The 53,709-nt window shown below is 61.8% G+C and carries 60 protein-coding genes and 2 riboswitches (1 of these 62 running past the window's edge); of the genes, 22 read left to right on the top strand and 38 right to left on the bottom strand.

What is annotated here, in order from left to right:
* The 4 genes in view from ACSQ3G_RS09440 to crcB are tightly spaced (at most 49 nt apart) and all read right to left on the bottom strand, a layout consistent with a single transcriptional unit that may run on beyond the window.
* Positions 1 to 289, bottom strand: partial view of an ATP12 family chaperone protein gene (locus tag ACSQ3G_RS09440; RefSeq protein ID WP_436109837.1) — the 5' portion only. 503 nt of this gene lie to the left of the window's left edge; the window shows 289 of its 792 coding nt (coding positions 1-289); its start codon is at positions 287 to 289; the stop codon falls past the left edge of the window.
* A 12-nt stretch (positions 290 to 301) separates the two neighbouring features.
* The gene (locus ACSQ3G_RS09435; RefSeq protein WP_436109836.1) at positions 302 to 955 is read right to left on the bottom strand and encodes an HAD-IA family hydrolase; all 654 of its coding nucleotides are present in this window, start codon (positions 953 to 955) and stop codon (positions 302 to 304) included.
* Entirely contained in the window at positions 952 to 1,944 is a 993-nt protein-coding gene (locus ACSQ3G_RS09430; protein ID WP_105438167.1) for an RluA family pseudouridine synthase, read from the bottom strand. Before ACSQ3G_RS09430 ends, ACSQ3G_RS09435 begins: the two co-directional genes overlap by 4 nt.
* Positions 1,945 to 1,993: 49 nt before the next feature.
* Positions 1,994 to 2,371, bottom strand: coding sequence for a fluoride efflux transporter CrcB (gene crcB, locus ACSQ3G_RS09425; protein ID WP_436109835.1), 378 nt, complete (start codon positions 2,369 to 2,371; stop codon positions 1,994 to 1,996).
* Between the two features lie 115 nt (positions 2,372 to 2,486).
* Between crcB and ACSQ3G_RS09420 the strand changes: the two genes are divergently transcribed.
* Complete coding sequence (locus ACSQ3G_RS09420; protein WP_105415913.1) at positions 2,487 to 2,774, top strand: hypothetical protein; 288 nt, start codon at positions 2,487 to 2,489, stop codon at positions 2,772 to 2,774.
* Between the two features lie 17 nt (positions 2,775 to 2,791).
* Here the strand turns inward: ACSQ3G_RS09420 and ACSQ3G_RS09415 are convergent, their stop codons facing one another.
* Together ACSQ3G_RS09415 and ACSQ3G_RS09410 are read right to left on the bottom strand one after the other, a co-directional pair.
* Complete coding sequence (locus ACSQ3G_RS09415) at positions 2,792 to 4,387, bottom strand: EAL domain-containing protein (RefSeq protein ID WP_436109834.1); 1,596 nt, start codon at positions 4,385 to 4,387, stop codon at positions 2,792 to 2,794.
* 175 nt (positions 4,388 to 4,562) lie between these two features.
* A complete protein-coding gene (locus tag ACSQ3G_RS09410; protein WP_436109833.1) occupies positions 4,563 to 5,048 on the bottom strand; it encodes an Lrp/AsnC family transcriptional regulator in 486 nt (161 codons plus the stop codon).
* Between the two features lie 138 nt (positions 5,049 to 5,186).
* Here ACSQ3G_RS09410 and ACSQ3G_RS09405 point away from each other — a divergent pair, with 138 nt between their 5' ends.
* Positions 5,187 to 5,603: a DUF2000 domain-containing protein gene (locus ACSQ3G_RS09405; RefSeq protein WP_436109832.1), complete on the top strand. Its 417-nt coding sequence runs from the start codon at positions 5,187 to 5,189 to the stop codon at positions 5,601 to 5,603.
* 40 nt (positions 5,604 to 5,643) lie between these two features.
* On the opposite strand, the gene ACSQ3G_RS09400 is transcribed toward ACSQ3G_RS09405, so the two are convergent.
* Both ACSQ3G_RS09400 and ACSQ3G_RS09395 read right to left on the bottom strand, forming a co-directional pair.
* Positions 5,644 to 6,132: a copper chaperone PCu(A)C gene (locus ACSQ3G_RS09400; RefSeq protein ID WP_436109831.1), complete on the bottom strand. Its 489-nt coding sequence runs from the start codon at positions 6,130 to 6,132 to the stop codon at positions 5,644 to 5,646.
* 67 nt (positions 6,133 to 6,199) lie between these two features.
* Positions 6,200 to 6,577: a hypothetical protein gene (locus ACSQ3G_RS09395; RefSeq protein WP_436109830.1), complete on the bottom strand. Its 378-nt coding sequence runs from the start codon at positions 6,575 to 6,577 to the stop codon at positions 6,200 to 6,202.
* Positions 6,578 to 6,772: 195 nt separating this feature from the next.
* Positions 6,773 to 6,860: riboswitch (glycine riboswitch) on the top strand.
* Positions 6,861 to 6,940, top strand: a riboswitch (glycine riboswitch). It begins immediately after the preceding riboswitch.
* A 66-nt stretch (positions 6,941 to 7,006) separates the two neighbouring features.
* Between ACSQ3G_RS09395 and gcvT the strand changes: the two genes are divergently transcribed.
* The 6 genes from gcvT to ACSQ3G_RS09365 all read left to right on the top strand — a co-directional run bounded on the left by gcvT (position 7,007) and on the right by ACSQ3G_RS09365 (position 12,766).
* A complete protein-coding gene (gene gcvT / locus ACSQ3G_RS09390; RefSeq protein ID WP_436109829.1) occupies positions 7,007 to 8,143 on the top strand; it encodes a glycine cleavage system aminomethyltransferase GcvT in 1,137 nt (378 codons plus the stop codon).
* A gap of 16 nt (positions 8,144 to 8,159) precedes the next feature.
* Positions 8,160 to 8,522: a glycine cleavage system protein GcvH gene (gene gcvH, locus ACSQ3G_RS09385; RefSeq protein WP_046636238.1), complete on the top strand. Its 363-nt coding sequence runs from the start codon at positions 8,160 to 8,162 to the stop codon at positions 8,520 to 8,522.
* The gene (gcvP, locus tag ACSQ3G_RS09380; RefSeq protein WP_436109828.1) at positions 8,519 to 11,386 is read left to right on the top strand and encodes an aminomethyl-transferring glycine dehydrogenase; all 2,868 of its coding nucleotides are present in this window, start codon (positions 8,519 to 8,521) and stop codon (positions 11,384 to 11,386) included. Before gcvH ends, gcvP begins: the two co-directional genes overlap by 4 nt.
* Positions 11,387 to 11,523: 137 nt before the next feature.
* Positions 11,524 to 11,778 carry a DUF6894 family protein gene (locus tag ACSQ3G_RS09375; protein ID WP_436109827.1) on the top strand — a complete coding sequence of 85 codons (255 nt, stop codon included), beginning with the start codon at positions 11,524 to 11,526 and terminating at the stop codon, positions 11,776 to 11,778.
* A 131-nt stretch (positions 11,779 to 11,909) separates the two neighbouring features.
* Positions 11,910 to 12,194 (top strand): hypothetical protein, encoded by a 285-nt coding sequence (locus tag ACSQ3G_RS09370; RefSeq protein WP_436109826.1) that lies wholly within the window; start codon positions 11,910 to 11,912, stop codon positions 12,192 to 12,194.
* 242 nt (positions 12,195 to 12,436) lie between these two features.
* Positions 12,437 to 12,766, top strand: a complete 330-nt coding sequence (locus ACSQ3G_RS09365; protein WP_436109825.1) for a flagellar basal body protein — start codon at positions 12,437 to 12,439, stop codon at positions 12,764 to 12,766.
* A gap of 41 nt (positions 12,767 to 12,807) precedes the next feature.
* Here the strand turns inward: ACSQ3G_RS09365 and ACSQ3G_RS09360 are convergent, their stop codons facing one another.
* The 9 genes from ACSQ3G_RS09360 to ACSQ3G_RS09320 form a co-directional block, all read right to left on the bottom strand.
* Entirely contained in the window at positions 12,808 to 13,458 is a 651-nt protein-coding gene (locus ACSQ3G_RS09360; protein ID WP_436109824.1) for a pyridoxamine 5'-phosphate oxidase family protein, read from the bottom strand.
* A 293-nt stretch (positions 13,459 to 13,751) separates the two neighbouring features.
* Positions 13,752 to 14,747, bottom strand: coding sequence for a tRNA dihydrouridine(20/20a) synthase DusA (gene dusA, locus ACSQ3G_RS09355; RefSeq protein WP_436109823.1), 996 nt, complete (start codon positions 14,745 to 14,747; stop codon positions 13,752 to 13,754).
* A gap of 622 nt (positions 14,748 to 15,369) precedes the next feature.
* Positions 15,370 to 15,903 (bottom strand): NADH-quinone oxidoreductase subunit B family protein, encoded by a 534-nt coding sequence (locus tag ACSQ3G_RS09350; RefSeq protein ID WP_436109822.1) that lies wholly within the window; start codon positions 15,901 to 15,903, stop codon positions 15,370 to 15,372.
* A 15-nt stretch (positions 15,904 to 15,918) separates the two neighbouring features.
* Positions 15,919 to 17,430 carry a hydrogenase large subunit gene (locus tag ACSQ3G_RS09345; RefSeq protein ID WP_436109821.1) on the bottom strand — a complete coding sequence of 504 codons (1,512 nt, stop codon included), beginning with the start codon at positions 17,428 to 17,430 and terminating at the stop codon, positions 15,919 to 15,921.
* A 13-nt stretch (positions 17,431 to 17,443) separates the two neighbouring features.
* Entirely contained in the window at positions 17,444 to 18,904 is a 1,461-nt protein-coding gene (locus ACSQ3G_RS09340) for a hydrogenase 4 subunit F (protein WP_436109820.1), read from the bottom strand.
* A complete protein-coding gene (locus ACSQ3G_RS09335; RefSeq protein ID WP_038543976.1) occupies positions 18,901 to 19,569 on the bottom strand; it encodes a hydrogenase-4 component E in 669 nt (222 codons plus the stop codon). Before ACSQ3G_RS09335 ends, ACSQ3G_RS09340 begins: the two co-directional genes overlap by 4 nt.
* Positions 19,569 to 20,525 (bottom strand): respiratory chain complex I subunit 1 family protein, encoded by a 957-nt coding sequence (locus ACSQ3G_RS09330; RefSeq protein ID WP_436109819.1) that lies wholly within the window; start codon positions 20,523 to 20,525, stop codon positions 19,569 to 19,571. Before ACSQ3G_RS09330 ends, ACSQ3G_RS09335 begins: the two co-directional genes overlap by 1 nt.
* Entirely contained in the window at positions 20,516 to 22,531 is a 2,016-nt protein-coding gene (gene hyfB, locus ACSQ3G_RS09325) for a hydrogenase 4 subunit B (RefSeq protein ID WP_436109818.1), read from the bottom strand. Before hyfB ends, ACSQ3G_RS09330 begins: the two co-directional genes overlap by 10 nt.
* The gene (locus tag ACSQ3G_RS09320; RefSeq protein ID WP_436111694.1) at positions 22,528 to 22,824 is read right to left on the bottom strand and encodes a helix-turn-helix domain-containing protein; all 297 of its coding nucleotides are present in this window, start codon (positions 22,822 to 22,824) and stop codon (positions 22,528 to 22,530) included. Before ACSQ3G_RS09320 ends, hyfB begins: the two co-directional genes overlap by 4 nt.
* Positions 22,825 to 22,986: 162 nt before the next feature.
* On the opposite strand from ACSQ3G_RS09320, the gene ACSQ3G_RS09315 reads away from it, so the two are divergent.
* The 6 genes from ACSQ3G_RS09315 to ACSQ3G_RS09290 all read left to right on the top strand — a co-directional run bounded on the left by ACSQ3G_RS09315 (position 22,987) and on the right by ACSQ3G_RS09290 (position 29,006).
* Positions 22,987 to 23,220 (top strand): hypothetical protein, encoded by a 234-nt coding sequence (locus tag ACSQ3G_RS09315; RefSeq protein ID WP_436109817.1) that lies wholly within the window; start codon positions 22,987 to 22,989, stop codon positions 23,218 to 23,220.
* Positions 23,221 to 23,467: 247 nt separating this feature from the next.
* Complete coding sequence (locus ACSQ3G_RS09310) at positions 23,468 to 24,301, top strand: MurR/RpiR family transcriptional regulator (RefSeq protein ID WP_436109816.1); 834 nt, start codon at positions 23,468 to 23,470, stop codon at positions 24,299 to 24,301.
* Between the two features lie 25 nt (positions 24,302 to 24,326).
* Positions 24,327 to 25,442: an ABC transporter substrate-binding protein gene (locus ACSQ3G_RS09305; protein WP_436109815.1), complete on the top strand. Its 1,116-nt coding sequence runs from the start codon at positions 24,327 to 24,329 to the stop codon at positions 25,440 to 25,442.
* 142 nt (positions 25,443 to 25,584) lie between these two features.
* Entirely contained in the window at positions 25,585 to 27,330 is a 1,746-nt protein-coding gene (locus ACSQ3G_RS09300) for an ABC transporter permease (RefSeq protein WP_436109814.1), read from the top strand.
* Positions 27,331 to 27,336: 6 nt separating this feature from the next.
* Positions 27,337 to 28,401, top strand: coding sequence for an ABC transporter ATP-binding protein (locus ACSQ3G_RS09295; protein WP_436109813.1), 1,065 nt, complete (start codon positions 27,337 to 27,339; stop codon positions 28,399 to 28,401).
* Positions 28,398 to 29,006, top strand: coding sequence for a histidine phosphatase family protein (locus ACSQ3G_RS09290; RefSeq protein ID WP_436109812.1), 609 nt, complete (start codon positions 28,398 to 28,400; stop codon positions 29,004 to 29,006). The genes ACSQ3G_RS09295 and ACSQ3G_RS09290 overlap by 4 nt, the downstream gene beginning before the upstream one ends.
* Positions 29,007 to 29,177: 171 nt before the next feature.
* On the opposite strand, the gene ACSQ3G_RS09285 is transcribed toward ACSQ3G_RS09290, so the two are convergent.
* The 3 genes from ACSQ3G_RS09285 to ACSQ3G_RS09275 all read right to left on the bottom strand — a co-directional run bounded on the left by ACSQ3G_RS09285 (position 29,178) and on the right by ACSQ3G_RS09275 (position 31,829).
* Positions 29,178 to 29,858, bottom strand: coding sequence for an FMN-dependent NADH-azoreductase (locus ACSQ3G_RS09285; protein ID WP_436109811.1), 681 nt, complete (start codon positions 29,856 to 29,858; stop codon positions 29,178 to 29,180).
* A 3-nt stretch (positions 29,859 to 29,861) separates the two neighbouring features.
* Positions 29,862 to 30,833 carry an alpha/beta fold hydrolase gene (locus tag ACSQ3G_RS09280; protein WP_436109810.1) on the bottom strand — a complete coding sequence of 324 codons (972 nt, stop codon included), beginning with the start codon at positions 30,831 to 30,833 and terminating at the stop codon, positions 29,862 to 29,864.
* A 207-nt stretch (positions 30,834 to 31,040) separates the two neighbouring features.
* Entirely contained in the window at positions 31,041 to 31,829 is a 789-nt protein-coding gene (locus ACSQ3G_RS09275; protein ID WP_436109809.1) for an enoyl-CoA hydratase/isomerase family protein, read from the bottom strand.
* Between the two features lie 153 nt (positions 31,830 to 31,982).
* On the opposite strand from ACSQ3G_RS09275, the gene ACSQ3G_RS09270 reads away from it, so the two are divergent.
* On the top strand, positions 31,983 to 33,215 hold the full coding sequence (locus ACSQ3G_RS09270) for a TetR/AcrR family transcriptional regulator (RefSeq protein WP_436109808.1): 1,233 nt from the start codon (positions 31,983 to 31,985) through the stop codon (positions 33,213 to 33,215).
* Positions 33,216 to 33,426: 211 nt separating this feature from the next.
* Here ACSQ3G_RS09270 and ACSQ3G_RS09265 read toward each other — a convergent pair whose 3' ends face one another.
* The 7 genes from ACSQ3G_RS09265 to ACSQ3G_RS09235 form a co-directional block, all read right to left on the bottom strand.
* A complete protein-coding gene (locus ACSQ3G_RS09265; RefSeq protein WP_436109807.1) occupies positions 33,427 to 33,852 on the bottom strand; it encodes a CBS domain-containing protein in 426 nt (141 codons plus the stop codon).
* A 17-nt stretch (positions 33,853 to 33,869) separates the two neighbouring features.
* Positions 33,870 to 34,334: a YbhB/YbcL family Raf kinase inhibitor-like protein gene (locus ACSQ3G_RS09260; protein WP_436109806.1), complete on the bottom strand. Its 465-nt coding sequence runs from the start codon at positions 34,332 to 34,334 to the stop codon at positions 33,870 to 33,872.
* A gap of 21 nt (positions 34,335 to 34,355) precedes the next feature.
* Positions 34,356 to 34,796, bottom strand: a complete 441-nt coding sequence (locus tag ACSQ3G_RS09255) for a DUF2267 domain-containing protein (RefSeq protein WP_436109805.1) — start codon at positions 34,794 to 34,796, stop codon at positions 34,356 to 34,358.
* Positions 34,797 to 34,894: 98 nt separating this feature from the next.
* Positions 34,895 to 35,947, bottom strand: a complete 1,053-nt coding sequence (locus ACSQ3G_RS09250) for an AI-2E family transporter (RefSeq protein WP_436109804.1) — start codon at positions 35,945 to 35,947, stop codon at positions 34,895 to 34,897.
* Between the two features lie 150 nt (positions 35,948 to 36,097).
* Entirely contained in the window at positions 36,098 to 36,625 is a 528-nt protein-coding gene (locus ACSQ3G_RS09245) for a DUF4142 domain-containing protein (protein WP_105440438.1), read from the bottom strand.
* Between the two features lie 108 nt (positions 36,626 to 36,733).
* Complete coding sequence (locus tag ACSQ3G_RS09240; RefSeq protein WP_436109803.1) at positions 36,734 to 37,066, bottom strand: hypothetical protein; 333 nt, start codon at positions 37,064 to 37,066, stop codon at positions 36,734 to 36,736.
* A gap of 128 nt (positions 37,067 to 37,194) precedes the next feature.
* Complete coding sequence (locus ACSQ3G_RS09235; RefSeq protein ID WP_105415949.1) at positions 37,195 to 37,638, bottom strand: SRPBCC family protein; 444 nt, start codon at positions 37,636 to 37,638, stop codon at positions 37,195 to 37,197.
* A gap of 245 nt (positions 37,639 to 37,883) precedes the next feature.
* Here ACSQ3G_RS09235 and ACSQ3G_RS09230 point away from each other — a divergent pair, with 245 nt between their 5' ends.
* Complete coding sequence (locus ACSQ3G_RS09230) at positions 37,884 to 39,563, top strand: Na/Pi cotransporter family protein (protein ID WP_436109802.1); 1,680 nt, start codon at positions 37,884 to 37,886, stop codon at positions 39,561 to 39,563.
* On the opposite strand, the gene ACSQ3G_RS09225 is transcribed toward ACSQ3G_RS09230, so the two are convergent.
* Positions 39,560 to 40,093 (bottom strand): NUDIX hydrolase, encoded by a 534-nt coding sequence (locus ACSQ3G_RS09225; RefSeq protein ID WP_436111693.1) that lies wholly within the window; start codon positions 40,091 to 40,093, stop codon positions 39,560 to 39,562. The two genes, ACSQ3G_RS09230 and ACSQ3G_RS09225, sit on opposite strands and share 4 nt — an antisense overlap.
* A 94-nt stretch (positions 40,094 to 40,187) precedes the next feature.
* On the opposite strand from ACSQ3G_RS09225, the gene ACSQ3G_RS09220 reads away from it, so the two are divergent.
* Positions 40,188 to 40,832 carry a DUF47 domain-containing protein gene (locus ACSQ3G_RS09220; protein ID WP_436109801.1) on the top strand — a complete coding sequence of 215 codons (645 nt, stop codon included), beginning with the start codon at positions 40,188 to 40,190 and terminating at the stop codon, positions 40,830 to 40,832.
* Positions 40,832 to 41,836, top strand: coding sequence for an inorganic phosphate transporter (locus ACSQ3G_RS09215; protein ID WP_436109800.1), 1,005 nt, complete (start codon positions 40,832 to 40,834; stop codon positions 41,834 to 41,836). The genes ACSQ3G_RS09220 and ACSQ3G_RS09215 overlap by 1 nt, the downstream gene beginning before the upstream one ends.
* A 102-nt stretch (positions 41,837 to 41,938) precedes the next feature.
* Here ACSQ3G_RS09215 and ACSQ3G_RS09210 read toward each other — a convergent pair whose 3' ends face one another.
* Entirely contained in the window at positions 41,939 to 42,685 is a 747-nt protein-coding gene (locus ACSQ3G_RS09210; protein ID WP_436109799.1) for an SDR family oxidoreductase, read from the bottom strand.
* A 99-nt stretch (positions 42,686 to 42,784) separates the two neighbouring features.
* Between ACSQ3G_RS09210 and ACSQ3G_RS09205 the strand changes: the two genes are divergently transcribed.
* The 3 genes from ACSQ3G_RS09205 to ACSQ3G_RS09195 all read left to right on the top strand — a co-directional run bounded on the left by ACSQ3G_RS09205 (position 42,785) and on the right by ACSQ3G_RS09195 (position 45,123).
* Positions 42,785 to 43,690: an AraC family transcriptional regulator gene (locus ACSQ3G_RS09205; RefSeq protein ID WP_436109798.1), complete on the top strand. Its 906-nt coding sequence runs from the start codon at positions 42,785 to 42,787 to the stop codon at positions 43,688 to 43,690.
* Positions 43,691 to 43,884: 194 nt separating this feature from the next.
* On the top strand, positions 43,885 to 44,571 hold the full coding sequence (locus ACSQ3G_RS09200; RefSeq protein ID WP_436109797.1) for a fumarylacetoacetate hydrolase family protein: 687 nt from the start codon (positions 43,885 to 43,887) through the stop codon (positions 44,569 to 44,571).
* A gap of 24 nt (positions 44,572 to 44,595) precedes the next feature.
* The gene (locus ACSQ3G_RS09195; RefSeq protein WP_436109796.1) at positions 44,596 to 45,123 is read left to right on the top strand and encodes a gamma carbonic anhydrase family protein; all 528 of its coding nucleotides are present in this window, start codon (positions 44,596 to 44,598) and stop codon (positions 45,121 to 45,123) included.
* On the opposite strand, the gene ACSQ3G_RS09190 is transcribed toward ACSQ3G_RS09195, so the two are convergent.
* Genes ACSQ3G_RS09190 through ACSQ3G_RS09180 form a run of 3 tightly spaced genes read right to left on the bottom strand, consistent with a single transcriptional unit; the run spans position 45,120 to position 47,285 of the window.
* Positions 45,120 to 45,560, bottom strand: coding sequence for a Fur family transcriptional regulator (locus tag ACSQ3G_RS09190; RefSeq protein ID WP_046667152.1), 441 nt, complete (start codon positions 45,558 to 45,560; stop codon positions 45,120 to 45,122). The genes ACSQ3G_RS09195 and ACSQ3G_RS09190 overlap by 4 nt on opposite strands.
* The gene (znuB, locus tag ACSQ3G_RS09185) at positions 45,560 to 46,384 is read right to left on the bottom strand and encodes a zinc ABC transporter permease subunit ZnuB (protein ID WP_436111692.1); all 825 of its coding nucleotides are present in this window, start codon (positions 46,382 to 46,384) and stop codon (positions 45,560 to 45,562) included. The genes ACSQ3G_RS09190 and znuB overlap by 1 nt, the downstream gene beginning before the upstream one ends.
* A complete protein-coding gene (locus ACSQ3G_RS09180; RefSeq protein ID WP_436109795.1) occupies positions 46,377 to 47,285 on the bottom strand; it encodes an ATP-binding cassette domain-containing protein in 909 nt (302 codons plus the stop codon). Before ACSQ3G_RS09180 ends, znuB begins: the two co-directional genes overlap by 8 nt.
* 95 nt (positions 47,286 to 47,380) lie before the next feature.
* Between ACSQ3G_RS09180 and ACSQ3G_RS09175 the strand changes: the two genes are divergently transcribed.
* A complete protein-coding gene (locus ACSQ3G_RS09175) occupies positions 47,381 to 48,373 on the top strand; it encodes a zinc ABC transporter substrate-binding protein (protein ID WP_436109794.1) in 993 nt (330 codons plus the stop codon).
* A 95-nt stretch (positions 48,374 to 48,468) separates the two neighbouring features.
* Here the strand turns inward: ACSQ3G_RS09175 and ACSQ3G_RS09170 are convergent, their stop codons facing one another.
* The 6 genes from ACSQ3G_RS09170 to ACSQ3G_RS09145 all read right to left on the bottom strand — a co-directional run bounded on the left by ACSQ3G_RS09170 (position 48,469) and on the right by ACSQ3G_RS09145 (position 53,699).
* Entirely contained in the window at positions 48,469 to 48,801 is a 333-nt protein-coding gene (locus ACSQ3G_RS09170; RefSeq protein WP_436109793.1) for an RcnB family protein, read from the bottom strand.
* A 168-nt stretch (positions 48,802 to 48,969) separates the two neighbouring features.
* Positions 48,970 to 49,380 carry a PIN domain-containing protein gene (locus ACSQ3G_RS09165; RefSeq protein ID WP_436109792.1) on the bottom strand — a complete coding sequence of 137 codons (411 nt, stop codon included), beginning with the start codon at positions 49,378 to 49,380 and terminating at the stop codon, positions 48,970 to 48,972.
* A gap of 5 nt (positions 49,381 to 49,385) precedes the next feature.
* Positions 49,386 to 49,631 (bottom strand): hypothetical protein, encoded by a 246-nt coding sequence (locus ACSQ3G_RS09160; protein WP_436109791.1) that lies wholly within the window; start codon positions 49,629 to 49,631, stop codon positions 49,386 to 49,388.
* A gap of 35 nt (positions 49,632 to 49,666) precedes the next feature.
* Positions 49,667 to 51,274 carry a glycoside hydrolase family 43 protein gene (locus ACSQ3G_RS09155; protein ID WP_436109790.1) on the bottom strand — a complete coding sequence of 536 codons (1,608 nt, stop codon included), beginning with the start codon at positions 51,272 to 51,274 and terminating at the stop codon, positions 49,667 to 49,669.
* Positions 51,275 to 51,452: 178 nt separating this feature from the next.
* Positions 51,453 to 52,496 (bottom strand): L-glyceraldehyde 3-phosphate reductase, encoded by a 1,044-nt coding sequence (mgrA, locus tag ACSQ3G_RS09150; RefSeq protein ID WP_436109789.1) that lies wholly within the window; start codon positions 52,494 to 52,496, stop codon positions 51,453 to 51,455.
* A gap of 69 nt (positions 52,497 to 52,565) precedes the next feature.
* Positions 52,566 to 53,699 carry a Gfo/Idh/MocA family protein gene (locus ACSQ3G_RS09145; protein WP_436109788.1) on the bottom strand — a complete coding sequence of 378 codons (1,134 nt, stop codon included), beginning with the start codon at positions 53,697 to 53,699 and terminating at the stop codon, positions 52,566 to 52,568.
* Positions 53,700 to 53,709 lie beyond the last annotated feature (10 nt).

Here is a 53,709-nt window from a genome sequence, read left to right as displayed (position 1 = left end):
TGACGAGCCGCGTCACCGGCATGGTGCCGGGATCGATGACATCCACCTGGTTGGCCCATTCGTCGCGGATCAGTTCGGCAAGCCGTGCCGTCGGTGCGACGAGACCGTTCTTGGCGGGCGTCCTGACCGACCGGCCGTCGAGATGGATGGCATGACCGCCCTCGCCCTCGGCAACCGATACTTCCTTGTAGAAGCGCTTCGGCAGCGGCTTGTGCATCTGGATCTGCGCCCGCCGCGTCGGGTCCGGATGGCTCAGCGCTTCGGATGGATCGGGAAACATGTCACGCATGGAAATAAAACCTCAGCCGATATGGCTCAGCAACTCGCTCGGATGATGGATGATCGCGTCGGCTCCGGCCTTGTTCAGCTCGTCCACCGAGGCGTAACCCCAGGCAACGCCGATCGCCGTGGCGCCGGCCGCCTTCGCCATCTGCATATCGTAAATGGCATCGCCGATGACAAGAGTGTCGGAAGGTTTCATGCCGGTCTCGTCGCAGCACTCGGTCACCATCGCCGGATGCGGCTTCGAGGGGCAGTCGTCGGCGGTGCGCGACACCATGAAATACTTGTCAAACCCGTGCGTCTCCACGACCAGCTTCAGGCCGCGCCGCGATTTGCCGGTCACCGCGCCGATCAGCAGGTCCTTACGCGGACCGATCGCGTCGATCAGCTCGCGAATCCCCGCAAACAACGGCTCCTTGAAACCGAGATCCTGGCGCACGACGGCAAACAGCGTCTTGTAATAGGCCATCATCTCGACGGCCTCGTCGTCCGCATGCGGCTTGCCCTGCATGCGGGCGATCGCGATATCGAGCGTCAGCCCGATGATTGCCTTGGTGTCTTCCACCTTCGGTTCCGGCTTATCGAAATGGGCGAAGGTGCGGCGCATGGTTTCGTGGATCAGGTTCGCGCTGTCGACCAGCGTGCCGTCGCAATCGAAAAGGACCAGTTTCATTCTTCGTCGTCCCTGCGGCCGTTTTCCATGTCGAAGCCGAGAAGATTCCAGCTCTGCACCATATGCGGTGGCAGAGGTGCCGTGACCTTCAGCCGTCCGCCGTTCGGATGCGGGATGTCGATATGGCGCGCGTGGAGATGCAGCTTCTTCTGGATCCCGCCGGGAAAATCCCAGTTGTGATCGTCGTCGAAATATTTCGGGTCGCCGATGATCGGATGGCCGATATGCAGCGCATGGACGCGCAGCTGGTGGGTGCGGCCGGTATAGGGTTCCATCTCCAGCCAGCAGAGCGTTTGTGCTGCCATTTCCAGAACGCGGTAATAGGACACTGCGTGGTCGGCGCCGTCCTCGCCATGCCTGGCGATCCGCATGCGGTCGCCGTCCGGCGTCTGTTCCTTGACCAGCCAGGTGGAGATCTTGTCCTCGTGCTTGCGCGGCACGCCCTTGACCAGCGCCCAATAGGTCTTCTTGGTGTCGCGCTCGCGGAAGGCGGCCGTCAGCTTCTGTGCCGCACCGCGGGTGCGGGCGATCACCAGCACGCCCGACGTGTCGCGGTCGAGCCGGTGCACGAGCCGCGGCTTTTCACCCTTCGGACTGATCCAGCTGTCGAGCATCTGGTCGATATGGCGTGCGACGCCCGATCCGCCCTGCACCGCAAGGCCGGCCGGCTTGTTGAGCACGATGACCTTCTCGTCCTCGTGCAGGACCATGCGCGACAGCAGTTCGAAATCGCTGGAATGCTTGAGATCCTTGCCGGCGATCGGCCCCGTCTTCTTTGCGTCCACGTCCAAAGGCGGAATGCGCACCGTCTGCCCCGGCTGTATGCGGGCGTCGGATTTCACCCGCCCGCCGTCGACGCGCACCTGTCCGGAGCGCAGCAGTTTCTGGAGCGGCCCGAAGCCGAGGCCCGGGTAGTGGATCTTGAACCAGCGGTCCAGACGCATTCCCGCTTCGTCCGCTTCGACGCGGATATGCTCGATGCCTGCCATCAAAGCTCTTTCATATTTTTGTGTGGGCCGGCGGCCCTTTGCCCGGTCTTTAGAGCATTGCCCGCCCGAGCGCCAGTCCGGCGAAAACCGCACCCAGCGAGATTGCAACGCTCGCGACAATATAGGTGACGCCCACCATCGTCGCGCCCCGCTCCAGCAGCGACACGACATCCAGCGAAAAGGCCGAGAACGTCGTGAAGCCGCCGAGAAAGCCGGTAATGATCAGCAACCGCATCTCGGGAGACGCATCGAAGCGCCGGACGATGAGTTCGGCCAGAAAGCCGATCGCGAACGAGCCGGCGATATTGACGGCAAGCGTCCCCCACGGAAAGGCCGGCCCCCACAGGCGCAGCGCCCAGAACCCGACGAGATAGCGGCAGACGGAGCCGATCGCTCCGCCGATGGCGACAAGAAGCACGTTGGTCATGGAACTTTCTCTAGGACAGAAACGAGAATCGTCAAATCGATAAAATGCCGACGTTTTGTTTAAACGGGAACAAATCAGGGCCGCCGTAATTATCATATTCTGAGAAAAAAGAGTGATGGGCGCGATGACACAACTGGTCAGCATATCGGCAAGCACTGCCGCACTCGCCATCGAGGCGCTGAAGCCCGGCCGACGCATCTCGGCCAAGGATCAGGTCAAGGACATCAAGGCCGATTCTGATCGCAACCAGCGCCGCGCCGAAAACGCCGGCGACCCCGGCGATACCGAATTCATGATCCCGGCCACCACCGTCTCGCTCGACATGCTCACCGCCGACCAGAAGCCGCGCCAGCAGGTCACGTTCCGCCAGGTCGAATCCGCCTATCGCGATCTGGACGATTGATATCACCCGGCGAGCCCTCAGGCCGCCACGCACCGGATATTCTCCCGCCCGCTCCCCGAGCGGGCTTTTGCGTTGCGATGATAGTCGATGAAATCGGCGGCCGGCAGCGGTTTGGAGAACAGCCAGCCCTGGCCGAAATGCACGTCGTGAGCCTTCAGATAGTCCGCCTGCTCCTCCGTCTCCACGCCTTCGGCAACGATCTGTAGGTCGAGCGTCTTCGCCATCTCGATGATGTGGCCGGTGACCGAGCTGGTGGCGCTGTTGCGGCCGATCGTATCGACAAAGGACTTGTCGATCTTCAGCGCATCCATCGGCAGCCCCTGCAGGTATTGCAAGCTGGAATATCCCGTGCCGAAATCGTCGATCGCCACCGAATGGCCTTTTTGCCGGGCCGCTGTCAATGTCGTCCGCGCCGCCTCGATGTCGATGAAGCCCCGTTCGGTGGCCTCCAGCCAGATCTGCCCCGCCGCGATCCCGGTCTTGGCGAGTTTCCTGTCGAGTACATCGAGGATGCGGCCGGAGGTGACATCGGCGGCGGAAAGGTTGACGGCGATATGCAGCGAACTTTCCGCCCTGAGCAGTCCTCCGAGATCGGCAATGATCGCTTCGATGACCTGATCGGTGATCGGCAGAATGAGCCCGCTCTCCTCGGCGAGCGGAATGAACAGGTCCGGGCGCACCAGCGATCCATCCGGCCGCCGCCAGCGCACCAGCGCCTCGGCGCCGACGCAGATGCCGGTCTTGAGCTCGATGATCGGCTGGTAGTGGACGATGAATTCGCGCTTGCGCACTGCGATCGCCAGCTCACCGAGCGGTGACAGTCTTTTCTTGGACAGCCAGACCACCACGCCGACAATGAAGATGGCGACGAAGGCGCCGACCGGCAGCAGCAGGAGCTGTTCCTCCCGCAGCCTGCCGGTCAGGTTGGAGCGCGGCTCCATGGCGATCGCGATCAACCCCTTGTCGTGCGCCACCGCATAGAGCGCCGAGGAGGTCATGCCGTTCTTCGGCTCGTCGATCAGCGCGTTGACGAGGTCCGTTTCGGGGGAATTGAGTTCGTTGATCAGCATGCCCTGCCGGTTGGCGAGCGCCAGCGAGATGTCGGCGTCCACCAGGATATCGACGAAACGGGCCGGATCGACCAGTACGTTATAGGGGCCGTAGTGGAGCGCCATCATCGGATTGCCCATGCTGACCGCCGGCTGCACGCGGGTGGCCACTTCCACGCCGTCGGGCGTCATGTAGTCGATCCACGGCCTGTCGACCTTGCGCTCCTCGATCCCCCAGGAGGTGCATTTCAACAGGCCGTTCTCGAAATAACCGACTTCCTTGACCGAGGGCGTATTGAAGGCGATCACCCGCATCCGGGCGATATGCAGGTCCGAACAGGGCACCAGGCGCGGATAGGCGAGCGAATCGAGCGCCGCCCGCGCATCCTCGAACGTCCGGCTCGCACGCATGATCGTCTGCTCGGCGAGCCGTTCGAGATTGTTCTGTTGTTTCTCGACCGTGATGACCCACGAAATGTAGACCATCGCGACAATCGGTACGATTGCCCCCAGCAGGCCCAGGAAAATGGCCGCCGCAATCACCCGAGAACGCCGCAGTTCCATTGCCGAAACCTTTGATGAGAGGTGTTGGCGATATTCATCGCGGACTTCTGTTAAGATTTCTTGATGCAACTCGATCAGGTTGTATCGAAGCAATTTCTAAAACCCCGCCGGTTGCGTACCGCCCGTGCAAGTTGGGCCGAATGGACATCTCCGTCCGGCAAGCCGAGAGAGGATTTTAGGCCTGGCGCCCTGCAAAACGCAGGGGAAGCCCGTCGAAAGCCTTGATTTCCTTCAGCACGAAGGTCGTCTGCATTTCCTTGATGCGCGGTAACCGCCGCAGCGTCGACATGGCGAAATCCGCATAGGCGTCGAGATCGGACGAGACCACCTGCAGCAGGAAATCCGCGTCACCGGCGATGCTGTAGCAGGCGACCACCTCGTCCAGCCCGATAACCTCCGCCGCGAATGCCTCCGCCTCTTCCTCACTGTGGCTGTCGATCTTGACGCGGATGAAGGCAAGTACGCCGAGGCCGATCGCCTTTCGGTCCAGCACCGCCTTGTATCCCTGGATGATGCCCGTCTCCTCGAGATGCCGCACGCGCCGCCAACTCGGAGATGTCGAAAGCCCGATCCTGTCCGCGAGCGCCTGGTTGGTCAGGCGGCCATCGTCCTGCAACGCTTCCAGAATTCGTATATCCGCCGGCTCGATGTCGTTATCCATCAATTTCTACCCATATTTCCATCTAAGTGGGTAGACCCTACCCCAAAATCCCGAAATGGAGAAGTAAAAGGCAGGATCGACCGAGCGATGCGGAGTAATGTGCAGATCTCCTTCCATGAATGGATATCCTGCCTGCCCATGACCGACGACACCCGCATCGCCATCATCGTCAACCCTACCCTGCCGCTCGGCCTCCTTGCCAACACGGCCGGCGCCATCTCGATCGGCCTCGGCGCTCGCGTGCCCGCGCTCGCGGCTCGCCGGCTGACCGACCGGCAGGGTCGCACGATCGATATCAGTTCGGCCCTACCGGTGCCGATCCTGCAGGCGCAGGCGGATACGATCCGATCCCTGATGCTGAAGGCCATGGAGCAGATCCAGAACCGCGCCGTCGTGCCCTTTCCGGCTTTCGCCAGATCGCTGCACGACTACCACGACTACGAGGCCGCCTTCCCCGATCGCGATCTCGCGGAAGAGGAGATCGACGGGCTTGGCCTCGCCGGGCCTTCGAAATGGATAAAGTCGCTGACCGGCAGCCTCAAACTGCTGCGTTAGAGACGAAGAGCCCGCTCCGGGGAGCAGGCTCCATCGAATTTCACTTGTGCATGTGGCCGCCCGGCCCCGCCGCCTCGACCGGCAGCGTGATATCGACCTTGCCGGCCTTCTCGAAGGTCAGGGTCACCGGCACTTTGCCGCCCTGCTTGAAGGGTTCCTTGACCTTGATGAACATCAGATGCAGCCCGCCGGGCGTCAGTTCGACGGTCTTGCCCGCTGGGATGGCGATCCCGGTGTCGAGCTTGCGCATTTTCATCACCTCGCCCTGCATCGCCATCTCGTGCAACTCTACGGTGCCCGCGACCGGTGACGAGACCGAGACCAGCGTGTCGTCGGATTTGCCGGTGTTCTTGATGGTGAAATAACCGCCGCCGACCGGCTGGCCGGGCAGCATCGCCTTGGTGAAGGCGCTGGTGATTTCCAGGTCGGCGACCTTGGCGGGCGCATCTTGAGCGGCCGTAGCTCCCGCAATGATAATGCCGGTCGCAGCGAAAATGCCGAGGAAAGCGAGTTTGGTGAAAGTCTTCATGGAATATCCCCATACGGTGACAGCATTCGTGCCGGTCGACCGCGATTGATCTGAGAGCGTTAAAGCATCAGGTCGAAATCGGGGGCGCACGAGACTTAGGCCGGGCGACGGCACTCGTACCGAGCAATTCGGAAAACTGGCGCAGGGGATTGGCGAGCGACGCGCGCTCTGCCGCAAGCCAGGTTTCATCTCTCGGCGGCGGCAGGATGACCGATGCGGAGAGCAGGCAGACTTCGCAGAGCGGCTTTGCCGCCGGCATCTGATGGCCGCGGTCGCCTTCCGAGCAGATGTCGGCAAACGTGCCGTCCGGCAGGCGATAGGCTTCGCTGTAGGAATCGAGCGGCGCTGCCGCCTGGGCCGGCTGATGGGCAAATCCCAGCAAAAGCAGCAGCATCGCACAGAAAATGCGCGTTGAGTTCGCCGCCGTGTTGAGCCGTGCCGTCATCGTCTCGCCTGTCCGAATGCCTGCCGGAATAACCCAAATCGCGGCAAAGCGCAAAAGCCCTTTTTGCCGCGGTTTTTTCAGTCATTTCGCCAGCCGTTGCATTAGGTCAAATCGCGTTTGCTGCGTTGCGACAAAAATAGTGTTTCGTGCGACATGGAGGGCTTGCCAAATGGTGATCGAGGCCGATAATACCGCCCAGACTCGCTGGGAGAAGCCGCTTAGATGCGGTGCCGAAGGAGCAACCGCCCCGGAAACTCTCAGGCAAAAGGACCAGCAGTCGACCGACAGGAACTCTGGAGAGAAGCCCGAAGAGGGCTCGCCGAAGGGATAACAATCTCAGGCGCAAAGGACAGAGGGGGCTCATAACCGGTGCGTCACTGCGCCTGAATCTGAGCCGGCGCTTGAAATGCGCCAACCCTGGAGGCGTCCTTGGACGATCAAACCGTTCTCAAGACCACCCCGCTTCACGCCCTCCATCTGTCGCTCGGCGCCAGGATGGTGCCCTTTGCCGGCTACGACATGCCTGTGCAATATCCAGCCGGCGTGCTGAAGGAACATCTGCACACCCGTACCGCCGCCGGGCTTTTCGACGTTTCCCATATGGGCCAGGTCGTCATCCGTGCGAAATCCGGCGCTTACGAGGATGCAGCACTTGCGCTCGAAACCCTGGTGCCGGTCGATATCCTCGGCCTGAAACCCGGCCGCCAGCGCTACGGCTTCTTCACCGACGACAACGGCGGTATCCTCGACGACCTGATGATCACCAATCGCGGCGATCACCTGTTCGTCGTCGTCAACGCCTCCTGCAAGGAGGCCGACCTCGCCCACCTGCAGGCGCATCTGACCAATTGCGACGTCGAACTCCTCGAAGACCGCGCGCTCATCGCCCTCCAGGGTCCGCGTGCAGAGGGCGCACTGGCGGCTCTCTGGCCGGATGTCACCTCCATGAAGTTCATGGACGTCCGCGACGCGTCCCTGCACGATGTCGACTGCATCGTCTCCCGCTCCGGTTATTCCGGCGAGGACGGGTTCGAGATTTCGGTTCCGGCAGACCAGGCCGAACAGATCGCCAAGGCGCTGCTCGAAGACCTGCACTGTCAGCCGATCGGCCTCGGCGCCCGCGATTCGCTGCGCCTCGAAGCCGGCCTCTGCCTTTATGGCAACGACATCGACACGACCACCTCGCCGATCGAGGCCGCACTCGAATGGGCGATCCAGAAACCCCGCCGCGCTGGCGGCGTCCGCGCCGGCGGTTTTCCGGGCGCCGACCGTATCCTCGGTGAGCTTGCGAACGGCACCTCCCGCCGCCGCGTCGGCCTGAAGCCGGAAGGCAAGGCGCCCGTCCGCGCCCACGCCAAGCTCTATGCCGACGCTGAGGGACGGACCGAACTCGGCGAAGTCACCTCCGGCACGTTCGGCCCCTCGGTCGAAGGCCCGGTCGCCATGGGCTACGTCCCGACCCGCTTTGCCGAACCAGGCTGTCAGATCTTCGCGGAGGTGCGCGGCAAATACTTAGGCCTCACCGTCGCCGCCCTGCCCTTCATCACCCCCACCTACAAACGATAATCCTCCGGAGAGAACCATGTTGAAATTCACCGCCGAACACGAATGGCTGAAGCTCGAAGACGGTATCGCGACCGTCGGCATCACCTCTCACGCTGCCGAACAGCTTGGCGACCTCGTTTTCGTGGAACTGCCGGAAGTGGGCGCCATACTCACCAAGGACGGCAATGCCGCGACCGTCGAGAGCGTCAAGGCCGCCTCCGACGTCTATTGTCCGCTGGACGGCGAAGTCACGGAGGTCAACCAGGCGATCGTCGACGATCCCTCGATCGTCAATTCCGATCCTCAAGGAGCAGGCTGGTTCTTCAAGCTGAAGCTCAAGACCGCCTCCGACGCCGACGCCCTGCTCGACGAGGCCGCCTACCAGGAACTGATCGCATGACCACCGACAGCACCGATTTCCATTTTACCGACTACCAGCCCTACGATTTCGCCAACCGCCGCCATATCGGCCCCTCGCCGGCCGAAATGGCCGAGATGCTGAAAGTGGTCGGCTACAAGAGCCTCGACGCCCTGATCGACGCCACCGTGCCATCCTCGATCCGCCAGACGGCGCCGCTTGCCTGGGGGCCGGCGCTGACCGAGCGCGAGGCGCTCGACAAGCTGCGCGATACCGCTAACCGCAACAAGGCGCTCGTCTCGCTGATCGGCCAGGGTTATTACGGCACGATCACGCCGCCGGTCATCCAGCGCAACATCCTTGAAAACCCCGCCTGGTACACCGCCTACACGCCCTACCAGCCGGAAATTTCGCAAGGCCGCCTCGAGGCGCTCCTCAATTTCCAGACGATGATCTGCGACCTGACCGGCCTCGACGTCGCCAACGCCTCGCTGCTCGACGAGGCGACCGCCGCCGCCGAAGCCATGGCGCTCTGCCAGCGCCAGGCAAAGTCGAAGGCGACGGCCTTCTTCGTCGATGCCGCCTGCCACCCGCAGACCATTGCCCTCATCGAAACCCGCGCCGCGCCGCTCGGCTGGAGCGTCGTCATCGGTGACCCGATGACCGATCTCGACCCGGTCGACGTGTTCGGCGCGATCTTCCAGTATCCGGGCACCAACGGCCATGTGCGCGATTTCACCGGCCTGATCTCCCGCCTGCACCAGACCGGTGCGGTCGCTGCCGTCGCCGCCGATCCCCTGGCGCTGACGCTGCTCAAATCCCCCGGCGAAATGGGCGCCGACATCGCCATCGGCTCCTCCCAGCGCTTCGGCGTGCCGGTCGGTTACGGCGGCCCGCATGCGGCCTATATGGCGGTCAAGGACGCCCACAAGCGCGCCATGCCCGGGCGCCTGGTCGGCGTCTCGGTCGACAGCCGTGGCAACCGCGCCTACCGCCTGTCGCTGCAGACCCGCGAACAGCATATCCGCCGCGAAAAGGCGACCTCGAACATCTGCACCGCCCAGGTCCTGCTCGCCGTCATGGCCTCCATGTATGGCGTCTTCCACGGGCCGGACGGGCTCAAAGCCATCGCCCAGCAGGTCCACCGCAAGGCCGTGCTGATGGCCAAGGGCCTCGAAAAACTCGGCTACACCATCGAGCCCGACACCTTCTTCGACACGATCACCGTCGAGGTCGGCCACATGCAGGGCCTGATCATGCGCGCCGCGGTCGCGGAAGGCGTCAACTTGCGCAAGGTCGGCGAAACCCGCATCGGCATGTCGCTCGACGAGCGCACAAGGCCGGCGACGCTCGAAGCCGTCTGGCGGGCCTTCGGCGGCGATTTCAAGGTTTCGGATTTCGAGCCCACCTGGCGCCTGCCGATCGCGCTCCTGCGCAAATCCGACTACATGACCCACCCGATCTTCCACATGAACCGCGCCGAAAGCGAGATGACCCGCTATATCCGCCGGCTCTCGGACCGGGACCTGGCGCTCGACCGGGCGATGATCCCGCTCGGCTCCTGCACCATGAAACTGAATGCGACGGCGGAAATGCTGCCGATCACCTGGCCGGAATTTGCCGACATCCACCCCTTCGTGCCCGCGGACCAGGCGCTCGGCTACAAGGAGATGATCGACGATCTCTCCGCCAAACTCTGCCAGATCACCGGCTACGACGCCTTTTCGCTGCAGCCGAATTCCGGCGCGCAAGGGGAATATGCGGGCCTGCTCACCATCCGCAACTACCACATCACCAATGGCGACACCCATCGCGACGTCTGCCTCATCCCCACCTCCGCGCACGGCACCAACCCGGCGTCGGCCCAGATGGTCGGCATGAAGGTGGTCGTCGTCAAGGTCCGCGACAATGGTGATATCGACCTCGACGATTTCCGCTTGAAGGCCGAGCAGCATGCCGCAAACCTCTCGGCCTGCATGATCACCTACCCCTCGACCCACGGCGTCTTCGAGGAGACCGTGCGCGAGATTTGCGAGATCACGCACAAGCATGGCGGCCAGGTCTATCTCGACGGCGCCAACATGAACGCCATGGTCGGCCTCTCCCGCCCCGGCGACATCGGCTCCGACGTCTCCCACCTCAACCTCCACAAGACCTTCTGCATCCCGCATGGCGGCGGCGGTCCCGGCATGGGCCCGATCGGCGTCAAGTCGCATCTGGCGGCACACCTCCCCGGCCACCCGGCGACCGACGGTCGCGAAGGTGCAGTCTCGGCGGCGCCCTTCGGCTCGCCGTCGATCCTGCCGATCTCCTGGTCCTATTGCCTGATGATGGGCGGCGAGGGTCTCACCCAGGCGACCAAGGTGGCGATCCTCAACGCCAACTATATCGCCGCACGCCTGAAGGGCGCCTACGACGTGCTCTACAAGTCGCAGGCCGGCCGCGTCGCGCATGAATGCATCATCGACACGCGCCCGCTCAACGTCTCGGCCGGCGTCAGCGTCGACGATGTCGCAAAACGCCTGATCGACTGCGGTTTCCACGCCCCGACCATGAGCTGGCCGGTCGCCGGCACGCTGATGATCGAGCCGACCGAAAGCGAGACCAAGGCCGAGATCGACCGGTTCTGCGATGCGATGCTGGCGATCCGCGAGGAGGCCCGCGCCATCGAGGACGGCCGCATGGACCGGTTGAACAACCCGCTGAAGAACGCCCCGCACACGGTGGAAGACCTGGTCGGCGAATGGGACCGCCCCTATTCCCGCGAGCAGGCCTGCTACCCGCCTGGCGCCTTCCGCGTCGACAAATACTGGTCCCCGGTCAACCGCGTCGACAATGTCTATGGCGACCGCAACCTCGTCTGCACCTGCCCGCCGCTGGAGGCTTACGCGGAGGCAGCCGAGTAAATTGCACCTCCATCTCGCCTCGCCCCGGATCGATTCCCGGAGGCGAGGCGATCCACCCGACGCCCTCTTTGTACGCTACCGCACGGGAACTCCGGCGCCGCCCGCTGGTTTGCGGGGGTGCGGCAAAGGAGCTCGCCATGCAGCGGTTCTTTTTTCACATCAACTTTACAGGCAAATTCGTCACCGATCCCGAAGGGGTGGAATTTGCCGATCTCGACGCTGCAAAAAATTCGGCGCGCCGGGCCATCCGCGAACTCGCCGCGGATTCCCTTGCGGCACAGGCGAAGTTCACGCTTCGCAGCACCCGGATCTGCAGCGCTGAGGGCGAGATGCTGGCGGAGGTTTTTGTTCCGGACGCCATCCGCGACGTGATCCCGGCCGACCTTCTGTGAACTACCGCAGCGCACAATCGAAGCCGACCAGGGACGGAGGTCGGCCCTTCGGTACGCTACCGGACTTTCGCTGACAGCTTTGCCGTTTTTGATATTCTATCACGGCAGTTTCCAGAACCGGGACAGCCCCCATGTCCGATGATTGGACGTTTTTTCCGCATGTCATGACCATGCATGATCTGCTAGCGATGCGCGAAGCGGTGCGACTTGCGCAGACCATCCGCCCACCCGTTGACCCCACCGAAACGGAGCTGCTCGCCTGGATCGTCTTCCGCTATTACAGGCGCGGGCTGACGGATCCGGCGCGGCTGGCCGCGGTCGCCGTCTTCCTGTCCGGTTCCCGCGTGATGAAGCGCCAGCGGGCGCACACCGAATCCGGGGTCGTGGTGCATCTGGACCTGCGCAGCCACACCTGACGCCCCCGATCTGACCCGCCTGGGCGCCGGCCTCCGTCATTGCGACGGCGTCCGTCCGACGAGGATGCCTCAGGACACGCGACGGAAACGCGTTCAAGCGCAGATAGCGCCTTGCCGACAGGTCCCCGCCCCGTTCCGGCACATCTGTGCCGCGCCGCAATACGCTTCCCTTACCCTTCCCGTTCAGTCTTCCTTGAAGCTCTTGCCCTAAAACATCCGTCATCGGGTTTGGGATGCTTGTCATGGGTCTGTCGTCGGTGATGAACATTGCGGTTTCGGGCATGCAGGCCCAGGCGAAACGCCTCGCGACCGCGGCGTACAACATCGCCAATGCTCAGACCCCCGGCTACAACCGCCTCGACACCCAGGTCTCCTCACTCCCCAATTCCGGCGGCGTCACCACCACCGTCACCCCCTCCACCTCGGTCACCCTCCCCGAAAGCTCGAATGTCGACATGGCCAGCGAAATGCTCGACGCCTTCACCTCGGCGCAGGGTTATGCGGCCAACGCGGCAGCGTTCGAGACGGGCGCGGACATGTGGGACGTGCTGATGAGCATCAAGCGGGATTGAGGGCGGCGATAGCGGAGCCCGCTTCGGTCCGTTCCGGGCAGCTAGTAGAGTGTCCTTCGGTAGTCTTGTTCGAGTTCTTCGTCCATCTTTTGCATTTCATCCCTGTCCCTCGGCGCCCCTGTCGTCTCATCCAGAATGATCTTTATGAGTGAGGGCATCTCGGTGCGGTCCTGGAAATGATCCGGGCTCCACAGGCGGGACCGTCTGAACGCCTTGGCGCAATGCATGAAGACTTCGCTCACTCTTACGATGATAGCGAGTTTCGGGACTCGATCAGTGATGCTCATGCCCTTCAAGAGTTGAGGGTCGTTGGTGAGTGTTGCCCGCCCGTTTACGCGCAATGTATCGTCAAAACCGGGGATTACGAACAAAAGCCCGACGCTTGGGTTGGCGATGATGTTGCTCAATGTATCAAGGCGATTGTTGCCAGGTCGATCCGGGATCGCAAGGGTGCGCTCATCAAGAACCTTGACGAATCCCGGAGGATCACCACGGGGACTGACGTCGGCCTTTCCCTCCAAGTTCTGGGTGCCTATGCACAAGAAAGGCGAGCGCCGAATGAACTCTTGCGCGTGCTCGCCCAGTGAATCCTGACTCTTCAATATTGCCAGTGAGTGAGTTGGGTCGAAAAGCCTCCGAAGCGACTCCTCGTCCGCGATGGCGAAATCTGGATTGAGTTGCAAGCCCGTCATGATCACTTCCTAAAACTGCCTCTGATCCTGTCGCCGACCATAAAGTCTGGAACGTAACTGACCTCGGCTATTCGCCACCACTCGCAACAAGAGCTTGGTTGAGGTACGTACCTCATAACGAGGAATACATCAGTTGTTATCTAGGATCAATACACCTGCTGGCAGTGGTGGTGGCTGACCGGATGGTGTCGCCGGATTCTTGAAGTCCGTTCGATACCATTGGAGAAACCGGCGGAGATCCGAGGATCGCCAAGGGAGGAGTGTGTCTTGTGGGAGCTCGAAAATCTCCGCCCTCACCCAGCCAGCTTCTTCTCCTCGTGTTGAACCCGAGGGCCGCCGTCGATATCCACCACCGCGAAAGCCGCCGCGATGACCTCCGGTCCGGCACCCGGGCGAGTGGCATCGGTCGAGAGTATCTGGCGAAACCGCCGTGCGCCCGCAAACCCCTGGAACAGCCCGACCATGTGCCGGGTGACGTGATGCAGCCGGCCGCCCCGGCCGATCAGCTCCGCCGCATAGTCCGCCATCGTGTCGCGCAGCGCCAGCCAGTCGAACTCGGCGGTTGCGACCCCCGCAGGGCTGGCATCCTTCAGAAACGCATCCACCCCGGCCAGAAGCCCGGTATTGTGGTAGGCGGCGCGGCCGAGCATCACCCCGTCCATATGGGTGAGATGGTTGGCCGCCTGTTCCAGATCGGCGATGCCGCCGTTGATGCCGATGAACACGTCCGGGTTTTCCCGCTTCATGGCATAGACCAGCTCGTAGTCGAGCGGCGGCACTTCGCGGTTTTCCTTCGGCGAAAGCCCCTGCAGCCAGGCCTTGCGGGCATGGATCCAGACCGCATCCGCCCCCGCCCCGATTACCTGGGCGAGAAAATCCGGCAGCACGTCCGTCGGCTCCTGGTCGTCGACGCCGATCCGGCATTTCACGGTGACCGGCACGCTCGACACCCGCTTCATCGCGGTGACGAGGTCGGCCACATGCGCCGGATCCCGCATCAGGCAGGCGCCAAAAGTGCCCGACTGCACCCGGTCCGACGGGCAGCCGACATTGAGGTTGATCTCGTCATAGCCGAAATCAGCAGCGATCCGCACCGCCTCGGCAAGCTTTGCCGGATCCGAACCGCCGAGCTGCAGCGCGACCGGATGTTCGGCCGGCGAAAAGGACAAGAGCCTGTCGCGCGGCCCATGAATGATCGCATCGGCCACCACCATCTCGGTATAGAGCAGCGCGGATTTCGACAATTGCCGATGCAGGAAACGGCAATGTCTGTCCGTCCAGTCGATCATCGGAGCAACGGCGAAAACTGGAGCCTTGAAGTATCTATTTTTTTCTTGTTTTACAGGCTCTTGGAACACTCTGCTCTCCGTTTTGTTCAAGCTCATCTTGTACCAAATCCGCCCGTTTCGGACATGGGCTTGATACATTGTACCAACTGGAATCGCCATCTACCAAACGAGGATGCGGTCATAGGCGCTACCACCCCGCGCGCGAAAAGATGGCAGCGTCAGCTACATGGCACGCGTGCGAGTTATGCGGGATGGCGTGACTTATCACGAGACGGAGACTTTTAACAGATGGCCGGCGGCCGCTGCGTGGATGAAGAAGCGCGAGCGGGAACTCGCGAAGCCGGGAGCTATCGCCGGCGCTATCGCGGTTGACCCGACATTGGCGAAAGCCATCGATCGCTACACAGAGGAGTCCATCAAGGATATAGGCCGTACAAAGACGCGCGTGGCCGGGTCCGGTGGTTCGGCTGCCGGTTCCCGGCGCAGGGGCGGACGCGGAGGCTGCTCCGGCCACAGTAGGTTCCGGACGGCGGCGAACCAGGAAGACATCGCCGCGACCGGTCCCTTCCGGATACCTGTCATTCGCCCTGTGGTCTGAAGGCGTCGAGCCATTGGAGTATCCTCACGAAACGCGTGCTCCCTTGTCCGCCTGATCGAGCAATGCAAGCAGGCCTTTCAGGATCTCTGTCGGAGGCGGCGGGCAGCCCGGAATATGAAGGTCCACCGGCACGACCTTGGAAACCCCGCCGATGACCGCATAGCTATCTGCGAAGCAGCCGCCGTCGCGGGCGCAACTGCCGAGAGCCACGACCCATTTGGGGCCGGGCGTGGCGTTGTAGGTCCGCTCCAGCGCCTCGGCCATGTTCCGCGTCACCGGACCGGTGACCATCAGCACATCGGCATGCCGCGGCGAGGCGACGAAGCGAATGCCGAAACGCTCGATGTCGTAGAAGACGTTGCTCAGCGCGTGCATTTCCAGTTCGCAGCCGTTGCAGGAGCCTGCGTCGACGGCGCGGATCGACAGGCTGCGGCCAAGCCGGCGGCGGGCCGACCTGTCGACGGCTGTGGCAAGCTCCCCTATCGCCGCATCGGATTGTCGCGGGGCCGCTTCCGTGAGCGGCGGCCGGATCAGACTTTCGAAAAGGAGCCTGCGCATGGCTGTCTGCCTCCGTTAGAGATCGTGGCCGGAATAGGAGCAGTTGAAGGATTTGTTGCAGAGCGGGAAATCGGCAACGATGTTCCCTTCGATGGCGGCTTCCAGCAACGGCCACTGGAACCAGGAAGGATCGCGCAGATGGCAGCGATCCACCCGGTTGCCGGCAAGCCTGAGCCAGACAAGGATGTCGCCGCGGAAACCTTCCACGACGGCCATGCCTTCGCGCGTCTCCCCATTGTCGGCTACGTCATGCCGTATGGGGCCGGGCGGCAGCTGGTCGAGAATCTGTTCGATGAGCGAGAGCCCCTGCTCGACCTCACGGATGCGGATCCAGATGCGCGCATTGACGTCTCCTTGGCCGAGCACAGGCACATCGAAGCGGAGAGCATCGTAGGGCGGATAGGGCAGCGCGCGCCGGGTATCGAAGGCCCGACCCGACGCACGCCCGACATAGCCCCCGGCGCCGTAAAGACGGGCCAGATCCGGCGCGAGAATGCCTGTGCCCACCATCCGGTCCTGCAAAGATGCGGTATTGTCGTAGAGATCCACCAGCGCCGGAAACTTTCTGCGGATCTCGGCAAGCAGCGTGCGCAGGCCTGCCGCACCGGCCTCGTCGAGATCGGCGACAACGCCGCCGGGCACGATGCGATCGCGCATCAGGCGATGGCCGAAAGCGGCATCGGCGGCCCTCAGCACACGCTCACGCAGCGCGCCGCAATGGGCAAGCATCAGCGAGAAAGCGGCGTCGTTGCAGATGGCGCCGATATCGCCGAGATGGTTGGCGAGCCGCTCCAGCTCGGCCATCAGCGCCCGGAGCCAGACCGCACGCGGCGGGATGTCGAGCCCGAGCGCCGCTTCGGCCGCCCGCGAGAAGGCATAGGCATAGGCGACCGCGCTGTCGCCCGAAGTCCGGCCGGCAAGCTGGAGTGCCCTGCCGAGATCGGCTCCCGTCATCAGGCCTTCGATGCCCTTATGGACATAACCGAGGCGCTCTTCGAGGCGGACGACCGTCTCGCCGTTGGCCGTGAAGCGGAAATGTCCCGGCTCGATGATGCCGGCATGTACCGGACCGACCGGGATCCGGTGCAGGCTTTCGCCTTCCGCCGGCAGGAATTCGTAAGGTGCAGCTTCCGCAAGTCCGATGGCCTTCTCACCCAGCGGGAAGCGCAGGTTCCAGCGGCCATGGTCGAGCCACGGCCGGCTGTCGGGCAGGCCCTCCGGTTCGAGACCGGTCAGGTCCCGGAGCGCCCGCTCCAGCCGAAGGGCAGGAGGATGACGGCGAGCCACCGAAGGATAATTGCCTTCGAGCCCTTCCAGGCTGATGACGCCGGCGGTGCCGTCGGCCTCGTCGAACAGCGCCATGTGCACGGCATCGGCTTCTCCCCAGAGCCCGAGCAATGTCCTTTGCCTGTCCGCAAGGGTCTCGGCTGCGGTAATCCAGCCCGCCGCCTCAGTGACGACACGCGGCCATGGACGATGGTGCTGGACCAAACGGCTCTCCGGGGCGATGGCGATCAGGGCCGGCATGACGAACAGTCCTTTATCGGAGCAGGTTGGCGATATGCTGGAACCAGGCGACCAGCGGCGGCGGCAGATAGATGCCGGCGATCAGGACCAACACGAGATGCGAATACATCGGCAGATAGGAGGCATCGGCCGGCTCCCGGCTGCCGCGCGGCTGGCCAAAGGCGACGCCCGTCAGCCGCAGCAGCAGGGCCCCGAACGCCACCAGCAGCCCGAACACCAGCGGCACGGCCAGCAGGGGCTGCCGCGCGAAGGTGGAGCTGACAAGCAGAAACTCGCTCATGAAGACGCCCATGGGCGGCAGGCCGGCAATGGCCGCAACGCCGATCACAAGACCCCAGCCGAGGGCCGGATGGGTTTCGGTGAGGCCGCGGATCGCCGAAAGCCGCTGGGTTCCCTTGATCTGGGAGATGTGGCCGACGGCAAAGAAGATCGCCGACTTGGTCAGCGAATGCATGACCATATGCAGCAGCCCGGCGAAATTGGCGAGCGGGCCGCCGAGGCCGAAGGCGAAGACGATGATGCCCATATGCTCGATCGAGGAATAGGCGAACATACGCTTGATGTCGCGGCGCCGGTACAGCATGAACGCCGCGAAGATCAGCGACGCCAGCCCCATGGTCATCATCAGCGGCCCAGGGCTGATCGCTTCCGGACTGGCGGCGAGCAGGATCTTGAAGCGCAGCACGGCATAAAGCGCGACATTCAGGAGCAGTCCCGACAGCACGGCGGAAATTGGCGTCGGCCCCTCGGCATGCGCGTCCGGCAGCCAGGCATGCAGCGGCGCGAGGCCGACCTTGGTGCCGTAACCGAGCAGCAGAAAGATGAAGGCGACGTTGAGCAGCGCCGGGTCGAAGTCTGCGACCTGCTCGACGAGAAGGGTCCAGACCATGGCGTCGTACCCTTCTCCGACCACCGGCTGTGCTGCCAGATAGACGAGAATGGTGCCGAACAGCGCGAAGGCGATACCGACGCTGCCCAGAATGAAGTATTTCCAGGCCGCTTCCAGCGCCTCATGGGTGCGATAGATGCCGACCATCAGCACGGTGGTCAGCGTCGCCAGTTCCACGGCCACCCACATCAGGCCGATATTGTTCGAGACGAACGCCAGGTTCATGCCGAACATCATGATCTGATACATGGCGTGGTAGAAGCGCAGGTTCGCCGGCGTCAGCCGGCCGGTCTCCAGTTCGTGGGCGATATAGCTGGCGCTGAACAGGCTGGTCGTGAAGCCGACGAAGGTGTTGAGAACGATGAAGACGATGTTGAGGTCGTCGACCAGCAGGTACCGGCCCGGCTCCGGCCGCTCGGTGACGAACAGGCAAAGGGCGGCGACGAGCGTCAGCAGGCTGGCCGCCACGTTAACGCGCGCCGTCACCTTGTAGCCAGGCATGAGAGCGAGCAGCGTCGCCGCGACGACCGGGATCGCCAAAATGGCCGCGACCGCATCGAAGGTGAAGAGGGAGGATGCGTTCATTTCCGCCGCCTTCCCCTGACGTCGTCGAGCGCCCTGACATCGACGGTGTCGAACCGCTCGCGGATGCGGAACAGGAAGACGCCGATGACGATGAAGGCGATCAGGATCGAGAAGGCGACACTGATCTCCACCACCAGCGGCATGCCCTTGGCGCCGGTCGCGGCGAGCACCAGTCCGTTTTCGAGCGACATGAAGCCGACCACCTGGCTGACGGCATTGCGCCGCGTCACCATGATCAGCAGCCCGAGCAGCAGGACGGAGAGCGCGAAGGCGAGGTCCTCGCGGGTCAGCGGGTCGGCTTCGGGCGTCACCCGCAGCATCACCACGATCGACAGCGCCACGAGGCCGATGCCGGCCAGCATGGTGAGGCCTATGCCGACCACTGTCTCGATCTCCCGGTGGATGCCGAGCTTGCGGATCATATGGTGGAGCGCGACCGGGATGACGACGACCTTAAAGACGAGCGCGATCGCCGCCGTGACATAGAGATGTGGGGCGCCCTGGATGAAGGCCTGCCAGGCGACCGAAAGGGTGAGCAGCAGCGAATGCAGGGCGAACACGTTGAGCAGCGCATAGAGCCGGTCCTGGTAGAGCATCATCATGCTGACCAGGACGAGGCCGCCAGCGAGCATGTGGGCGATGTCGAAATAGACCGGTCCCTGCATCACAGGCTCCTCGATACGAATCTGAGCAGCGTGGCAAGCAGGCCGAGCATCAGCGCTGCGCCGAGGAACTGCGGCACCCGGAAGACTCGCATCTTGGCTGTCGCCGTCTCGAACAGCGCAAGCATCGCGCCGCCGACCGCAAGCTTGACGACGTAGGATGCAAAGCCGACGAGGTAGGCCGGATACCCCGCCTCCGGGCCCTTGATGTTCCAGGGCACGAAGATGCAGACGATCATGGAGAGATAGAGCAGCAGCTTGAGCATGGCCGCGAGCTCGATCATCGCCAGATGCCGGCCGGAATATTCGAGCACCATGGCCTCGTGCACCATGGTGAGTTCGAGGTGGGTCGCCGGATTGTCAATCGGGATGCGGGCGTTCTCGGCGATCGCGACCATGATGATGGCGATCAGCGCCACGGCCAGCGAAACGCGCAATCCCACTTGCGGGGACGTCATGAAGGCGGCGATCGTCGAAAGCTGGGTGGAACCGGCAATGAGTGCCACCGCGAAGATGATCAGCAGCATCGCCGGTTCGGCGAGCGTGGCGATCAGCATTTCGCGGCTCGATCCGATTCCGCCGAAACTGGTGCCGACATCCATGCCCGCGAGCACCAGGAAAAAACGGGCGCTGCCGAGCAGGCCGATGATGGCGATCAGATCGACCGTCCAGCTGAAGATGAGGCCTGTCGCGAAGGTGGGAATAACCGAGGCTGCAACCCAGGTCGCCGCGAAGATAAGGTAGGGCGCCATCCTGAACAGCCAGGATGCGTTTTCCGCCACCACCGCCTCCTTGCGCAGAAGTCTCGACAGGTCGCGATAGGGCTGAATGACCGATGCTCCCCGCCGGCGCAGGAGCCGTGCCTTCGCCTTGCGGACGAAGCCGGTCAGCAGCGGCGCAAGCGCCACGACGAACGCCATCTGGACGATCTGGACGAGAAGGTCGTGGATCAGGACCATAACGCCAGCACCAGAAGCAGGAGGACGAGCGCGAGGAAGACGAGGCTCAGATAGCGCCGGATGGTGAGGAACTGCAGATAGTTGAGCTTCTCGGCCACGTAACCCACGGCGCCGGCGATCGGCAGATAGAGACCTTCCCAGACGAGATCATGGGTCTCCAATGCAAAGCGTGCCGGGCTCAGCGTACCGGGCGGCGGCATGTCGACCCGCTCGCGGGCGCGGAAGACCAGCGTCCCGAAAACCCGCCGGACCGGCTGGGCGAAGCTGCCGGCCGAATATTGCATCGTGGCGTCGATCTGCGCAAAGCCGCAGTCCCAGGCCGGCGCCCGGCGAAGGGCACGCGAAGCGAAACGGTGGACGAGACCGGCGGCGAGCCAGGCCGAGAACCCGATGAACAGGAACACAAGCAGGCCGTTATAGGAACTGCGGCTTTCCGTGACCGGCACGATCGACAGCCACGGCATGTCGGTTTGTACCGGCATCCGGCCGCCGACGAGAAGCTGCGTGACCGGCGCGAGGGCGTCGATGACGATCCCGGGCAGGATGCCGGCCAGCAAGCACAGAGCCGCCAGAATGGACATGGCCGCCAGCGAGAAGCGGTCCGCTTCCGAGGCATTCGCGGCCGGATCGGTTCTCGGCCGACCGAGGAAAGCGATGCCGAACGCCCTGACGAAACAGGCCGCCGCCAGCGCCGCCGACAGGGCCAGCAATCCGCCGACGGCCGGCACGAGAATGGTCAGCGCCCATTGGGGCAGGTCGGGGCTTTGCAGGATCGCCTGGAAGGCCAGCCATTCCGACGCAAAGCCGTTGAACGGCGGCAGCGCCGAAATCGCCATGCAGCCGACCAGGAAAGTAAAGGCGGTGACCGGCATGCGATGGATCAGGCCACCGAGCTTTTCCATGTCGCGCTCGCCCGTCCGGGTCAGGACGGCACCGGTACCGAAGAAAAGGAGGCTCTTGAAGAAGGAATGGTTGAGGACGTGGAAGAGCGCGGCGGTCACGGCAAGCGCCGCCGCCAGTTCCATGCCGGCGTCTTTGAACGCCAGCGCCAGTCCAAGGCCGACGAAGACGACGCCGATATTCTCGATCGTGCTATAGGCAAGCATGCGCTTGAGATCCCGCTCCATCAGGGCATGCAGGATGCCGAGCACGGCGGTGCCGCTGCCGATCAGCAGGACGAGGAGGCTCGACCACCACACAGGCGTGCTGACGAGATCGAAGAGGATGCGGATGAAACCGTAGACGGCAACCTTGGTCATGACGCCACTCATCAAGGCCGAGACATGACTGGGTGCGGCCGGATGCGCCAGGGGCAACCAGACATGCAGCGGCACGAGACCGGCTTTCGAGCCGGCACCGAGCAGCAGCAGGACAAGGACGAGGCCGCTCGTGAACGGCGTGTGTTCTGTAGCCCGCATGGCGGCGAAGCCATAGGCGCCGCCCGGCCCGGCCATGAGGCCGAAGGCAAGCAGCAGGGCGAGTGTGCCGAAGCTCGCCATGACGATGTAGAGATAGCCCGCCCGGCGGTTTTCGGCGTCGCGATGATGCGCCATCACCAGCGCCCATGAGGCCAGAGACATGAATTCCCAGGACAGCAGGAACGTGAATGCGTCATCCGCCAGGATCACAAGGTTCATGCCGGCAAGGAACGCGGGGAAGAAAGGCAGGACCCTGTGGGGCGCATGTTCGTGACGTCCGTAGCCGAGGCCATAGAGACTGGCGAAGGCACCACCCAGATCGACGACGAGAAGAAAGAAGGCGGCCAGCGGGTCGAGCCTGAAATGCGCCCCGAGCCAAGGCAGGCTGAAGGGAAGCACGAGGGTCGAAACCTCGGTGGGCAGCCAGACGAGCTGCACCAGGCCGGTTACAAAGGCGACAGCCGTGATGAAAAGGCTCAGGCCGTAAATGGCAGGCGTTGCCTGCTTCGATCGGGCCATGAAAACCGCGAGCGCCGCTGTCGCCAGAAGCGCGGCCACGCATAGCAGCATGACAAGTACCGACGTCATGGGCGCCTCCTCGCTCCATGCGTCCGTCCGGATGGTTCCGGCTTCTCGTTTCCGGACGGTCCCGCTCCAGTCCTCAGCCGGACCCCCCGCCCCCCATTTTCGCTGGCCGCCCCCTCGCCGATCAGCTCGATCCCGGCCCTGTCGAGCGCCGCCAGCAAGCGCATCAGGGAATCGACGTTTCCCCGCACCACGTCGGCGCTCGCTTCCATGCGCTGGATCGTCGGCACCGAAATCCCCGCCAGCTCGGCCAGCTTCCGCTGGTCGATGCCGAGAAGAGCCCTCGCGGCGCGCATCTGAGCAGCAGTAATCACGATTCAACCATCGCTTTTATTATGCAGGCCAGAATATTCGATATTTATAATATGCCTGTTGATGTTTCAGATCAATATTTCGATGGGTGATGTCATATCTTTGAGGGCTGACAGGTTACATCCGTCAGGCAGAACCCGACGACCATGAGCAAAGAGATTAACGCGATCGCGGTCTTCATGACCTTCAGTCTCCTCGCCCGGCAGGGCTGCAGCGAAATTCAGGGCTGCCTCTCAATAGCGTCCACGAACTATTATATCGCTGTCGCCGTGGCCAAGCAGATCCAGATCGCGCGTGGGCCGAAACGATCGGCGACCCAGGTTACGAAGAGCACCGCACCTTTGAAGGCAGCTTTGCGCCTTAACGTAGGCCACGAGTGACGACGCAGGCTTTCCTGATAGCGGACGTAGTCGCGGACATGGCTAGTCGCTCGGCATCGTATGCGGCCAATGTTATCAGGGTGCCAAGCCAGTCTTGTGCGCTTCGGTGGTCGACCTCAAGGCCTTTCAAGGTTTCCCGGAATGACCCCCGTGCGCCAAAGGCAACTGAGAAATCTTGTCAAAAAATGCAAATTAATTTGCAAACATAAAAATATATGCAATAGTTTTTGCATTGGGGGAATCTGTCGTGATCAGTTCAAAGGTTCAGGAGCTTGCCGGGTCTTTCACTCGAGCAGAAAAGAAGCTCGTGCAGGCGATTTTCGAGCGTCCGCAGGTTGCTGCGCTCGGGACAGCCACGGAACTTGCGCAGGGTGTCGAAGTCCACGAAGCTGCGGTAACGCGGCTGGTTCGCAAGCTGGGCTTCGAGAATTATTCGAGCTTCAGAAGCGCGATGCAATCGGAGTTCATTCCAAGCCAGGAGCCGGCAATCCGGATGGGGAATTCCCTGGCGCGTGCCTCAGATGGCTCGTTGCTATCTTCGCTCGTTGCGCAGGAAATCGCTGCGCTCTCGCTGATCGAGAATCATATCGGGATGGCACTCATCAACGAGGTTGCGTCCGAGTTGATGCAGGCCTCGCGAATTTTTCTGTTCGGCCGCGGCAATGCCGAGACGCTGTCCCTGCTTATGCTGAAGCGGCTCCGCCGTTTCGGAAAGGACACCATCCAATTATCCGGCGACCCCCGCGAGCTTGCAGAACAGGCGTTGTCGTTCAGGCCAGCAGATATCGTTCTGATCTTTGCGTTTCGCAGAGCGCCCCGCGGCTACGCTCCTTTGGTGGAATCCATACGGGAAGCCAAGGCCCGATCACTGGTGATCTCGGGGGCATCCGGAGCGCTTTTATCTCCGGTTCCGGACCGCCTGATGAATGTACCCCGCTCGGGCGAGCAGGACGCCTTTCAAACGCTGACCGTTCCGATGACGATCTGCAATGCCATCATCCTGGCAGCGGGTGCTCAATACAAGGAAGAATCACTGCGAATGCTCGACAGACTTGGGACGCTCATTCGCCGCTTCGAATAACCGATCATCTTCAGGGGAGGAACTTATGAAGAATCTACAATGGACGACGGCTGCTCTTTTGCTAGGACTTTTCCAACCGGCAATGGCGCAGGATCTCAACACGATGTCGACCGCCGAGCTTCTGGAGAAGGCGAAGGCGGAAGGCTCCGTGACGGTCTATTCCTTCACCAGCCGCATCGCGCGGCTCGAAAAGGCTTTCGAAGCCGCCTATCCCGGCATTGACCTCCAGGGTTACGACATTTCTTCGACCGAGCAGATCGCACGGTTGAAGGCCGAAGCCGCAGCCGGGATCGCCAATGCAGACGTGGTCTATATTTCCGATGCACCGGTTGTTTTGAACGAACTCGTGAAGCCGGGAATCCTGGAAAACTACGTGCCGCCACGCGTCGCAGGCAGGTTGTCCGAGGCCAACAAGACGCCCATCCTGTCCCAGCGCGTCTCCACTAAAGTGCTGATGTACAACGAGGAAGCAAATCCCAAGGGTTCTCCGATAGAGAACCTCTGGCAGCTCACCATACCGGAATGGAAGGGCCGGGTCGTGATGGTCGACCCGTTGCAGAGAGGCGACTATCTCGATCTGATGACCGAATTCGCACTGCAGGCGGACTCGATGGCGAAGGCGTACCAAGCTCAGTTTGGAAAGCCCATCGCACTCGGCAAGGCGCAGGATGCCGGCCGGAAATTCATCGAGGACCTGTTCGCCAACGACCTGATCCTCGTCAAATCGACCGACGACGTCAATGCGGCGGTGGGCAAACTCGGCCAACAGAAACCGCCGGTCGGCTTTACTAGCTATTCCGATCGCCGGGACAACAAGGACAAGGGCTGGGCCCTGCAGGTCTCCAACGACACGCAGCCGGCCTCCGGTATCGTGTTTCCCGTCGTTCTCGGTCTCGTCAAGGGCGCCAAACATCCCGCCGCTGCTCGACTTGCCATCGATTTCTTCATGGGCGACGAGAGCAAGACAGGCGGTGAAGGCTTCAAGCCCTTCTATGTCCCCGGCGACTATGCAACCCGAACCGACATCGTTCCCCACCCCGACGCTGTGGCGCTGGACAAACTGTCGGCATGGAACATCAACCCTGCCGCCACCGCCAAAGCGCGCAAGGATGTGGGCGATCTGATACTGACCCTGCCGTGAGCCGCAAAAGCCTGGCGTTGATTTCATTCCAGCGCCAGTCCTTATCCGGCGCCCGCCGCCCGCATTCATGCCTACAGTCTGAATATGCCAACCCGGACGCGGCCACGCGACCGGGATCGTTCCCTTCAACGGATTCATCCCCATGACGCAAGCCGCCTTGACGAGAACCGGCCATCGCATCGCTTTTGCCCCTGGAACGCCGCTGAAAGCAGCGGTGCTGGTGATGCTGACCGTCCTTATCGTTCTGCCGCTGACCAAGACCGTGACATTCACCTTGCAACCGGACACGATTGCGGCCTGGTCGGATGTTCTGGTTGGTCGCCTTTCCTACAATCTTTTTTACGGTCCGCTTCTCAACACGATGGTCCTCGGCATAGGCGTGGCGGTCGGCTGTGTCTTGCTGGGCGGCTTCCTGGCCTGGCTCGTGGTGATGACCAATGTACCGTTTCGCCGAACCATCGGCTTGATGGCGACGCTTCCATTCATGATCCCGAGTTTCGCAAATGCGCTTGCCTGGCAGTCACTGTTCAAAAATGCCCGCGTCGGCGGGCAGGTCGGATATCTGCAGGGGTTGGGCCTCGACATACCCGATGCCATTGCCTGGGGCATGGCGCCAACGCTGATCGTCCTGACGCTGCATTATTTCTCGCTGGCCTTCACGATCATAGCCGCATCGCTTGCCACGGTGAACTCGGATCTCGTCGAAGCCGCACAGATCGCCGGCGCTCGGGGATGGCGTATTCTGAGCGGCATCATCCTGCCCGTGGCGACGCCGGCGCTTCTGGCCGCAGGTTCCCTTTGCTTCGCAGGCGCCGTCTCGAACTTCGCCGCTCCTGCGCTGCTCGGATTGCCGGTTCGGCTGCAGACATTGTCCACCCGCCTGTTCGGGATGATCGAAGTGGGCCAGGTCGGGCGCGGCTATGTCATCGGCATCATGCTGGTGCTCGTCTCCGCACTCCTCCTGTGGTTCAGCAACCGCGTCGTTTCCGGACGACGTTCCTATGCGACAGTCACCGGCAAGGGCGGCCGAGCCAAGCGCTTCGATCTTCGCAACGCGCGCTGGCCCCTGTTTGCCGTTTGCTGCATCATCATGGCGGCCTCCACGATAATCCCGATTATCGTCCTTCTGGCATCCAGCCTCGCGCCTTCTTCCGCCGATCTGTTTTCCAACTGGACGCTGCATTACTGGATCGGAGCGTCCAATGCTCAGATCGCGCAAGGAACAGCCGGGATTATCCGCAATCCGGATATTTCCTTTGCCATGAGCGTGACCATCGGGCTGGGCATCGCCGTGTCCGTTTTCGGCTTGATGCTCGGCCTTCTGACGGCCTATGTGGCGGCGCGCTACCGCACCGGTTGGGCCAGTGCCGCCATCACACAGATCAGCAACCTGCCGCTCCTTGTCCCGGGCATCGCTTTCGGCGCGGCCTATATCGCCTATCTCGGTGCGCCGATCGGGCCACTGCCGGCCCTCTACGGAACCTTTGCGCTTCTCGTTATCGCCGGAACCGCCTACCTACTGCCATTTTCGGTACAGACCGGTCGCGCCGTGATCCAGCAGATCAGTGGCGAACTCGAGGAAAGCGCGCGACTGACCGGAGCCGGCTTCTTTCGGCGGATCGTCGCGATCCTCCTGCCCCTAGCAATCCGTGGACTGGCCGCAGGAGCGCTGCTGATCTTCGTCAAGATCATCCGCGACCTTTCGCTGGTCATGCTTCTCTTCACGCCGACAATGCCGGTGCTTTCGGTCCTTGCCTACCGCTACGCATCTGAGGGCTTTGCGCAATTCGCCAACGCCATCACCGTCGTCATCCTCATCATCTCCGTGATTGTGACGCTTGCCGCCAACCGGCTTCAGGCAAAGTCGCAACCGTGGCTCAAGGACTAACATCGCATGCTGGACATTCGTAATCTCACCAAGAGCTTCGGCGCTTTCACGGCGGTCAACAACATAAGCCTGTCCGTGCCGGATGGCTCCTTCTTGGTCCTCCTCGGACCCTCCGGTTGCGGCAAGACAACCCTGTTGCGCATGCTTGCCGGCCTGGAGCAACCGACGGCAGGGCAGATCGCATTCGACGGGGTGACTGTCTCCGACGGCGACCGGAACTGGAGCGCCGATCCGGCCAAGCGCAATTCCGGTCTCGTCTTCCAGTCCTATGCGCTCTGGCCGCATATGACCGCCCGCGGCAACATCGAATGGCCGCTCAAGGTAGCCGGCATGGGGAAGGTCGAGAGGCGGGCCCGCGCCGACGAGGTCATGGGCCTTTTGAGCATCGGTGAACTTGAAGCGCGTTATCCCAACGAGATTTCCGGTGGCCAGCAGCAGCGCGTCGCCATAGCCCGCACGATCGCGACAAGACCCGGTGTTTTGCTGTTTGATGAACCGCTCTCCAACCTCGATGCAAAGCTTCGGGTGGAAATGCGATCGGAACTCATGCGGCTACATCGCAAGATCGGGGCAACATCGGTTTATGTCACCCATGACCAGATCGAGGCGATGACCATGGCGACTCATGTGGCGGTCATCAACAAGGGTGTGATCGAACAGTTCGGATCTCCCGAGGAGCTTGTCCGTTCACCGGCCTCGGCATTTGTCGCCACCTTTGTCGGCACTCCACCCAACAATATCGTGCCGGTGATCAAGAACGGCGCCGGATACAAGGTCCATACACGCGTCATGGAGATCGCAGCGCCACCCGATCAAGCCCAGTTCGCCATGTTCCCGCCAGAGCGCCTGGCCATCCGTGATGAAGCAACCGCATCGACGCTTCCGATGGAACTGGTCGAGCTTTCCGTCATTGCTGGGCGCACGATGGTGACCGCGAGCGATGGAACACTGCGACTGACGGCGATTGTCGATAATGCACCCAAGGCGCATCTTGCCGAACGCGTGCATATGGAACTGCCGCGCGATCCTGCGTGCTGGTTCGATGCAGGTGGCCGGAGGATTTCCGCATGAGGATTCTTCTCGTTCGCCATGGCCAGTCCGAATGGAATGCAGAAAAACGCCTTCAGGGGCAGGCAGATATTAGCCTTTCCAAAAAAGGGATCAGCCAAGCCGAGGCTCTCAGGCCAGTCATAGAAGGCATTGCACCTTGCCGGGCAATCACGTCAGACCTTCGACGGGCGCGAGACACCGCGGTCATCCTTGGATTTCCCGACGCAGCCCCGAGCGAAGAGCTGAGGGAGATTTCGGTCGGCGACTGGACCGGTCGGCTCATCCCGGAAATCATTGCCGAAGACAGCCACGGCTACGCGGGCTGGCGCGCCGGAACAAGCGCTCCTCCCGGTGGGGAAACCTGGGCGGATTTCGTCACCCGGACGTGCGGCGTGATAGAAGAGGCTCGCACCGATCCCAATTGCAAGAATCTCCTCGTGGTCTGCCATGGTGGCGTCATCCGGGCTTTGCTCGATCATTATCTCGATCTCCGGCCCGCCCAAATAATCCCGGTAGGGCCAGCAAGCCTCACAGCGCTTCGATTCTCTTCGGATCCAAATAAACGCGCAAAACTTGAGCTCTTTAACTACAGCCCGAAAGAGCTGCAGTTCGATGCGCCGGATTAATCCGTTCTGGCGCGGCAGAGCATAGCTGGCAAGACGAGGGTCGATAGCAAGCAGATATCGGCTGCTTCGCCTCCAAGTCGGTCATTAAAGTTAGCTGTGCCATCGCCCTAAAGCAGACATTGCCGGCGACGCGGCATGCGCCTCTCCTTCTTTGTCACGCTGCCTTCTTTGTCACGCTTGCCCCGGCTCAGGCGCCAGCGATTTTGTAAGTCGCGTCGCCAGTTGTTCTCCCGCTTGCTTGGCAGCGGCGTGCGCCTGCTTAAGATTGGACACCGCGAGGTCCCGCAACGAGGCCATAGCGGGATTAACGTCAGCGAGGGTCAGCTCGACATTGATGAGTTGGAGGTCCAATCCCCAGTTGTCTTCAAAGATGCGCCTAAGCCAGGGCGTCGCGTGGTCCCAGCCTTCCTTCGGCATGCCAGGGCCGTATGCGCCTCCACGCGCTGAGATCAGATAGGCGGGACGCTTCGAGATCGGCGACGCCACTTTAACGGTGAAACGCGGTTCGGTGACCAGAAGGTCAATCCACGCCTTTGCGTGTTGCGAAACAGCGTAATTGTAGAGCGGAACCGAAAAAATGAAGGCATCTGCTGCCAGCATCTCATCGGCCAATCTGGTTGCCAGCGCTGCCGCCTCCACCTCCTCCGTCGTGCGTTCGCTGAGGGCTTTTGGACCAGCCTGCACGGCAAGGGCCCAAGCTGTTGCAGGCAGCGGTGAAAGGCCAACGTCCCGCCTCACCACATCCAGCTCCGCCAGTTGCGTTCGCATAGAGTCCTCGAGCGTTGAAGCTAGAGCGCGGCTTTGAGAGCCGACGGCACGAATGCTTGCATCCAAACGAAAAATCGTCGTCACGGCTCAAGCCTTCCTCTTGTTGAGAAAGGCGACCAGCGCCTCATTCACTGCCTCAGACGCCTCGAGCTGTGGCCAGTGCCCGACGCCCTCAAGTGGTAGGAACCCCTGGAGGTTTGGCACGGCCGGCTTGAGATCTTCCTCGTTCAAAGCTCGCATCTTAATCATGCTGTCTGCTGTGCCATACGCAAAGAAGGCTGGCTGTCGGATCTTCGCCCCGGCAAATGCTTTTGCTTGGTCGAAATAGGGCTGCATGCCGCGATAGATATTCAGTGGGCCGTGGAAGCCATCACGCTGGAAGCCTGCGATCATCGTCTCGGCGTCCTCGCGGTCAGCGAAGGGCGGGATGCCGATCGGTGATGGCCGGTGCATATCTTTGCTTGGATCCATCGGACCCCATGCCTCGGAAGCATCGGGCAACCCCGACATCCAATAGAGAGCACCCGGAAAAGTCGTGGCAGCATCCGCCCACTCCTGGTCGGCCTCCGGCTTCATGTGGCGGAACATATAAAAGGCTCCCTCCTTGCCGGCGGCCTTCAGCATTTCGAGCATGCTGGGCCCCGCACCCGGTAGCACCGGAGGGACACTGAGGCCGAAGACCGCGTCAAACAGATCCGGACGCATCACCGCCGCGTTCCAGCTCACCGTCGCACCGAAGTCGTGGCCGACCAGGGTAGCGCGCTCGACCCCGAGTTTCGCGAGGATGCCGACAAGGTCTCCGACATGGTAGAGAACCGTGTAAAGCGCGGCGTCTTCAGGCTTGGAGCTATCGCCATAGCCACGCGTGTCGAACGATATCGCACGGTAACCCGCGGCCGCGACTGCTGCCATCTGCCGGCGCCAGCCCCGCCATCCGTCAGGAAAGCCGTGGACGAACAGCACAGCCGGGCCCTCGCCTTGCTCGACAACGTTCAGCTTGACGCCATTGGCTTCTACAAAGGTCTGCTTCAGCGACTTATTCCGATCCACGAAAATCATCTTTCATGCTCCATTTGAATTGTGAAATTGACGCACGCGATGCGGCGACCGCTGGGATCGATCTTTTGAAGTACACAGTTCGATAATAGTTCGCGTGCGATCGAGATGGTGTTCGGCTTTACTTTGAACTCTCTGTCATCCGTCTCTGAGTCAGTCGCAGACTAGCCACTGCCTGACTCCGAGAATTGATGTCAGCGCCGGATTGAGTTACTTCCCTGCGAACTGGATCTTCGGGATCGGCTCGTGTTTGCGCACAGCCGCGTCCGCAATGGCCATTCCCTCTGCGCCATCCTTGGTGTCGAGGATGCCAGCGCCGAGCTGGGTGGAGATGATGTCGGCAGCCGCAACGCCGCCGGTAGCCCAGGTGCGGATGAGCGTGCGCGCCTTGCCGTACGCGAGGGTCGGCCCTGTCGCGAGATGCCGCACGAGTTCGTCGGAGACCTCCTCCAACTTGCCGTCAGGCGCTGAATGGGTTGCGATACCCAGATCGACTGCTACCTTTCCGAAAATTGGCTCCGAAAGCAGGACGAAGCGAGTAGCGAGTGTTTTGCCGACGCGGTCGGCGAGCCGCTGCACCCCGCCTGCCATTGGAATGCCGCCGACCGACACTTCCGGGAGGACGAGCATCGCCGACTCTGCGACGACCAGAAAATCGAACGCCAGGAGCAGTTCGAAACCGCCGCCCAAGGCCATCCCTGCTACCGAAGCAACCGTGGGGACGGGCAGTTCCTCGATGAGACGGATCGAAGCCAGGATGTCGGCCGCAAACGCTTCGAGAAATTTCGAGCCCTTGTCACCGATGGCGCCCAGATCGTCTGCCACGGCGATGTTGCCGGACGCGGACGTCAAGTGAAGGACGCGGATGTCGCTTGCATATGCCTGGCGAACGGCGGCCCGCAGCGACGAGGGAAAGTCGGGCCCTGGCTCGCTGTCTGCATCACCGAGCAAGATCAGTTTGCCCACCGCACCGTGTTGCTCGAAGCGGAACGAACTCATGTTTTACCTCCTGGTTTGCTGACTATCTAGCCAGGCAGGCTATCTAGCCAGGCAGGCCTGACACCTGCTACAAAATGGCCCGCGTCTCACGCCACGATTGGCGGATGACCAAAGCCTGTTATGTTATGTACGTTACAGAATGGAGTACTGTCAATGGCCCGCCCCCGCGCGTTCGAAGAAAGCGAAGTGCTAGATCGCGCGGCGGACGTCTTCGGTCGCCGGGGCTACGACGGCTCAACCATGGCGGAACTGACGGCCGCAATGGGCTTGAACTCTCCCAGCATCTACGCGGCTTTCGGAAGCAAGCGCGGGCTTTTCGACGCTGTTCTCGGCCGGTGTAGTGCGCGCGAGGACGAGCACTGGGAGTGGGCGCTCACAGCCCCCACGGCCGAAGAAGTGGTGAAGCGCTTGCTGACGACCTCGCCAGCGCAGGAGTCCAGCCGCATACTCGTTCATGCGGGCTTGGCGATGGGCAGTGAGAATGCCGACATTCCCGCCGCCCTGCTTCATCGCCGCCAGTCGGCAGAACTGAAACTGCGAGACCGGTTCGAAGAAGCGAAACGGAGTGGCGAACTCCCTGTGGACGCTGATGCCTCAGGGCTGGCGAGCTATGTGACGTCGGTTCTCGGCGGCCTCGCCATGAAAGCCGCCGGCGGCGCACCGCACGACGACCTGCGAGAGGGTGCCGAACAGGCGGTGGCGGCCTGGCGGGCGATCAGCGACGTTGCGGCCGCCGCGAGCGCTTCAACGAGGGGGGCGGCACCGGCAGGCGAGTTAGGCCGCGACCCGCGAAGGTTCAGCGCCGACACGGCGCTCGATGCTGCCATGAAGGTCTTTTGGACCAAGGGTTTCGCGGGCGCATCGTTGAATGATCTTACTGAGGCGATGGGAATCACCCGACCCAGTCTCTACGCCGCATTCGGCAACAAAGAAGCATTGTTTTTCAAGGCCCTCGACCTCTATCAGTCACTTCGTAAAGATTACCTAACTGAAGCGCTCCAGGCTCCGACGGCGCGAGGCGTTTTCGAAGCGCTGCTCAGGGGAACGCTACGCGATCAACAGGCAGAGGGGCAACCGCGCGGCTGCCTCATGGTTCTTAACGCAATGCAAGGCGGTGATGAGGCGCAGCCCATTCGCAACGAAGTCCTCAGGCGCCAGGCCATCGGGCGCGACTTGCTCGCGGCCCGGTTTGAGCGGGCCAAGCGCGACGGCGACCTGTTGCCAACCGTCAATGTCGAAGGTCTCGTGCGCTTTGTCCAATCCCTGATGCACGGCATCCTCATGCAGGGAGGAGCCGGCGCAAGCCAACGTGAGCTTGAGGCGTTGGTTGAGAGCAGCTTGACCATGTGGACCGCATCCGCCGAACTACCGGTCAGTAAAGATTAGGTGAAGCTAATCTGTCAGGATCTTTACCGATCGGTAGAATGTCCTTCGCTGTCTGGGGCCTGCCGGGAGGTTCTTTGGCTTTGTGAATCGAACCTCGGAGACCGATCGCAGCGAGGCCCAAGCCACGTTCAATGATCGACAGAAGCGCGGCCTCGAAACGCTGATCCGCTTGATTGGTCGATCGAAGAATGCCCGGGCCGACGTCCTTTTCTCAGTGGGCGTGAGCGCCGCCCGGACGGGAAACCTTCTTCAATCCGGCTCCCGCAGCGGCGGCGTCCGCAAGGGCGGCATCCCCGAGCGAAATGACGCCCGTCAGCCGTTTTTCGCGATTGACGACAGGAAGACGGCGGACCTGAACCTTGCCCATGTTGCGGGCCACGTCGTCGACATCATCGTCTTCGAAACAGTACTTTACGTCACGCGTCATCACTTCCCGGATCTTCGCATCGCCTCCGAGCCCGTCGGCAAGCCCGCGGATGACCAGATCCCGGTCCGTGATCGTTCCGACGAGCTTGTCGTTGTCACCGACCGGCAAAAAGCCGATCTGCCTGTCGGCCATGCACTTGGCGACTTCGGCGACGGTCTGGTGGGGACTGGCGATCTCGACATCGCGCGACATGATCTCTGACACTTTCATGGTCTTTCCTCCTTCGTTCAGTGGACGTCGAATGTTCCGGTGAGACTGGTCTGCGAGAGGATGTGGCTGCGCGCCTCCTTCCACATCGCCTCGACCCCCGCGCTGTCCGTCACCTTGAGGTTTGGGACGTCGAGGGCGGCGAGACGGAACCGGTAATGGTGCAGGCCGTGGCCTTTCGGCGGTTGAGGCCCGTCGTAACGGGCGTTGCCGAAGTCGTTTTCGGAGAAACGCGGACCGCCGCCGGGCGCCGTATCCGCGCTCTGGCCCAACTGGTTCCAGTCCTTCGGGATATTGAAGACACCGCAATGGCGGAAAGTCCCGCTCGGTGCATCCGGGTCCTCCACGATCAGTGCGAAGCTTTTGGCCTCCTCAGGCGCACCGCCCCATCTCAAAGGCGGCATCAGGTTTTCCCCGAGGCGGGTGTACTTGTCCGGCATGCGTTCGCCATCGGCGAAAGCCGGGCTGGTGAGGGTCATGTTCATTGGTCGCTCCTTCCGGGCCCTTCAGTGCGGTTTTTGCGGATCCGGCCAGAGCGCCTGGACTTCCAACGGCAGTCCCTCTCGCACTTTGCGCACCTCGCCGGGATCGATGTAATGGGAAAGCACCCGGAAAACCGACCGCACCGCCTCCTTCGCGTCCACCGGACGTGTCGATGAAAGCTCCGCCTTCACCGGCTCCAAAAATTCGTCCAGCGAGCGGGAACGGGTCGGCTGTCTGGAGGGATCGTAGCGGTCATAATAGGCGCCGCGTACGAGAAGCGGCAGCTGTGCCGAAAGATGTGCGGCCAGTTCGATCGGCAGGCGGTCCCTCAGCGTGTGGAGAACCGCGCCCAGCACATGCCAGGCAAGCTGCCGGTCAGGTCCCTGGTCGGCCATCAGATCGTCCAGCCATATGTTGGTGGTTTGCAGCGTCTTGTCGAAGACGGTGACACCCGAAGCACTCATGGCTTCACCTCCATGATGATGGTTCGAATCTTTCGAACCCCTCAGGGAGACGGAAGTTCCGAAGGCCGTCTTAAAAATGCACGGAGAGGTCGTTGCCCTCACTGGGTATCGGCACCCCCCTCCTCTTCGACGAATATTCCCCATGCGGCGATGAACAGCGCGGCGACGAGCGGTCCGATGACGAACCCGTTGATACCCATCAGAGAAATACCGCCAATGGTGGAAATCAGGACGACATAGTCGGGAAGCTTGGTCTCCCTGCCGACCAGGCGCGGCCTCAGAAGATTGTCGACAAGGCCGATGACAAGGGCGCCGACCGCAACCAGCACGATGGCCTTCACCCAAAAGCCGGCAAGCGCCAGGTAGACGGCAGTGGGCATCCAGATCAACGCAGCGCCGACCGCCGGCAGCAGCGACAGGACGCTCATCAGAACGCCCCACAGCAAGGCCGGCTCGACGCCGAGCGCCCAGAAGGCGACGCCACCGATCGAACCCTGGATGATGGCGATGATGATATTGCCCCGCACCGTCGCGTGGATGACGGCGGTGAATTTTGAGGTGAAGCGACGGGTATGCGCGTCGCTGAGAGGCAGTGCCTTTCGGATCGTGCGGGCGAGCACCTGCCCGTCCCGGAACATGAAGAACAGCAGATAGAGCATCACGCCGAAGGCGACGAGGAACTGCAGCGTGTTCTGGCCGAGGCTCAAGGCGCGTCCGGCAAAGAAACCGCCGCCCTGCATCAGCGCCGCAGAGATACGCTCCCGAAGCGTGTCGAAGCCTTCCAGCTCGATCCGCTCGATCCAGCCGCGGATGAACAGGGGGAGCGATGCCTGCAACTCCTGGAAAAACCTCCGGACATCGATCTCGCCGTTGTCGATGCGTCCATAAAGAAGGTTGCCCTGCTGGACGAGCGAGCTGAGGACGATCAGCCCCGGAATGATGACGACGCAAAGGCAGATCAGGACGGAGAGCACTGCCGCAATATTTCTGCGGCCGCCGAGCCGGGCCTCGATACGAGCATGGAGAGGAAAGAAGATGATGGCGAGGACGATTGCCCAGAATATCGCTGAATAAAACGGCAGGACGACTGCGACGAACGCAATGGTCACCAGGACCAGAAGCACATAAAAACTGACACGCTGAAGGGGCATTCGACCTTTCCGCTTTAAGACCGCTTGGATGGTAACACAAATACGGCTGCGGCGTGGCTCCGGTCTTTCCCCACTGTCTTGGTTTTGTGCATATGCCTCAACGGCCGCCGCATAAGCGACAGCCGTCGGATGGAAGCCCGCGAATGGCGATTACTTGTTCAAGTCCTCGGCCATCTGCAGATGATGTTCGAGCGCAGGGACCGTCTTTGCCGCCCACGCCTTCAGGTCGGCGTTTTCACCTTCCTTGCCATATCGCTTGAACAGGTCGACGGCATCTTCATGGGCGTCTTCCTGGTCCGAATGATATTGCTTCGTGAACTCTGCGCCATTTAAGCCCTTGAGCTTGGCGATCGACTTCTTTTGCGCGTTGGTCATCGCCGTCGGCAATTTGACTTTCACCTTGCCGCTATCGACGAGCTGTTTCAGTTCCGTCGTCGTCTTCTGATGATCCTGGATCATCTGCTGTGCGAACGTCTTCGTCGCCGCGTCGGCCCGTTCGGCGGCCAGCTTGCTGGATTCGATCTCGAACATGTCGCTCGTTGCAACTTCGGTCACGAAATCCTGGGTCTTCGGAGGGATGCCCGCAAGCGAATTGACGCCTGATTTTTCTGCCGCGGACTGGGCGAATGCCGACGTCGTAACCATTGCCATGGCAGTCACTAGAATGATCTTGTTCATGCAATTCTCCTTTCGCATCAGCGCGAACAATGCATTCCTCGGGTTGTTCCAGGACCAGCAGAAAAACTCCTTTTCGGCCTCCGGAGGGCCGCATGTGCGGCCGCACGCTCACCCAAAAGCGATTTCTTCGGCCGAGCGTTCGATATCCTGCCGGCGATGCCTCTTGGGACGCCCCTTCCCGGCCAGAATGAAATCGAGCTCCGCCGCGGACGGTCCGAACCGGTCGATGAGACGCTGCGCTTCCTGCGCACTCAGGCCATAGTTCTTCACGAGATCCTCAGGCGTATATTTCGGCTTCGCGTCGTTTTGCTGCGGATGGGGACTGGGGCCTTCGTCCGGCAGGCGATCTGATTGTGCTTCGGAGGCCGGGGAGACCGGATTGGATCGCGGCGGCACGGGAGGCTGCCGGTCGGTAACGGATTCTGTCGTTGGCTGCTGCATGACTTCCTTCTCTTTCGGAATGTCAACAAGACAGGCCCGCGATAGTTCCCGCAGGCAACTGTCACCCGTGCCGGATCGCGAAAGTCACCAACGCGATCCGGTCCCACGGCTTGCGCCGTCACGATACGTTATTCGTTGATCTCAGGCTCGACGACCCTTGCCAGGTTTCGCAGCGACTCCTGCCAGCCGAGATAGCAGGCTTCGGGCGGGATGAGGTCCGGCACCCCTGCCTGCGTTATATTCACTTCGGTACCGACCGAAACCTTCTTCAACGTCACCGTGACTTCCATTTCGCCCGGCAGGTTGGGATCATCGAACTTGTCCGTGTAGCGGACAAGTTCGCCTGGGACGAGCTCAACAAATTCGCCGCCGAAGGCATGGCTGTTGCCGGTCGTGAAGTTCCGGAAGGACATTCTGAACTTGCCGCCGACCGTTGGTTCCAAGTGATGGACGGTGCACAAAAAGCCGTTGGGCGGAAGCCATTTGGCAAGCGCGTCAGCCTCGATGAACGCGCGATAGATCTTTTCCGGGCTGGTTGCCAGAACGCGATGCAGGCGTATGGTGTTCGGCATGGTCGTGATCCTTTTGAAATATGGAATGGACGACTCTAAGGACGAACCAGACTTTGCCAACCCGACATCCCCTCGTCTCAAAAAAATCTCCCGCCTTCCGGGCAGTGCCGGATGGTAGACCCCCAATACCTACCGGTCAGACCTCAGCCTTGAAAAAGCAATAGATCCCGGCAACTATGTTAGCTGGCTAACATCTTGCGCTGCCAGTGCGATTCTCCATCCGGCTGATTATTTACGGAAATGCCATGCCCTTCATCATTGCAATCATCACCATTGCCGGACACATAGCCCTCCTTCTATGGGGGACGCGGATGGTGCAGACGGGCATCCAGCGTGCTTTCGGCCCCAATCTCAGGTCTTTTCTCGGCCGCGCGCTGAACAACCGGATAAAAGCGTTTTTTTCCGGATTGGGCGTCACGGCAATTCTTCAGAGCAGCACGGCGACCGGGCTGATGGCATCGGGGTTCGCCGCCGACGGGCTGGTCGATCTTGTCCCGGCGCTTGCAGTCATGCTGGGCGCCAATGTCGGCAGCACGCTCATCGTGCAGGTCCTGTCCTTCGACGTGGCCGCCGCGTCACCGGCTCTCGTATTGCTCGGCGTCCTGATGTTCCGCCGCACCCAAAATCCGCAGGTCCATGACCTCGGTCGGGTGTTTATCGGACTCGGCTTCATGTTGCTCGCCCTGCATCAACTGCTCGACGTGCTGACGCAATATGCCGATACACCGGCCTTCGCTGCGGTTCTTTCAGCCATTTCGACGACACCGCTCCTCAGCCTTCTGCTCGCGGCCGCCCTGACATGGGCGGCCCATTCCAGCGTCGCGGTGGTCCTGCTCATCATGTCACTTGCGAGCCAGGGGCTGATCGATCCCTACCAGGCCTTCGCACTGACCCTCGGCGCCAACCTGGGAACGGCAATCAATCCGGTTGTCGAGGGGCAGTCAGGGAAGGATCTTGCGGCCAGACGGCTTCCGATCGGCAATCTGGTTACCAGGATCCTCGGTGTTCTGGCGGCGTTTGCGCTTCTCTCCCCAATTACGGCACTGATGATCCAGATCGAGGGCGATGGTGCCCGGTTGGTCGCGAATTTCCACACGGCATTCAATCTCGTGGTCGCGGTCGTCTTCATGCCGTTTCTCTCGCCCTTCGCAAACGCCCTCGTCAGGCTGCTGCCACTGCGCATCGACGAGAGCGATCCCGGCCATCCGCGATATCTCGATCCGTCCGCCAAGGAAACGCCGGTTGTCGCGCTGCAGGGCGCGGCGCGGGAAGTCCTGCGGCTGGTCGACGTGCTGGAGGAAATGCTGGCGGGGACGAAGGCTGCCTTGACGAGCACGGATCGCCGCGCCCTGGCGGAACTGCGGCGGAAGGACAACGTCCTCGACCGCCTGAATACGGCAGTCAAACGGTACCTCACGTCCATCGACCCGGAAGAACTCAGCGATATCGACCGGCGACGCCTCGACGAGATTCTGCTGTTCTCGACCGGCCTGGAACACGCGGGCGACGTCGTCGACCAAAACGTGCTTCCCCACCTTGTCAAAAGACTGCGCCGAGGCATGACCTTTTCGAAGGAAGGGCAGCATGAGCTCAGCGCCCTGCTGGACCGCCTTTCCACCAATCTGCGCACCGCCGCCGCGCTTTTCATGTCGCAGGACGAGCGCGTCGCGCGCATGCTCGCCGACGAAAAGATCGTCTTCCGGCGGGCGGAGCGTGACGGAACCAACGCTCATTTCCAGCGGCTGCGCGAGGGCGATTTCGATACGGCGGAAACCAGCTCTCTCCACCTCGACCTGCTGCGGGATTTCAAGCAGATCAATTCGCACCTCGTCGCAGCCACGGCCTATCCGGTTCTGGAACGGCAAGGCGAGCTGCTGCAGAGCAGGACCACCTACCAAAGCGCCGGCGATCAGGTTCAGAACTAGCCGCGATTGCGCTTCTTGCGACCCCGCGGCTCGAATTCGACGAGCAGCGACTTGAGTTCGATCTCGCGAACGCGTCGTGCCGCTTCATCAGGGCTGACCCATTCGAGAATACGCTGCCCCTGTTCCTTGAAGCCACCCGTGACCTCCGTGACTTCGATCTGGAACACGTCGACCATACAGGGGGCTACATCGCCGTTGTCGAGTTCCTTCAGGTAGGTATAGCGGCCGACCGGCTTCTTCTTCTCCGTCCCGCTCACGCCTGCTTCTTCCGAGGCTTCGGTGGCCGCGGCCTCGAACGGCTTTTTTCCCTTCATCGGCCAGCCTTTCGGGATGACCCACCGCCCGGCCTCGCGCGAGGTGATCACCAGGATTTCAACCTGAGGCCCGTCCCCCCGATATCGAAAGCACAAGGCGCCATATTGTTGGTGAAACGCGCCGGCGAACAGCCTGCCGGGAACTGCCGCAAGCTGCTTGAGCAGCGTCTGGGACCTGTCCGGTCGCGGCTTGCTGCGTTTTTTTGTGGATTTCATGCGGATCAAACTGTCGATTTTGCGTGTTGCTTCAATTGCCCGAGCATGTTTATGACACATTTATGACAGTCAGCCGCATGGAAGGTCGCACGGTATGATGAGTATTTTTCGGAAGCTGATGCCGCGTGAAGACAGTTTCTTTGAAATGTTTTCCCAGCACTCGAAAACTGTCGTTGCAGCAGCCCACGCACTTGATCAGCTCCTCAAGGGCAACGAGATCGAGAAGAACTGCGAGCTGATCGTCGCATTGGAGAATGAGGCCGACGACATCACGCGGGAGGTTCTTCTCGCCGTCCGGCGGAGTTTTATCACGCCCTTCGACCGCGGCGATATCAAGGACCTCATCCAGTCGATGGATGACGCGATCGACATGATGCATAAAACGGTCAAGACGATCCGGCTGTTCGAGCAGTCCGACTTCGATCCGCTGATGCAGCAGATGGGTGGCGAAATCGTCAAGGCGGCGGACCTCATTTCGGAAGCAATCCCCCTTCTCAACAAGGTGGGCTCCAATGCGCACCGCCTTGCCGCGATCGCCGAGGAGATTACCCGCGTGGAGGGTCGGTCGGACGACCTTCATGACCAGGGCCTGAAAGACCTGTACCGGCGTCACGGCGCAAGCGGCGATGCGATGGCCTACATGATCGGCAGCGAGATCTATGGCGAACTGGAAAAAGTCGTCGACCGTTTCGAGGATGTCGCCAACGAGATCAGCGGCATCGTTATCGAGAACGTTTGATGGATATCTCTCTCGCCTTGCCACTTCTCTTCGGGCTGATCACACTCGCTCTGTTCTTCGATTTCCTCAACGGTCTTCATGATGCGGCCAATTCCATCGCGACGATCGTCTCGACCCGTGTCCTGCGGCCGCAATATGCGGTCGCCTGGGCGGCGTTCTTCAATTTCATCGCCTTCCTTTTCTTCGGCCTGCACGTGGCGGAAACGCTGGGAACCGGCATCATCGACCCTGCGATCGTTTCGCCGCAGGTGATTTTCGCCGCCCTCATGGGGGCAATCATCTGGAATATTCTCACCTGGATTTTCGGAATTCCGTCCAGTTCCTCGCATGCGCTCGTGGGTGGGCTGGTGGGCGCCGGCCTGGCAAAGGTCGGCTTCAGTTCGATTGTCTGGAGCGGTCTCGGGAAGACGGTAGGTGCGATTTTCCTCTCGCCGGCCATCGGCTTCCTGCTTGCCCTCGTGCTCGTGCTCCTGGTTTCCTGGCTCTTCGTCCGGCAGACGCCGTTCGCGGTGGACCGGACATTCCGCGTGATGCAGTTTATCTCCGCCTCGCTTTATTCCCTCGGCCATGGCGGCAATGACGCGCAGAAAACGATGGGCATCATCGCGGTGCTTCTGTTCAGCCAGGGATATCTCGGTTCGACCTTCTACGTGCCCTTCTGGGTGGTGATCTCCTGCCAATCCGCGATGGCTCTCGGCACGCTTTTCGGGGGATGGCGGATCGTCCATACCATGGGCTCGAAGATCACCAGGCTCAACCCGATGCAAGGCTTCTGCGCCGAGACGGGCGGAGCGCTGACGCTGTTCGGAGCGACTTGGCTCGGCATTCCCGTCTCGACGACCCACACGATCACAGGAGCGATCGTCGGCGTCGGCGCCGCAAGGCGAGTTTCAGCGGTACGTTGGGGGCTCGCCGGCAACATCGTGATCGCCTGGATCGTGACGATGCCGGCAACTGCCGCGATATCGGCGGCGTTTTACAGCCTGGCGGATCTGCTGCCATAGGTGCAACCTTGGCCAGAAGGTCGACTTGTCGCGGAGGGGCCTCCGCGGCAAGCCAGTTCGTGGCGCTTGAAAAATAGCTGGCGCAGTGTCAGCCAACCGACGTCAGCCGGCCAGTGCCACGGCGTCGGCGCCGGCAGGAATGCGAGCCGGCGACGACGGATCGGTTGCCGCAAGCCAGACTGCCTCGGCCACCTCGAGTGACCGGGTGACGGCCGACTGCTCCTGCTCCCATCCGGCGAACACGCTCTGCACCAGACCGGCATATGCCTCGGGGAAGCCACCATGAGCCTGCATGCGGGACCGCGCGTTATCCCCGAAACGGGTGTCGGGCGCCCTTCCCGGCTGTACCAGTCGCACCCGCACATCGAACTGCTGGAGTTCCAGCGCCAGCACCTCGGTGAAAGCATCCACCGCAGCCTTGCTTGCCGTATAGACGGAAAGCAGCGGAATCGGCTTCAACGTCACGCTCGACGCCACGTTCACCACGACGCCGGTTCTCCGTTGCCGGAATTGAGGCAGGACCGCCTGTGTCACGGCCATCGTCCCGAGAGTGTTCGTCTCGAAGATCTCGCGGACGATATCCATCGATGTGCCTTCAAGGGCATTCAGCCAGCCGATGCCTGCATTGTTGACCAGCACGTCGATTGGTCCGGCGGCATCGATGGCTTGGCGAATGCTTTCGGGATCGGTGACGTCGAGGGCGAGTATCTGGAGGTGCTCGGAGGAAGGCAGAATATTCTCGCGCGGCGAACGCATCGTCGCGATAACCTTCCAATTGCGGTCGAGGAAATACCTGGCGATCTCCAGACCGAATCCGGACGAGCAACCGGTGATAAGGACGGTTTTCATGGCGGCTCCTTCATGTGTTTTGCAGCACCTGAAACCTAGACCGCGGAGGCTGGACTGACTACAATCAGAAGTCCGGTTCTCATTCGTGAAAGTCCTGAAATGGTCGATCCATTCGCCGAAGTGGTTACATTGCTCCAACCCAGCGTCCCCTCGACGAAGCTCGTCAGCGGTGCCGGCGCCTGGTGTGTTCAGCGCCTGGAAACGGGACAGCCCTTCTACTGCGTGATCCTCGAAGGTTCGTCCCGCCTGACCGTCGACGGACAGGAACCGATCGACCTGCGGGAGGGTGACTTCGTTCTGATCCCGTCGGCCTATGGCTTCAGCATGTCGAACCTGGAACCGATGCCGTCGGAGGGCGTGGATCCCTTGACCGTCACCAAGTTGGCGGATGAAATAAGACACGGAAATCCGGATGGGCCGCCCGACGTCCGGCTGATGGTCGGCCGATTTGTCTTTGGGTCGCCGGACGCTGCCCTGCTGGTGTCGCTCCTGCCCCAACTCGTGCACGTTCGCGGCGAGAGACGGCTTGCGACCCTTGTAAAGCTGGTGCGCGAAGAGGCTCGCGAACAGCGGCCTGCGCGGGACATGATCCTGGCGCGCCTGTTGGAAGTTCTGCTCATCGAGGCGCTCCGATCCACGGCAGGCACCGCAGCGCCGCCCGGGCTTCTGCGCGGACTGGCCGATGGACGGCTGGCGGTCGCGATCCGTCGGATGCACGAAGATCCGACCCAGGACTGGACGGTGGAGCAACTGGCCCAGGAAGCCGCCCTCTCCCGCTCCGCCTTCTTCGATCGATTCCGCCGCGCCATGGGCGTCACTCCGATGGAGTACCTGCTTTCGTGGCGCATGGCTCTGGCGAAGAACCTTCTGCGGCGTGGCGACGGCGGCATGAAGGAGATTTCCGAACGTGTCGGATACAGTTCCGCCAGCGCGTTCAGCGTCGCATTCACCCGCGTTGTCGGATTGCCACCGACGCGCTATGCGCGCGGAGCAATCCAGACATGAAGTCCGCACAACGGCGCTTCGATCGGCCCCCGGCAATCGTCGGGGTGTCTACTCCCTGGCGTCCGGGATCGTTGCCCGGAGGGCGCAAGCTTTTCCTGCGGTCTTGAAAAAGTGCTAGGATTAACCGACGAATTGGGAGACAAAGGGCGCCGTCTTCATCGCCCCCGTGCCCACAGTTTTCCAGGATATTTTCCATGCTTGCGACCGTGATCCCCATGCCCGAAACCGTTCTTCTGCCGGTCGAGGGGGTGGCGGAGCGCTTTCCGGTTCGCCGGGTCTATTGCGTCGGCCGCAACTATGCCGACCACGCGATCGAAATGGGCGGCGATCCAACCCGCGAGCCGCCGTTCTTTTTCCAGAAGAATGCCGACAACATCTATAACGGCGAGACCTTCCCCTACCCGCCGCTCTCCTCCAGCGTCCATCACGAAGTGGAACTGGTCGTGGCGCTCTCGGGCGGCGGCGCCGATATTTCGGTCGAGGACGCGCTGTCCAAGGTCTATGGTTATGCGGTCGGCATCGACTTCACCCGCCGCGACCTGCAGGATGTCGCCAAGAAGATGAGCCGTCCGTGGGAGGCCGCCAAGGCCTTCGAGAAGTCGGCTCCCGTCTCGGTCCTCTTCCCGGCCGCAACGATCGGCCATCCCTCGGCGGGCAGCGTCTGGCTTGACGTCAACGGCGCGCGAAAACAGTCCGGCGACCTCAATCAGCTGATCTGGAAACTGCCGGAGATCATCGCCGAACTGTCGAAACTGTTCGTCCTCGCCCCCGGCGACGTGATCATGACCGGCACGCCGGCCGGCGTCGGCGCCGTGGTGCGCGGCGACAAGGTCACCTGCGGCATCGATGGCGTCGGAACGCTGTCGCTGACGGTCGTCTGACGAAACCGCGACAGGGAGGAAACCATGCCGATCTATGCACTCGGAGAATTCGAACCGAAAACGCCCGGCCCCGACCGTTTCTGGCTGGCGCCGGATGCGACCATCATCGGCAAGGTCGCGCTCGGGGAGGATGTCGGCATCTGGTTCGGGTCGGTGTTGCGCGGCGACAACGAGCCGATCGTCGTCGGCAAGGGTTCGAACATCCAGGAAGGCGTGATGATCCACACCGATCCGCGTTATCCGGTGACGATCGGCGAAAACTGCACGATCGGGCACCATGCGATCATCCATGGCTGCGTGATAGGCGACAATACGTTGATCGGCATGGGCGCAACGATCCTGAATGGCGCGAAGATCGGCCGGAATTGCCTGGTCGGTGCCAATGCCCTGGTCACCGAGGGCAAGGAATTTCCCGACAACTCCCTGATCGTGGGTTCGCCGGCGAAAGTGATGCGGGTGCTGGACGACGAAGCGGTCGAGAAGCTGAAACAGTCGGCTGTCCGTTATGTCGCCAACTGGAAGCGCTTTGCGCGCGATCTCCGGCTTCTCTAGGCCGCGCAGGCGCCGCACAGCCCGCGGATTTCAATCGTCGTCTTGGCAGGCTTGAAGTTCTTGGCCTTCGCCCAGGCGCCGAGGCGGTGATCGACCTCGTGGTCGTGGAATTCCGAGACGTGGCCACAACTCTCGCAGATCGCAAACGCGACCGTGCCGTGCCCGTGGCCATGCCCCTTGCCGCAGCATTCGCTTTCCGGATGCGCGCAGGCGACGAAGGCGTTGAGGCTTTCCAGCCGATGCACCATGCCGAATTCGAGGAGCTTGTCGAGCGCCCGGTAGACCTGCAGAGGTGCTCGAAACCCGTGGTCGCGCAGCCGGTCGAGGATCGTATAGGCGCTCATCGGCGCATCGGACCGGTCGAGAACGTCGAAGACGAGCGACTGGTTCTTGGTCAGCGCCGGAGCGGATGTCGGTGTCGAAACTGGTGCGTTCATCATCGCACTCCTTGGTTGCCGGCCTTCTCGGCCGTGTTTTTACCCGCTGCGGGAAGCAGGCTTAAAATGAAAAGTAAGAGCGCCGCGACCACAATGGAAGGGCCGGACGGCGTATCGTAGTGCAGCGAGCCGAACAGGCCACCAACCACGGCCAGCGCGCCGATCAGCGAGGCGAGCACCGCCATCAGCTCAGGGCTTGCGGAAAACCGCCGGGCCGTCGCCGCAGGGATGATCAGAAGCGCGGTGATCAGCATGATACCGACGATCTTCATGGCGATGGCGATGACGAGCGCCATCAGAAGCATGAAGAGCAGCCGCGTCTGCGCCGGCTTCATGCCCTCGGCTTCGGCCACATCCTCGCTGACCGTGGACGCGATCAGCGGCCGCCAGAGCCATACGAGCGCCGCCAGCACCAGCACGCCGCCGCCCCAAATCAGCGCGATGTCGGTGCGCGTCACGGCGAGAATATCGCCGAAGAGGAAGGCGATGAGGTCGATCCTGACCCAGGTCATGAAGGCGACGAGCACGAGGCCGATTGCCAAAGCCGAATGGGAGAGAATGCCGAGCAGCGCGTCCGCCGACAGCGACTGGCGCCGCTGCAGCGCCAGAAGCAGCAGCGACACGACGACCGCGACGCCGAAGACGGCGATCAGAAGGTTGATCTGGAAGAACAGCGACAGCGCCACGCCGAGCAGCGCCGAATGGGCCATCGTATCGCCGAAATAGGCCATCCGCCGCCAGACGACGAAACAGCCGAGCGGCCCGGCCGTCAATGCGACGCCGATGCCGGCGACGAGCGCGCGGGTGAAGAAGTCGTCAAGCACGGCCCTCTCCCTTCGCCTCGGCATGATCGCCGTGATGGTGGCCGCCATGATGGTCATGGTCGGAATGGTCGTGATCATGCCCATCGTGATGATGATGCCCGTCATCGGGATGGCAGTGATCGGTGACCGAACCGTCGCCATGCATGACCCGGCCGTCCGGCAGATGGGTGTGATCGTGATGATGGTTGTAGACCGCCAGCGAACGAGAATTGCCGAAGAGTTTCAGGTAGTCGGCGCTCTGGCTCACCACTTCCGGCGTGCCGCGGCAGCAGACGTGGCCGTTGAGGCAGATGACGGTGTCGGTGCCGGCCATCACCATATGCAGGTCGTGCGAGATCATCAGGATGCCACAGCCGGTGGAATTGCGGATCGAGCGGATCAGGTCGTAAAGCGCGCTCTCGCCGGCAAAGTCGACACCCTGCACCGGTTCGTCGAGCACCATCAGGTCCGGCTTGCGGGCGATCGCCCGGGCAAGCAGCGCCCGCTGGAACTCCCCGCCGGAGAGGTACCTGACCTCGGCATCGATGAGATGGGAAATGCCGGTCGATGCCAGCGCCGCCAGAAGATCGGCGTCATTAAGCGGGCCGGTCAGCCGCATCAGCCGGCGCACGGAAAGCGGCATGGTCCAGTCGATCGACAGTTTCTGCGGGACATAACCGACGCGCAGGCCGGACAATCTTGCGACCGATCCTTCGTCCGGGCGCAGCACACCGATGGCAAGCTTTGCGGTCGTCGACTTGCCTGCGCCGTTCGGGCCAATCAGCGTCACCACCTCGCCGCGGCGGATCGAGAAATCGACGCCCCGCACCAGCCATCGGCCATCCCGGCGAATGCCGGCATTGGCAAGCGATACCAATTGGCTTTCGGGTTTGGGGGCACGAGCCCGATTGGACATCAGCATGTTTTTCCCGATTCCCTGTTGTCAATGGCTATGACACACGTTATAGCATAACGCAATTGATGTAATAACATTACGCTACAATGCAAGGACCCAGCATGAAGCCGGCTTCGATTTCCCTCCTCTCCGCCGCAGTGTTCTCCATCGGTGCCGGCCCTGGCGTTGCGGCACCAGACGTGGTGGTTTCGATCAAGCCGATCCATTCGCTCGTCGCCTCGATCATGAAGGGCGTCGGCGAGCCGAAACTGATCGTCGATGGCGCCGCTTCGCCGCACACTTTCGCACTGAAGCCCTCCAATGCAGCAGCCATCGAAGGCGCCGACGTGATCTTCTGGATCGGTCCCGGCATCGAGGCCTTCCTCGAAAAGCCGCTGGATGCGCTGGCGACCTCGGCAACGGTGATCGAGCTGGGGGATGCGCCCGGACTGCAAAAACTCCCCTTCCGCGAGAGCGGCGCCTTCGAGGCCCATGACGATGGGCATGAAGGGGAAGAAGCGCCGGGGCATGACGACCATGCAAAGCCCGCCGACGACCATGCCGATCACGACGATGACCATCACGACCACGGCGGCTTCGATACGCATCTCTGGCTCGATGCGATGAATGCCAAGGCGATGGCGGCGGAAATCGAAAAGACGCTGGTCAGTGCCGACCCGGCGAATGCCGCGGCCTATCAGGCAAACGGCGCCAGGCTGATGAAGGATATCGACGCGCTCGATACCGAAATCAAGGCGACGGTCGCGCCGGTCAAGGACAAGCCTTTCATCGTCTTCCATGATGCCTATCAATATTTTGAGCATCGTTATGGGGTGAGCGTCGCGGGTTCGATTACCGTCAGCCCGGAGACCATGCCCGGTGCAGAACGCGTCGACCAGATCCAGAAGAAGGTGAAGGAACTGGGCGCCACCTGCGTCTTCGCCGAACCGCAGTTCGAGCCGAAGCTGGTGGCGGTCGTGACCGAAGGCACGCCTGCCCGCTCAGGGACACTCGATCCGGAAGCAGCGACGCTGAAATCGGGTTCCGGCCTTTATTTCGAACTGATGCGCGGACTTGCCCGCTCGATGAAGGAATGCCTGTCCCAAAGGACCTGAGACCAGCCACCGAAAAGCACGATCACCGGTCGCATAGCGGCGAATATGTGAGACCTGCGGGAGGAAAGGCAAATACCCCCGCAGGCCGATCTTTCTCAGCGAGCCGCGATGAAGCTCGAAATCACGCCGCTTGCGACGCCGACCAGCAGGAAGTCGTTGTCGACCTTGACCCAGTGATAACCGCGCGGCGGAGCCGACAGGCGGTAACGGCGGTAATCGCGGATTTCCGCCATGCGGCGGCGTTCGGCGGCCGTCATGCGATGACCCTTGGACCAGCGCGGCTTCACGACCACGACCTTCTTCTGAATCGTCACCGTGCGGGTCACGGTCCTGGTCCGATCCGGACCGGAATGACGATCCTGCGCCTGGGCGGCAAGCGGAGCAGCAAGCACGGTTGCGGAAAGAAGGATTGCAAAGAACTTTTTCATCAGGTGTCTCCTCGTGTTGAGCACGCCGTGAAACTAGGACCCCAATAATGAACCGTATCTGAATTTCAGCATTACATTTCTGTAATGAAATTAAATGGTTCCGTTAGTTTCTTTAGATTCAATGTTTACTGTATTAGCATATTTGAAATCGAATCCGCTTGATGCCGTTCACAAGAACGGATTGACGATCGTCAAATTTTCAATCCGCTGCCCGTGAGACAAATCCTCGGAGAACAAAATCTCGCACTCTGCAAAAAGTGCTGCCGCAATGATAAGGCTATCCCAAATGGAGAAGCGGTAGCGGTCGACGATATCAAGGGCTTTCGCAAGGACTGCAAACGTATTCTCCTGGATCGGAAATCTCTGCCAGCCTTGAATCAACTCCAGAACCGTTTGGTGGTTAAGTGCGCCAGGACGGCTGGGTCTTGTCATCTGAGCGTAGAATTCTTGCAGCACCTGAACTGATATAACGCAATCGTCATGCCGAAGAATCTCGCCCGCCCTTTCTCGTTTGGCGGATTCTGTTGCATCGGATGAAATGGAATAGATGAGGATGTTGGTGTCGAGAAATACCGACACGTGCTTCAGCGCCTTCTATGCAATTCGTCGCGGGAAAGATTGTCCTTGGCGCTAATGCCGACGATCCGCTTGCGCAACTCTTCCTCGCGCTCAAGGCTTCTCTGGAATTCCTCGGGATTGAGCGAACGCTTCCCCTCCATCTGGCGGATCAGGGAAGCGATCAGCGAAGACACGGATGTATTCTTCTCGGCGGCACGGGCTGCTGCGAGTTCATAGACCTCGTCATCGAGAGCGATCGTCACATTCTTCATGGCATCAAAATAACACGAATTGCATTGGGCTCAAACTACAGCGCCTCGTAAACGAAATGGTCGAAATCCGCCGTCTTAGCTCGCCCCGACGTATCGAAAGCGACGAGGCCAACAAATGCGCCGGTGAAGGAGCCGTGTTCGCCGCGACCGCCCTCGTCCGAAATGACGCCGGCGTCGAGTTTGGGGGCTAGTGCCTGCCAGTCGGTCGAGCCGCCGGCGCGCCAGAAAAATTGCAGGTCGTTGTCGCGGATCTCCATGGCGAGATGTACCGAACCATCGGGCACCGCAACGCCGCTTCCGGCCGGAAAGCTCATGCGCCCATGCGGAAAATCACCCGGGCAGGAGAAGATAGTCACCACGCGGCCGAGCTTTTCATGCAGCGTCACAACCAGCGAATGGAACTTGTGGCGATTGTAATAATGCGTCAGCCCCGCGACCTGCTGGTAGGTCTCGGGCGAGAACTCGACCACGGTCTCGGCGCGCAAGGAATGGTGTTCCTGCCGGCGAGCGACGAGTGATTGTTCGAACCAGGAACCGATGCTTTCGCGGCCGAAAAGGCGCAGGTGACCGGGACGCTCGGTCAGGCTGAACAGGCGCTCCGGATGAGGTGTGCGCAACCACTGGAATTCCGGCGGCAGGGCCTTGTCGTCGAATGAACGCTCGATGCGGGCAGGCTGTTCGATGCGCCCGGCATCGCCCGGTGCGGGCACGTCGACATCCGGCACGACGCCGCCCTGGGCGAGATAGAGCCAGTCGTCCTCCCAGATGCATTTCTGGATCGCGGTTTCGCGGCCGAGCGTGCAGCGGCGTTGCGGGGCGAGCGGCCGGCCGCAGAGATGGGTGTGGTACGCTTCGCCTTCCGGCGTTTCGACGTATTGGCCATGGCCGGCTCGCTGCAGAACGGCTTTCGGATGATCCTTCGAGGTGATGAGATGCGTCTGCGGATGCATCTCGTACGGCCCGTCGATCGAACGCGCGCGCGCCATTGTGACCGCATGGTCGTAACCCGTACCGCCCTCGGCAGTCGTCAGGTAATACCAGCCGTTACGCTTGAACACATGCGGCCCCTCGACGAGGCCGAGCGAACTGCCGGCAAAGATGTTCTTGATCGGGCCCTTGAGCGCCTTCGTTTCGAAATCCCACTCCTGCAGCAGGATGCCGTCGAAGGCCGGATGTTTCGGCGCGCCGCCGTAACTTTCGGTGCGGTGGTTCCATTGCATGTTGAGGAACCACTTGCGTCCGTCGTCGTCATGGAAGAGCGAGGGATCGAACCCGGAGGAGTTGACATAGATCGGATCGGACCATTCGCCCTCGATCGTCGGCGAGGTCACGATGTAATTGTGTGCATCCTTGAAATTGCCGTCGAAGCGTTTGACGTCCGTGTAGACCAGGAAAAACAATCCGTCGGAATAGGAAAGGCACGGCGCCCAGATGCCGCAGCTGTCGGGATTGCCGCGCATGTCGAGCTGGCTTGCCCGCTCCAGCGGCCGACGCACCAGCGTCCAGTTCACCAGGTCGCGCGAATGATGGATCTGCACACCCGGGTACCATTCGAAGGTCGATGTGGCGATATAATAGTCCTCGCCGACGCGGCAGATGGACGGATCGGGATTGAAGCCCGGCAGGATGGGGTTGTGGATCATGTTCTCCTCCCAAAATAAAAACTGAGTCCTTGCCCCTCATCCGGCTGCCGCCACCTTCTCCCCGCTTGCGGGGAGAAGGGCTTCGGAGCGCCGGCCGCGCCACATCTCCCTTCTCCCCGTCGAAACGGGGAGAAGGTCCCGGCAGGGGGATGAGGGGCAGCTCGAAGCCGCCTTTGCCTTACCGCGCCGGCCCTGCCCGCTCGGCCGACTTGGCCCAGAGGTTGATGTCGGCATCCTTGGCATAGGTATCGATCTCGGCGAGTTCGGCCGCCGTGAACTCCAGATTGTCGAGCGACCTGACGCAATCCTCGACCTGTTCCGGACGGCTGGCACCGATCAGCGCCGTGGTCACGCGGCCGCCGCGCAGAACCCATGCGAGCGCCATCTGCGCCAGCGTCTGGCCGCGCTTTTCGGCGATTGCGTTGAGCGCCTTGAGGTTGGCGATGTTTCGGTCGTTCAGGAAGGCCGGCCGCAGCGACTTGCCCTGCGCGGCTCGGCTGTCTTCCGGAATGCCGCCGAGATATTTCGAGGTCAGCATGCCTTGCGCCAGTGGCGAAAAGACAATCGAGCCGATGCCGAGGTCTTCCAGCGTATCGAGCAGGCCATCCTCCTCGACCCAGCGGTTGATCATCGAATAGCTCGGCTGGTGGATGAGAACAGGCGTCCCGAGTTCCTTCAGGATCGCGGTCGCTTCCTGGGTGCGCTTCGAATTGTAGGACGAGATGCCGACGTAAAGCGCCCTGCCCGAGCGGACGATATGGTCGAGCGCGCCGCAGGTCTCCTCGAGCGGCGTATCCGGGTCGAAGCGGTGCGAATAGAAGATGTCGACATAGTCGAGGCCCATCCGCTTCAGGCTCTGGTCGCAGGAGGAGATCAGGTATTTGCGGCTGCCCCATTCGCCATAGGGACCCGGCCACATGTTGTAGCCGGCCTTCGAGGAGATGATCAGCTCGTCGCGATATCCCTTGAAATCCTCGCGCAGGATTTGGCCAAAGGCGGTCTCGGCGCTGCCGGGCAGCGGGCCATAGTTGTTGGCGAGATCGAAATGGGTGATGCCGAGGTCGAAGGCCCGGCGGGCAATCGCGACCTTGCGTTCATGCGGTGTGTCGTCGCCGAAATTGTGCCAGAGGCCAAGCGAGATCGCCGGGAGCTTCAGTCCCGAACGGCCGCAGCGGTTGTACTTCATGGTGTCGTAGCGGTTGGACGCGGGTTGCCAGGTCATGATCGAAATCCTCCGAATGAAATGCGGCGCGCCGGTGTCTCAGGCGGTGCGCGCCGCATTCATAGCCGATCAGCGCAGAAGCGCCAGCGCCTCGTCGATGCCGAGCGCCGCCGGCTGGGTGCAGGTGGTCGAAAGCTCGATGAACCGCCCTTCCTCGCCGGACTTCAGGATCGAGGTCATGACGTCGACGCCGTGGAGCGTGCGCTCCAGCGAGCAGCGGGCATCGCGACCCTCAATCAGCGCTATCGCCATGTCCGCAAGACCGGCCGTGCGATAGTTGGCGCGCGGCCCCTGCGGATGTTCCTGGTTGTCGATGCCGAACGGGTGATCCCAGGGTTTCAGCGGCTGGATATCCTTGTTGCGGCCGCTCGCCTCGACAGTGCCGCCGAAGAAGTTCGGGTCTGGCACGAAGATCGACCCTTCGGTGCCGTAGAGCTCCATATTGGCGTGGCGGTGCGACCAGACATCCCAGCTTGCCGAGAGCGTGATCGTCGCGCCGCTGACGAATTCGAGCAGCGCGTGGATGTTGGTCGGCGTCTCGACCGGGATCACCTGGCCCTTCAGCGGTTCGCTGGTGACGAGGCGCGTCGGGTTCGCCATCGACGTCAGTGCCGCGACCCGTTTCACCGGACCGAGGAAATTGATGAGGTTGGCGATGTAATAAGGCCCGAGATCGAGGATCGGGCCGCCGCCTTCGAGGAAGAAGAAGCCGGGATTGGGATGCCACATTTCCATGCCCGGGCTCATTACGTGGCAGGTGCCTGACGTGATGCGCCCGACACCGCCCTCGTCGATATATTTTCGCGCGAGCTGGTGCGCGCCGCCAAGGAAGGTGTCCGGCGCGCAGCCGACCGACAGGCCCTTCTCCTTGGCGAGCGCCTGCAGCGCCTTGCCTTCCTCCAGCGTGATGACGAGGGGCTTTTCCGAGTAGACGTGCTTGCCGGCTTCGAGAATTGCTTTCGAGACCGCGAAATGCGCCGCCGGGATGGTCAGGTTGACGATCACGTCGAGCTCGTCATTGGCAAGCATCTGCTCGATCGACTGTGCCTTGACGCCGTATTCCTCGGCGCGCATTTGGGCTGCCTGCGCGTTGAGGTCCGCGCAGGCGAGAACCTTCAGGCCTTTGAAGAGCGGCGACAGCTTGAAGTAGGTCGTGGAAATATTGCCGCATCCCATGATGCCGACGCCAAGTTCCTTGGGCATGGAAAACTCC

Source organism: Neorhizobium tomejilense (assembly GCF_964254135.1).
Lineage (GTDB): Bacteria > Pseudomonadota > Alphaproteobacteria > Rhizobiales > Rhizobiaceae > Neorhizobium > Neorhizobium tomejilense.
This window is presented reverse-complemented; position numbering and strand designations above follow the sequence as displayed.

Bases quoted from the DNA above. Each gene is read 5' to 3' on its own strand.
- ACSQ3G_RS09435 (WP_436109836.1), bottom strand. From the start codon at position 955: ATGAAACTGGTCCTTTTCGATTGCGACGGCACGCTGGTCGACAGCGCG.
- ACSQ3G_RS09430 (WP_105438167.1), bottom strand. From the start codon at position 1,944: ATGGCAGGCATCGAGCATATCCGCGTCGAAGCGGACGAAGCGGGAATG.
- crcB (WP_436109835.1), bottom strand. From the start codon at position 2,371: ATGACCAACGTGCTTCTTGTCGCCATCGGCGGAGCGATCGGCTCCGTC.
- ACSQ3G_RS09420 (WP_105415913.1), top strand. From the start codon at position 2,487: ATGGGCGCGATGACACAACTGGTCAGCATATCGGCAAGCACTGCCGCA.
- ACSQ3G_RS09415 (WP_436109834.1), bottom strand. From the start codon at position 4,387: ATGGAACTGCGGCGTTCTCGGGTGATTGCGGCGGCCATTTTCCTGGGC.
- ACSQ3G_RS09410 (WP_436109833.1), bottom strand. From the start codon at position 5,048: ATGGATAACGACATCGAGCCGGCGGATATACGAATTCTGGAAGCGTTG.
- ACSQ3G_RS09405 (WP_436109832.1), top strand. From the start codon at position 5,187: ATGACCGACGACACCCGCATCGCCATCATCGTCAACCCTACCCTGCCG.
- ACSQ3G_RS09400 (WP_436109831.1), bottom strand. From the start codon at position 6,132: ATGAAGACTTTCACCAAACTCGCTTTCCTCGGCATTTTCGCTGCGACC.
- ACSQ3G_RS09395 (WP_436109830.1), bottom strand. From the start codon at position 6,577: ATGACGGCACGGCTCAACACGGCGGCGAACTCAACGCGCATTTTCTGT.
- gcvH (WP_046636238.1), top strand. From the start codon at position 8,160: ATGTTGAAATTCACCGCCGAACACGAATGGCTGAAGCTCGAAGACGGT.
- gcvP (WP_436109828.1), top strand. From the start codon at position 8,519: ATGACCACCGACAGCACCGATTTCCATTTTACCGACTACCAGCCCTAC.
- ACSQ3G_RS09375 (WP_436109827.1), top strand. From the start codon at position 11,524: ATGCAGCGGTTCTTTTTTCACATCAACTTTACAGGCAAATTCGTCACC.
- ACSQ3G_RS09370 (WP_436109826.1), top strand. From the start codon at position 11,910: ATGTCCGATGATTGGACGTTTTTTCCGCATGTCATGACCATGCATGAT.
- ACSQ3G_RS09365 (WP_436109825.1), top strand. From the start codon at position 12,437: ATGGGTCTGTCGTCGGTGATGAACATTGCGGTTTCGGGCATGCAGGCC.
- ACSQ3G_RS09360 (WP_436109824.1), bottom strand. From the start codon at position 13,458: ATGACGGGCTTGCAACTCAATCCAGATTTCGCCATCGCGGACGAGGAG.
- dusA (WP_436109823.1), bottom strand. From the start codon at position 14,747: ATGATCGACTGGACGGACAGACATTGCCGTTTCCTGCATCGGCAATTG.
- ACSQ3G_RS09350 (WP_436109822.1), bottom strand. From the start codon at position 15,903: ATGCGCAGGCTCCTTTTCGAAAGTCTGATCCGGCCGCCGCTCACGGAA.
- ACSQ3G_RS09345 (WP_436109821.1), bottom strand. From the start codon at position 17,430: ATGCCGGCCCTGATCGCCATCGCCCCGGAGAGCCGTTTGGTCCAGCAC.
- ACSQ3G_RS09340 (WP_436109820.1), bottom strand. From the start codon at position 18,904: ATGAACGCATCCTCCCTCTTCACCTTCGATGCGGTCGCGGCCATTTTG.
- ACSQ3G_RS09335 (WP_038543976.1), bottom strand. From the start codon at position 19,569: ATGCAGGGACCGGTCTATTTCGACATCGCCCACATGCTCGCTGGCGGC.
- ACSQ3G_RS09330 (WP_436109819.1), bottom strand. From the start codon at position 20,525: ATGGTCCTGATCCACGACCTTCTCGTCCAGATCGTCCAGATGGCGTTC.
- hyfB (WP_436109818.1), bottom strand. From the start codon at position 22,531: ATGACGTCGGTACTTGTCATGCTGCTATGCGTGGCCGCGCTTCTGGCG.
- ACSQ3G_RS09320 (WP_436111694.1), bottom strand. From the start codon at position 22,824: ATGCGCGCCGCGAGGGCTCTTCTCGGCATCGACCAGCGGAAGCTGGCC.
- ACSQ3G_RS09315 (WP_436109817.1), top strand. From the start codon at position 22,987: ATGAGCAAAGAGATTAACGCGATCGCGGTCTTCATGACCTTCAGTCTC.
- ACSQ3G_RS09305 (WP_436109815.1), top strand. From the start codon at position 24,327: ATGAAGAATCTACAATGGACGACGGCTGCTCTTTTGCTAGGACTTTTC.
- ACSQ3G_RS09300 (WP_436109814.1), top strand. From the start codon at position 25,585: ATGACGCAAGCCGCCTTGACGAGAACCGGCCATCGCATCGCTTTTGCC.
- ACSQ3G_RS09295 (WP_436109813.1), top strand. From the start codon at position 27,337: ATGCTGGACATTCGTAATCTCACCAAGAGCTTCGGCGCTTTCACGGCG.
- ACSQ3G_RS09290 (WP_436109812.1), top strand. From the start codon at position 28,398: ATGAGGATTCTTCTCGTTCGCCATGGCCAGTCCGAATGGAATGCAGAA.
- ACSQ3G_RS09280 (WP_436109810.1), bottom strand. From the start codon at position 30,833: ATGATTTTCGTGGATCGGAATAAGTCGCTGAAGCAGACCTTTGTAGAA.
- ACSQ3G_RS09275 (WP_436109809.1), bottom strand. From the start codon at position 31,829: ATGAGTTCGTTCCGCTTCGAGCAACACGGTGCGGTGGGCAAACTGATC.
- ACSQ3G_RS09270 (WP_436109808.1), top strand. From the start codon at position 31,983: ATGGCCCGCCCCCGCGCGTTCGAAGAAAGCGAAGTGCTAGATCGCGCG.
- ACSQ3G_RS09265 (WP_436109807.1), bottom strand. From the start codon at position 33,852: ATGAAAGTGTCAGAGATCATGTCGCGCGATGTCGAGATCGCCAGTCCC.
- ACSQ3G_RS09260 (WP_436109806.1), bottom strand. From the start codon at position 34,334: ATGAACATGACCCTCACCAGCCCGGCTTTCGCCGATGGCGAACGCATG.
- ACSQ3G_RS09255 (WP_436109805.1), bottom strand. From the start codon at position 34,796: ATGAGTGCTTCGGGTGTCACCGTCTTCGACAAGACGCTGCAAACCACC.
- ACSQ3G_RS09250 (WP_436109804.1), bottom strand. From the start codon at position 35,947: ATGCCCCTTCAGCGTGTCAGTTTTTATGTGCTTCTGGTCCTGGTGACC.
- ACSQ3G_RS09245 (WP_105440438.1), bottom strand. From the start codon at position 36,625: ATGAACAAGATCATTCTAGTGACTGCCATGGCAATGGTTACGACGTCG.
- ACSQ3G_RS09240 (WP_436109803.1), bottom strand. From the start codon at position 37,066: ATGCAGCAGCCAACGACAGAATCCGTTACCGACCGGCAGCCTCCCGTG.
- ACSQ3G_RS09235 (WP_105415949.1), bottom strand. From the start codon at position 37,638: ATGCCGAACACCATACGCCTGCATCGCGTTCTGGCAACCAGCCCGGAA.
- ACSQ3G_RS09230 (WP_436109802.1), top strand. From the start codon at position 37,884: ATGCCCTTCATCATTGCAATCATCACCATTGCCGGACACATAGCCCTC.
- ACSQ3G_RS09225 (WP_436111693.1), bottom strand. From the start codon at position 40,093: ATGAAATCCACAAAAAAACGCAGCAAGCCGCGACCGGACAGGTCCCAG.
- ACSQ3G_RS09220 (WP_436109801.1), top strand. From the start codon at position 40,188: ATGATGAGTATTTTTCGGAAGCTGATGCCGCGTGAAGACAGTTTCTTT.
- ACSQ3G_RS09215 (WP_436109800.1), top strand. From the start codon at position 40,832: ATGGATATCTCTCTCGCCTTGCCACTTCTCTTCGGGCTGATCACACTC.
- ACSQ3G_RS09210 (WP_436109799.1), bottom strand. From the start codon at position 42,685: ATGAAAACCGTCCTTATCACCGGTTGCTCGTCCGGATTCGGTCTGGAG.
- ACSQ3G_RS09205 (WP_436109798.1), top strand. From the start codon at position 42,785: ATGGTCGATCCATTCGCCGAAGTGGTTACATTGCTCCAACCCAGCGTC.
- ACSQ3G_RS09200 (WP_436109797.1), top strand. From the start codon at position 43,885: ATGCTTGCGACCGTGATCCCCATGCCCGAAACCGTTCTTCTGCCGGTC.
- ACSQ3G_RS09195 (WP_436109796.1), top strand. From the start codon at position 44,596: ATGCCGATCTATGCACTCGGAGAATTCGAACCGAAAACGCCCGGCCCC.
- ACSQ3G_RS09190 (WP_046667152.1), bottom strand. From the start codon at position 45,560: ATGAACGCACCAGTTTCGACACCGACATCCGCTCCGGCGCTGACCAAG.
- ACSQ3G_RS09180 (WP_436109795.1), bottom strand. From the start codon at position 47,285: ATGCTGATGTCCAATCGGGCTCGTGCCCCCAAACCCGAAAGCCAATTG.
- ACSQ3G_RS09175 (WP_436109794.1), top strand. From the start codon at position 47,381: ATGAAGCCGGCTTCGATTTCCCTCCTCTCCGCCGCAGTGTTCTCCATC.
- ACSQ3G_RS09170 (WP_436109793.1), bottom strand. From the start codon at position 48,801: ATGAAAAAGTTCTTTGCAATCCTTCTTTCCGCAACCGTGCTTGCTGCT.
- ACSQ3G_RS09160 (WP_436109791.1), bottom strand. From the start codon at position 49,631: ATGAAGAATGTGACGATCGCTCTCGATGACGAGGTCTATGAACTCGCA.
- ACSQ3G_RS09155 (WP_436109790.1), bottom strand. From the start codon at position 51,274: ATGATCCACAACCCCATCCTGCCGGGCTTCAATCCCGATCCGTCCATC.
- mgrA (WP_436109789.1), bottom strand. From the start codon at position 52,496: ATGACCTGGCAACCCGCGTCCAACCGCTACGACACCATGAAGTACAAC.
- ACSQ3G_RS09145 (WP_436109788.1), bottom strand. From the start codon at position 53,699: ATGCCCAAGGAACTTGGCGTCGGCATCATGGGATGCGGCAATATTTCC.